This window comes from Paraburkholderia sp. A1RI-2L (assembly GCF_048957375.1).
Lineage (GTDB): Bacteria > Pseudomonadota > Gammaproteobacteria > Burkholderiales > Burkholderiaceae > Paraburkholderia.
Window position 1 is genome coordinate 171,421 of record NZ_JARBTA010000003.1, and the last position, 57,671, is coordinate 229,091.

General features: G+C 64.6%; 49 protein-coding genes and 1 pseudogene (1 of these 50 running past the window's edge). 30 read left to right on the forward strand and 20 right to left on the reverse strand.

What is annotated here, in order from left to right; translation table 11 throughout:
• From PWP93_RS23910 to PWP93_RS23925, 4 genes are all read left to right on the forward strand, one after another.
• Positions 1 to 152, forward strand: partial view of an FAD-binding and (Fe-S)-binding domain-containing protein gene (locus PWP93_RS23910; protein WP_421046978.1) — the final stretch only. It extends 2,806 nt beyond the left edge of the window; only the last 152 of its 2,958 coding nucleotides appear in the window; its start codon lies beyond the left edge, outside the window; its stop codon occupies positions 150 to 152.
• An 82-nt stretch (positions 153 to 234) separates the two neighbouring features.
• Positions 235 to 1,746, forward strand: a complete 1,512-nt coding sequence (locus tag PWP93_RS23915; RefSeq protein WP_421046289.1) for an aldehyde dehydrogenase family protein — start codon at positions 235 to 237, stop codon at positions 1,744 to 1,746.
• 93 nt (positions 1,747 to 1,839) lie between these two features.
• A complete protein-coding gene (locus tag PWP93_RS23920; RefSeq protein WP_421046290.1) occupies positions 1,840 to 3,051 on the forward strand; it encodes a PLP-dependent aminotransferase family protein in 1,212 nt (403 codons plus the stop codon).
• Between the two features lie 141 nt (positions 3,052 to 3,192).
• The gene (locus PWP93_RS23925) at positions 3,193 to 4,467 is read left to right on the forward strand and encodes a haloacid dehalogenase-like hydrolase (protein WP_421046291.1); all 1,275 of its coding nucleotides are present in this window, start codon (positions 3,193 to 3,195) and stop codon (positions 4,465 to 4,467) included.
• Between the two features lie 185 nt (positions 4,468 to 4,652).
• Here PWP93_RS23925 and PWP93_RS23930 read toward each other — a convergent pair whose 3' ends face one another.
• Both PWP93_RS23930 and parS read right to left on the reverse strand, forming a co-directional pair.
• Complete coding sequence (locus tag PWP93_RS23930; protein ID WP_421027514.1) at positions 4,653 to 5,135, reverse strand: RES family NAD+ phosphorylase; 483 nt, start codon at positions 5,133 to 5,135, stop codon at positions 4,653 to 4,655.
• Entirely contained in the window at positions 5,132 to 5,650 is a 519-nt protein-coding gene (gene parS / locus PWP93_RS23935) for a type II toxin-antitoxin system Xre/ParS family antitoxin (protein WP_421027515.1), read from the reverse strand. Before parS ends, PWP93_RS23930 begins: the two co-directional genes overlap by 4 nt.
• A gap of 409 nt (positions 5,651 to 6,059) precedes the next feature.
• Here parS and PWP93_RS23940 point away from each other — a divergent pair, with 409 nt between their 5' ends.
• From PWP93_RS23940 to PWP93_RS24000, 13 genes are all read left to right on the forward strand, one after another.
• Positions 6,060 to 6,956 carry an AraC family transcriptional regulator gene (locus PWP93_RS23940; RefSeq protein WP_421028017.1) on the forward strand — a complete coding sequence of 299 codons (897 nt, stop codon included), beginning with the start codon at positions 6,060 to 6,062 and terminating at the stop codon, positions 6,954 to 6,956.
• Between the two features lie 160 nt (positions 6,957 to 7,116).
• Entirely contained in the window at positions 7,117 to 8,175 is a 1,059-nt protein-coding gene (locus tag PWP93_RS23945) for a sugar ABC transporter substrate-binding protein (protein ID WP_421046292.1), read from the forward strand.
• A gap of 69 nt (positions 8,176 to 8,244) precedes the next feature.
• Positions 8,245 to 9,069, forward strand: a complete 825-nt coding sequence (locus PWP93_RS23950; protein WP_421046293.1) for an ATP-binding cassette domain-containing protein — start codon at positions 8,245 to 8,247, stop codon at positions 9,067 to 9,069.
• Between the two features lie 11 nt (positions 9,070 to 9,080).
• Entirely contained in the window at positions 9,081 to 10,337 is a 1,257-nt protein-coding gene (locus PWP93_RS23955) for a sugar ABC transporter permease (RefSeq protein ID WP_421046294.1), read from the forward strand.
• A 25-nt stretch (positions 10,338 to 10,362) separates the two neighbouring features.
• The gene (locus PWP93_RS23960; RefSeq protein ID WP_421046295.1) at positions 10,363 to 11,091 is read left to right on the forward strand and encodes an SDR family oxidoreductase; all 729 of its coding nucleotides are present in this window, start codon (positions 10,363 to 10,365) and stop codon (positions 11,089 to 11,091) included.
• A 52-nt stretch (positions 11,092 to 11,143) separates the two neighbouring features.
• Positions 11,144 to 12,799 carry an FGGY-family carbohydrate kinase gene (locus PWP93_RS23965; RefSeq protein WP_421046296.1) on the forward strand — a complete coding sequence of 552 codons (1,656 nt, stop codon included), beginning with the start codon at positions 11,144 to 11,146 and terminating at the stop codon, positions 12,797 to 12,799.
• A gap of 160 nt (positions 12,800 to 12,959) precedes the next feature.
• The gene (deoC, locus tag PWP93_RS23970; RefSeq protein ID WP_421046297.1) at positions 12,960 to 13,964 is read left to right on the forward strand and encodes a deoxyribose-phosphate aldolase; all 1,005 of its coding nucleotides are present in this window, start codon (positions 12,960 to 12,962) and stop codon (positions 13,962 to 13,964) included.
• Between the two features lie 13 nt (positions 13,965 to 13,977).
• Positions 13,978 to 16,365 carry an aldehyde dehydrogenase family protein gene (locus tag PWP93_RS23975; RefSeq protein WP_421046298.1) on the forward strand — a complete coding sequence of 796 codons (2,388 nt, stop codon included), beginning with the start codon at positions 13,978 to 13,980 and terminating at the stop codon, positions 16,363 to 16,365.
• 133 nt (positions 16,366 to 16,498) lie between these two features.
• Positions 16,499 to 17,437, forward strand: coding sequence for a ribokinase (gene rbsK, locus PWP93_RS23980; protein WP_421046299.1), 939 nt, complete (start codon positions 16,499 to 16,501; stop codon positions 17,435 to 17,437).
• A gap of 39 nt (positions 17,438 to 17,476) precedes the next feature.
• Positions 17,477 to 18,544, forward strand: a complete 1,068-nt coding sequence (locus PWP93_RS23985; protein ID WP_421046300.1) for an ABC transporter permease — start codon at positions 17,477 to 17,479, stop codon at positions 18,542 to 18,544.
• 93 nt (positions 18,545 to 18,637) lie between these two features.
• The gene (locus PWP93_RS23990) at positions 18,638 to 19,642 is read left to right on the forward strand and encodes an autoinducer 2 ABC transporter substrate-binding protein (RefSeq protein ID WP_421027525.1); all 1,005 of its coding nucleotides are present in this window, start codon (positions 18,638 to 18,640) and stop codon (positions 19,640 to 19,642) included.
• An 85-nt stretch (positions 19,643 to 19,727) separates the two neighbouring features.
• On the forward strand, positions 19,728 to 21,248 hold the full coding sequence (locus PWP93_RS23995; RefSeq protein WP_421046301.1) for a sugar ABC transporter ATP-binding protein: 1,521 nt from the start codon (positions 19,728 to 19,730) through the stop codon (positions 21,246 to 21,248).
• A 72-nt stretch (positions 21,249 to 21,320) separates the two neighbouring features.
• On the forward strand, positions 21,321 to 22,358 hold the full coding sequence (locus PWP93_RS24000; RefSeq protein WP_421046302.1) for an ABC transporter permease: 1,038 nt from the start codon (positions 21,321 to 21,323) through the stop codon (positions 22,356 to 22,358).
• A 71-nt stretch (positions 22,359 to 22,429) separates the two neighbouring features.
• Here PWP93_RS24000 and PWP93_RS24005 read toward each other — a convergent pair whose 3' ends face one another.
• The 7 genes from PWP93_RS24005 to hyfB all read right to left on the reverse strand — a co-directional run bounded on the left by PWP93_RS24005 (position 22,430) and on the right by hyfB (position 30,463).
• A complete protein-coding gene (locus PWP93_RS24005; RefSeq protein WP_421027528.1) occupies positions 22,430 to 23,158 on the reverse strand; it encodes a DeoR family transcriptional regulator in 729 nt (242 codons plus the stop codon).
• Positions 23,159 to 23,312: 154 nt separating this feature from the next.
• Complete coding sequence (locus PWP93_RS24010) at positions 23,313 to 23,831, reverse strand: NADH-quinone oxidoreductase subunit B family protein (RefSeq protein WP_421046303.1); 519 nt, start codon at positions 23,829 to 23,831, stop codon at positions 23,313 to 23,315.
• The gene (locus tag PWP93_RS24015) at positions 23,828 to 25,390 is read right to left on the reverse strand and encodes an NADH-quinone oxidoreductase subunit C (protein WP_421046304.1); all 1,563 of its coding nucleotides are present in this window, start codon (positions 25,388 to 25,390) and stop codon (positions 23,828 to 23,830) included. Before PWP93_RS24015 ends, PWP93_RS24010 begins: the two co-directional genes overlap by 4 nt.
• A gap of 3 nt (positions 25,391 to 25,393) precedes the next feature.
• Positions 25,394 to 26,854, reverse strand: a complete 1,461-nt coding sequence (locus PWP93_RS24020; protein ID WP_421046305.1) for a hydrogenase 4 subunit F — start codon at positions 26,852 to 26,854, stop codon at positions 25,394 to 25,396.
• Positions 26,847 to 27,506, reverse strand: coding sequence for a formate hydrogenlyase (locus PWP93_RS24025; protein ID WP_421027532.1), 660 nt, complete (start codon positions 27,504 to 27,506; stop codon positions 26,847 to 26,849). Before PWP93_RS24025 ends, PWP93_RS24020 begins: the two co-directional genes overlap by 8 nt.
• A complete protein-coding gene (locus tag PWP93_RS24030) occupies positions 27,507 to 28,457 on the reverse strand; it encodes a respiratory chain complex I subunit 1 family protein (RefSeq protein ID WP_421027533.1) in 951 nt (316 codons plus the stop codon).
• Positions 28,454 to 30,463: a hydrogenase 4 subunit B gene (gene hyfB / locus PWP93_RS24035; protein WP_421046306.1), complete on the reverse strand. Its 2,010-nt coding sequence runs from the start codon at positions 30,461 to 30,463 to the stop codon at positions 28,454 to 28,456. The genes PWP93_RS24030 and hyfB overlap by 4 nt, the downstream gene beginning before the upstream one ends.
• Positions 30,464 to 30,741: 278 nt before the next feature.
• On the opposite strand from hyfB, the gene PWP93_RS24040 reads away from it, so the two are divergent.
• The 6 genes and pseudogenes from PWP93_RS24040 (at position 30,742) to PWP93_RS24065 (ending at position 35,508) form a co-directional block, all read left to right on the forward strand.
• Positions 30,742 to 31,185 (forward strand): hypothetical protein, encoded by a 444-nt coding sequence (locus tag PWP93_RS24040; protein WP_421046307.1) that lies wholly within the window; start codon positions 30,742 to 30,744, stop codon positions 31,183 to 31,185.
• Positions 31,186 to 31,333: 148 nt separating this feature from the next.
• Positions 31,334 to 31,522, forward strand: coding sequence for a ribbon-helix-helix protein, CopG family (locus PWP93_RS24045; RefSeq protein WP_421027536.1), 189 nt, complete (start codon positions 31,334 to 31,336; stop codon positions 31,520 to 31,522).
• A 59-nt stretch (positions 31,523 to 31,581) separates the two neighbouring features.
• Positions 31,582 to 31,926, forward strand: coding sequence for a zinc ribbon domain-containing protein YjdM (locus PWP93_RS24050; protein WP_421027537.1), 345 nt, complete (start codon positions 31,582 to 31,584; stop codon positions 31,924 to 31,926).
• A gap of 40 nt (positions 31,927 to 31,966) precedes the next feature.
• Positions 31,967 to 32,905, forward strand: coding sequence for an MBL fold metallo-hydrolase (locus tag PWP93_RS24055; RefSeq protein WP_421046308.1), 939 nt, complete (start codon positions 31,967 to 31,969; stop codon positions 32,903 to 32,905).
• A gap of 184 nt (positions 32,906 to 33,089) precedes the next feature.
• A pseudogene (locus tag PWP93_RS24060) lies at positions 33,090 to 34,067 on the forward strand (S8 family peptidase); the annotation flags it as partial.
• Positions 34,068 to 34,146: 79 nt separating this feature from the next.
• Positions 34,147 to 35,508, forward strand: a complete 1,362-nt coding sequence (locus PWP93_RS24065; protein WP_421046309.1) for a hypothetical protein — start codon at positions 34,147 to 34,149, stop codon at positions 35,506 to 35,508.
• 563 nt (positions 35,509 to 36,071) lie between these two features.
• Here the strand turns inward: PWP93_RS24065 and PWP93_RS24070 are convergent.
• Together PWP93_RS24070 and PWP93_RS24075 are read right to left on the reverse strand one after the other, a co-directional pair.
• Positions 36,072 to 37,466 carry an amidohydrolase family protein gene (locus PWP93_RS24070; RefSeq protein ID WP_421046979.1) on the reverse strand — a complete coding sequence of 465 codons (1,395 nt, stop codon included), beginning with the start codon at positions 37,464 to 37,466 and terminating at the stop codon, positions 36,072 to 36,074.
• An 81-nt stretch (positions 37,467 to 37,547) separates the two neighbouring features.
• On the reverse strand, positions 37,548 to 38,909 hold the full coding sequence (locus PWP93_RS24075; protein ID WP_421046310.1) for a nucleobase:cation symporter-2 family protein: 1,362 nt from the start codon (positions 38,907 to 38,909) through the stop codon (positions 37,548 to 37,550).
• 208 nt (positions 38,910 to 39,117) lie between these two features.
• Between PWP93_RS24075 and PWP93_RS24080 the strand changes: the two genes are divergently transcribed.
• A complete protein-coding gene (locus PWP93_RS24080) occupies positions 39,118 to 40,008 on the forward strand; it encodes a LysR substrate-binding domain-containing protein (RefSeq protein ID WP_421046311.1) in 891 nt (296 codons plus the stop codon).
• A gap of 42 nt (positions 40,009 to 40,050) precedes the next feature.
• On the opposite strand, the gene PWP93_RS24085 is transcribed toward PWP93_RS24080, so the two are convergent.
• A complete protein-coding gene (locus tag PWP93_RS24085; RefSeq protein WP_421046312.1) occupies positions 40,051 to 40,941 on the reverse strand; it encodes a LysR substrate-binding domain-containing protein in 891 nt (296 codons plus the stop codon).
• A gap of 211 nt (positions 40,942 to 41,152) precedes the next feature.
• Between PWP93_RS24085 and PWP93_RS24090 the strand changes: the two genes are divergently transcribed.
• Together PWP93_RS24090 and PWP93_RS24095 are read left to right on the forward strand one after the other, a co-directional pair.
• Positions 41,153 to 41,674, forward strand: a complete 522-nt coding sequence (locus PWP93_RS24090; protein WP_421046313.1) for a (2Fe-2S)-binding protein — start codon at positions 41,153 to 41,155, stop codon at positions 41,672 to 41,674.
• A 1-nt stretch (position 41,675) separates the two neighbouring features.
• Positions 41,676 to 43,922, forward strand: coding sequence for a molybdopterin cofactor-binding domain-containing protein (locus PWP93_RS24095; protein WP_421046314.1), 2,247 nt, complete (start codon positions 41,676 to 41,678; stop codon positions 43,920 to 43,922).
• A 56-nt stretch (positions 43,923 to 43,978) separates the two neighbouring features.
• On the opposite strand, the gene PWP93_RS24100 is transcribed toward PWP93_RS24095, so the two are convergent.
• The 6 genes from PWP93_RS24100 to PWP93_RS24125 all read right to left on the reverse strand — a co-directional run bounded on the left by PWP93_RS24100 (position 43,979) and on the right by PWP93_RS24125 (position 49,833).
• Positions 43,979 to 44,575: a glutathione S-transferase family protein gene (locus PWP93_RS24100; protein ID WP_421046315.1), complete on the reverse strand. Its 597-nt coding sequence runs from the start codon at positions 44,573 to 44,575 to the stop codon at positions 43,979 to 43,981.
• A 92-nt stretch (positions 44,576 to 44,667) separates the two neighbouring features.
• Entirely contained in the window at positions 44,668 to 47,031 is a 2,364-nt protein-coding gene (locus PWP93_RS24105; protein WP_421046316.1) for an acetamidase/formamidase family protein, read from the reverse strand.
• A gap of 102 nt (positions 47,032 to 47,133) precedes the next feature.
• Positions 47,134 to 47,325, reverse strand: coding sequence for a XapX domain-containing protein (locus tag PWP93_RS24110; RefSeq protein WP_035525667.1), 192 nt, complete (start codon positions 47,323 to 47,325; stop codon positions 47,134 to 47,136).
• A gap of 14 nt (positions 47,326 to 47,339) precedes the next feature.
• Positions 47,340 to 47,567 (reverse strand): XapX domain-containing protein, encoded by a 228-nt coding sequence (locus tag PWP93_RS24115; protein ID WP_421046317.1) that lies wholly within the window; start codon positions 47,565 to 47,567, stop codon positions 47,340 to 47,342.
• Between the two features lie 73 nt (positions 47,568 to 47,640).
• Positions 47,641 to 48,666, reverse strand: coding sequence for an acetamidase/formamidase family protein (locus tag PWP93_RS24120; protein WP_421046318.1), 1,026 nt, complete (start codon positions 48,664 to 48,666; stop codon positions 47,641 to 47,643).
• A gap of 522 nt (positions 48,667 to 49,188) precedes the next feature.
• The gene (locus PWP93_RS24125) at positions 49,189 to 49,833 is read right to left on the reverse strand and encodes a GntR family transcriptional regulator (protein WP_421046980.1); all 645 of its coding nucleotides are present in this window, start codon (positions 49,831 to 49,833) and stop codon (positions 49,189 to 49,191) included.
• A 312-nt stretch (positions 49,834 to 50,145) separates the two neighbouring features.
• Here PWP93_RS24125 and hydA point away from each other — a divergent pair, with 312 nt between their 5' ends.
• Both hydA and PWP93_RS24135 read left to right on the forward strand, forming a co-directional pair.
• Positions 50,146 to 51,570, forward strand: coding sequence for a dihydropyrimidinase (hydA, locus tag PWP93_RS24130; RefSeq protein WP_421027554.1), 1,425 nt, complete (start codon positions 50,146 to 50,148; stop codon positions 51,568 to 51,570).
• A 112-nt stretch (positions 51,571 to 51,682) separates the two neighbouring features.
• Positions 51,683 to 53,140, forward strand: a complete 1,458-nt coding sequence (locus tag PWP93_RS24135; RefSeq protein ID WP_421046319.1) for an NCS1 family nucleobase:cation symporter-1 — start codon at positions 51,683 to 51,685, stop codon at positions 53,138 to 53,140.
• Between the two features lie 61 nt (positions 53,141 to 53,201).
• Here the strand turns inward: PWP93_RS24135 and PWP93_RS24140 are convergent, their stop codons facing one another.
• Positions 53,202 to 55,202, reverse strand: a complete 2,001-nt coding sequence (locus PWP93_RS24140; protein ID WP_421046320.1) for a gamma-glutamyltransferase family protein — start codon at positions 55,200 to 55,202, stop codon at positions 53,202 to 53,204.
• A gap of 154 nt (positions 55,203 to 55,356) precedes the next feature.
• Between PWP93_RS24140 and PWP93_RS24145 the strand changes: the two genes are divergently transcribed.
• The gene (locus PWP93_RS24145) at positions 55,357 to 55,584 is read left to right on the forward strand and encodes a hypothetical protein (protein WP_421027557.1); all 228 of its coding nucleotides are present in this window, start codon (positions 55,357 to 55,359) and stop codon (positions 55,582 to 55,584) included.
• Positions 55,585 to 55,630: 46 nt separating this feature from the next.
• Here the strand turns inward: PWP93_RS24145 and PWP93_RS24150 are convergent, their stop codons facing one another.
• Complete coding sequence (locus tag PWP93_RS24150; RefSeq protein WP_421046321.1) at positions 55,631 to 56,740, reverse strand: LysR substrate-binding domain-containing protein; 1,110 nt, start codon at positions 56,738 to 56,740, stop codon at positions 55,631 to 55,633.
• Between PWP93_RS24150 and PWP93_RS24155 the strand changes: the two genes are divergently transcribed.
• Positions 56,627 to 57,622, forward strand: coding sequence for an aldo/keto reductase (locus tag PWP93_RS24155; protein WP_421046322.1), 996 nt, complete (start codon positions 56,627 to 56,629; stop codon positions 57,620 to 57,622). The genes PWP93_RS24150 and PWP93_RS24155 overlap by 114 nt on opposite strands.
• The last annotated feature ends 49 nt before the right edge of the window (positions 57,623 to 57,671 follow it).

Sequence of the window (57,671 nt, forward strand, 5' to 3'; positions counted from 1 at the left end):
GCGAGCAGATCGCGCAAGGCGCCGGACGGCACACGCTGCATATCGCAGAACTGGCGTTGCGATCGCTCGCTGGAGCGCAGCAGGGGCTGCACGCGCGCGTGCCTGAGCAGGCACCTGAGCAGGCACCCGAGCGCGTCGAGGCAACGGCTTGAAGCGATTTGAGCGTTATCGAATTTTCCGGGCATCCGGTCCCGTCATCGATTTTCCGAATTGGAATTATCTAGAGGTCTTAGCATGAAAGCATCGAACCTTCTCAAGGATCTAGGCATTGCACATCTGGTGGAAACGGGCGATATCGCCGTTCACTCGCCGATCGACGGGGCATTGATCGGCCGCGTCCCGAGCGAGCCGGTCGCGAACGTGGACGCCTTGCTCGACAAGGCACAGGCCGCGTTCAAAACGTGGCGCAACGTACCGGCGCCGCGCCGCGGCGAACTCGTGCGCATTCTCGGCAACAAGCTGCGCGAGAAGAAACAGGCGCTTGGCGGCATGATCACGCTCGAAACCGGGAAGATCCTTCAGGAAGGCCTGGGCGAAGTCCAGGAAATGATCGACATCTGCGATTTCGCGGTGGGTCTCTCGCGGCAGCTTTACGGCCTGACCATCGCTTCGGAGCGTCCCGGCCATCGCATGGCGGAAACGTGGCATCCGATGGGTGTTTGCACGGTCATCTCCGCATTCAATTTCCCGGCGGCCGTGTGGTCGTGGAATGCCGCACTCGCGCTCATTTGCGGCAATACGGTGATCTGGAAGCCTTCCGAAAAGACGCCGCTCACCGCGCTCGCGCTCGAGCGCATTCTCCAGGAAGCCCTCGAAGAGTTCGGCGACGCGCCCGAGGGGCTGACGATTCTGATCAACGGTCGACGCGAAGTTGGTGAAAAGCTCGTGGCCGATCCGCGCTCGAACATCGTCAGCGCGACCGGCAGCACCGAAATGGGCCGTGCCGTCGGCATCGAAGTGGCGCGCCGCTTCGGCCGCTCGATTCTCGAACTCGGCGGCAACAACGCCGGTATCGTTTCGAATACGGCGAACCTCGAACTGGCGCTGCGCGGCATTCTCTTTTCGGCGGTCGGTACCGCGGGCCAGCGCTGCACGACGCTGCGCCGGCTGTTCGTGCATGAGAGCGTCTACGACAAGGCGGTTGAGCGCCTCAAGACGCTTTACGGCAAGGTGGCCATTGGCAATCCGCTGGAGCAGGGCACGCTGATGGGCCCGCTCATCGACGAGCAGTCATTCGGCCGCATGCAGGCGGCGCTCGCGCAGGCCAGGGCGGAAGGCGGCAAGGTGCACGGCGGCGAGCGCCACGTCGTGAACGGCAACGAGCAGGGCTTCTACGTGCGTCCCGCGATTGTCGAGATGCCGTCGCAAACGGAGATCGTGCTGACGGAAACTTTTGCGCCGATCCTCTACGTGCTCAAGTACAGCGATTTCGACGCGGCCATCGAGGCCAACAACGCTGCGCATCATGGTCTCTCGTCGTGCGTGTTTACGACGGACATGCGCGAAAGCGAGCGTTTCCTCTCGGCCAGCGGCAGCGATTGCGGTATTGCGAACGTGAACATCGGGCCGAGTGGCGCCGAGATCGGCGGTGCATTCGGCGGCGAAAAGGAAACGGGCGGCGGGCGTGAATCGGGCTCCGATGCGTGGAAGGGCTACATGCGCCGAGCGACCAATACCGTGAACTACTCGTCGGCGTTGCCGCTCGCGCAAGGCATCGATTTCAACATCGACTGGAACCGCTTTTAACCGGTGGTTACGCCGTCCGGCTGCTTTCGCTGGACGGCGGAGTGCCGCCGCTCCCATTCATTCACCGCTTCTTCACCTTTCCCGAACGACGCCATGTACGAGTTCACTTCTCCGTTCCAGCAGCCCTCCGGCTCGCCGATTCGCGAGCTCTTCAAATACCTCGGCGAGCCGGGCATGATTTCGTTCGCGGGCGGCTACCCGGCCAGCGATTTGTTCGATGTGGAAGGCTTGCGGCTCGCGGCGCAGCGCGCTTACGCCCCGGCGGTTCAGTGCCTCCAATACGGGCCTACCGACGGGCTGCCGGCGCTCAAGCGTGAAATCGGGGCGCTGATGGGCCGGCGCGGCGCAGTATGCGAAGCCGACGAAGTGATGGCGACCACCGGCTCGCAACAGGGGCTCGATTTGCTGCTGCGCGTGCTGGTCGAACCCGGCGACGTGGTGCTCACCGAAGAGCCTGCGTATCCCGCGACCTTGCAGGCGTTCCGGTTGCAGCGCGCGAAGATCGTGACGGTTCCGATCGATGCGCAGGGGATACAGGTGGAGAAGCTCGCGGCGCTGCTGGAGTCGGGCGCGTGCGGCAAGCCGAAGCTGCTGTACACGGTGCCGACCTTTGCGAACCCCACCGGCGCGACACTGTCGGCCGAACGGCGGCGCGCGTTGCTCGCGCTGGCGGTCAAGTACCGCTTCGTGGTGGTCGAGGACGATCCCTATGGCGATCTGCGCTTTGCCGGCGCGCCGCTGCGTTCGCTGCTCGCCGAAGCGGAGCACATCGACGGCGCGCGCGAGTGGGTCGTGCATTTCGCGAGCCTCTCCAAGATCGTCGCGCCGGGCTTGCGCGTGGGCTGGATGGTGGGCCCGCGAGAAATCGTGAGGCGTTGCGTGATTGCCAAACAGACGGTCGATCTTTGCAGCTCACCCTGGACTCAGGCGGTGGCGGCCGAATACCTCGCGGCCGGCGCGCTCGAACCTCATCTGCCGAAAATAACGGCGGCATACGGCGTGAAATGCCGCGAATTGTGCGCGGCGCTGCGCGAGGAACTCGGCGACGCCATCGAGTTTCAACAACCCGAGGGCGGCATGTTCGTGTGGGCCCGCTTGCCGGGCATTGACGCATCGGACCTGCTGGAGCAGGCGATTGCGCAGAAGGTTATTTTCGTACCCGGCAAGGCCTTCTTTGCCGATGCGGCGGATCGCGTCTCGTTGCGGCTTTCGTTTGCCGCGCCAGGCATGGAGGCGATCAGGGAAGGCGCGCGTCGAATGAAGCGGGCTCATGACGCGGTGCAGAGAGCAAGAAGGCCGTCATAGCGGGTTCTAGCGCATTCGCATAATGTCGTTAGCAGACAGCTTGGTGTCGCACGGCGATAAGGTGTTGTCATATTTCCGTCATATTTTCGTGTGCACGCGCACTCGTCCAGCGCGGAGCCGTCATACTCACGGAGAGAGACTATGCAACGCCGCAAGTTTCTGAACACCATTGCCGTCGCCACCGCGGCTGGTGCGCTTGGCACCCGGGCAGGCGCGGCTGAAGCCGGGAAGCCGACGGCCGACGCGCTAGATCCGGCCCGCTGGTCGCCGCTGAACGCGGCGCGCCTGCAGTCGGTGCTCGACCAGCACGGCGTGAGAAGCAGGCGATACAACCCGAATCGTCGTCCATACGCGGTGTTCGATTGGGACAATACGTGCATCATGAACGACTGCGAAGAAGCGTTGCTGATGTATCAGATCAATCATCTGCAGTACAAATTGACGCCGGATGAATTCGTCCAGGTGATGTGGAAGGACGTGCCGAAGGGTCCGTTCATGAAGGACTATACGACGGTGGACGGCAAGCCGGTGACGATGGAGGACCTCGCCGCCGACGTCGAATCCGATTACCGCTGGCTGCATGCGAACTATAAGGGCCTCGCGGGCGACCAGAGCCTCGAAGCGATCCAGGAAACCGATCAGTTCAAGGATTTCCGCGCGAAGCTGTACTTCATGTACGACGCGATCTGCGATACGCATCCGCTCGAAGTCGGCTACAAGTGGATCATCTACTTCTACAGGAACATGACGCCTGCCGAGGTGCAGGCGATGGCGGCCGCGTCGAACGATCACGGGATCGGCGACGCGCTGCGCAAGGTTGCGTATGAAAGCCCGAAGACGCTGCCCGGCAAGGCCGGTGTCGTGTCGGACAAGCATTTTCACGGCCTGCGCATTCATGAGGAAATTCGTGCGGTGATGCATACCCTGCGCGCGAACGGAATAGACGTGTATGTGAGCACCGCTTCGCTCGACGACATCGTGCGCGTATTCGCCGGTCATCCGAACTACGGTTACGGCGTGCCGCCGGAGAATGTGATCGGCATGCGTCTGGAGATGCAGGACGGCAAATACACGAGCGATTACAAGCGCGGCTGGTACTTCAACTACGGTCCGGGCAAAACCGCGGGCATTCGCGGCGAACTGCAGTCGAAGAAGGGCTATGGCCCGCTGCTCGTATTCGGCGACAGCGACGGCGACGCGTGGATGCTGCGCGACTTCAAGGACACCGCGGTCGGCGTGATCGTGAACCGGATGAAGAAGGGCGAGATTGGCGCGGACAGCAAGCTCGCGGCCGAGCAGATCGGCAACCCCGACGCGCGCTTCATTTTGCAGGGCCGCGACGAGCGCACCGGGCTGATGATTCCGGATGAGAAGTCGGTGAAGTACGGGAAGACGGAACGGAAGCTGCTGGCGTGATGCATGGCAGTCTGCCCCGGTTATGAAGAGGGGCAGACTGCCGCGATACGGCGTTCGAGGTCGACTACGCGCTCAATCAACGCGCGCGCGGTTGAATCAGCGGGGGGCTTGAGCGTCCGTGAGCAAGCGTGATCGGCGGGGCGCCTCGGACGGCCGCGTCGATGCGCAGGCCGTCGACATCGGATTCATCGCGTCGTCCGGCCGAACAGGCGTGGATCCAGTGTAAAGGGTTCGGTGCTGATGACCTTGACGCTTTCCATTTCCGGATGCATCGGGTTCAGCAGCAGATTGAAATCGCTTGGACAAACGACCGACGGCACTCGCATCCCCAGTTGCTCGCCCGCTTCGAGCCATTGCCGGCCCAGCGCTCTTGTTTGCGCGGGTTCGTGCGTCAGGTCCGCCCAGCCTTCTGGCAGCCGGGGCACGAACGCGTTGGCGTAGACCGGGTCCGGCACCTCCAGCGTCACCAGGAAATACCCGCTGGCCGGCAACAAGCCCGCCATGTGCACCAGCGCCTCGAGCAGTGCGGTCGAGGCATGGCAGCAGGTGTAGAGCACCCGCATGCCTCGCGGGTTCCAGCGGCCGCCGGCGAGCGCCGCGCCATTGCCGCTCAGGTCGTCGGCACGGTAATAGCCGCGCCTTTCCTTCGCGAGGCGGTAAAGCCTCATGCAGACACGCCGTGGATGACGCGTAGCAGAATTTCGCGCACGCGGTCGTAGCCGGGCTGCGAGTCGAGTACTTCGAGCGGGCAGAGCCCGCCCAGTTCGGCGTTCGATCGCTGCATCCACTCGGCGGCCAGCGCCGCATCCTCAAACACTTCCATCGCGAGTTGACGCACGTACAGCACGCGTGCGACGCGATCCGACTCGGCGGGCGACAGGCGCTCCTCGCGCGCCATTTTGCGCAGGATTGTCGAACTCGGCAGATTGAGATGCGCGAGCAGCGTCTGGACCGGCACGTGCAGCAGGTTCTTCGCCACGCGCTCGATGATGGCCGCTTCCATCCCTTCGCGGATCTGCCGGCGCTGCTCGAGCGGATCGAATCGGACGAGGAACGTTTCGATATCGTCATGGCGGGCGCCGGCGCGGCCCGAGGCGACCAGCGACTTGCGGGCATGGGTCGCAGCCGGGCGTGCGGCCGGCCGCGTGGCCGCCGGGCGGCCAGAGGGTTGATTCAGGGCCATAAGGTGGTTCTCCCAAATGGGAACGTTGTTGCTACCATTTTAGAATTCTCTTGAACGGAGGTCAAGGAACTCTCATTTGAGAAGCCGCTGTGCCGGCTGTGCCGGCTGTGCCGGCTGTGAGCGGCGCGGGCGTCCACGGCCTCCAGTGACGCGCCACCGCTGCGTTGCACAAAAATTGACATCGGCGCCGCTACGGGGTTTCCCTTATGCAAAAAAGTATCGGTCTGGCGTCTTATTTTTAGTAGCCGATCGGCATGGGGCCGGGTAATTTTCAGGCATGGCGGTCGCTCGTCGATTTCCTGAGCCACACAACAAAGAACGGATCGCCGCAGGAGGAAGACACATGCTATCCAGGCAGGATGCGATGACACACCGGGATGCGGGCCACGCGCGGATCGACCAGCCCAGGATGGGCCAGCCCGACCTGGAACTGGTCGCGGTTCCGGCCGCCGAGTCGTTCAAGGTTTGGGCGCATGGCTATCCCTGGCGCACGGTGCGCTGGCATTTCCATCCCGAGTACGAGATCCACCTCGTCACGGCTACGACGGGCAAGTACTTCGTCGGCGATCACATCGGCAACTTCGCGCCGGGCAACCTCGTGATGGTCGGACCGAACCTGCCGCATAACTGGGTCAGCAGCGTGCCGCAAGGCGAGTGCGTCGACGAACGTTGCCTCGTCCTGCAGTTCGATACAGCGTTCGTGACGCGCACCTTCGATGCGTTTCCGGAATTCCGGCGCGTGGAGCCGCTGCTCGACGCATCGCGCGGCGGCCTGCTGTTTGCGCCGGAGACCGGGGCCGCCGTCGAGCCGATCCTGCGCGAGATGGTTGGCGCGCAAGGGCTGCGCCGCGTCATGCTGTTCATTGCGCTGTTCGAACAGCTGCTGCGCAGTGCCGAGCCGCAAAAGCTCGCAAGCGCCGCGTATCGCGCCGATCCGGCGCGCTATGCCGGTTCGCGCATCAATCACGTCCTGACGTTCATCGGCAAGAACCTCTCGCAGGAACTGCGCGAGACCGATCTGGCCGCGCTCGCGGGGCAGAGTGTCAGCGCTTTCTCGCGCTATTTCCGCCGGCACACCGGCGTGCCGTTCGTGCAGTACGTGAACCAGTTGCGCATCGATCTCGCGTGCCAGCTGCTGCTGTCCGACGAGTTGAGCATCACCGATATCTGCTATCGGGTCGGCTTCAACAATCTCTCGAATTTCAACCGGCAGTTTTTGCTGATCAAAGGGATGTCGCCGTCGCGCTGGCGCTCGTGGCAGCGCCTGAACGTCGCCAGCGTGGCGAGCGTCGCCAGCGCCGCCTGATGACCGGCTGCATGCGCGCGGCGCCGTGACGGCGCAGGTTTCGTGCAGGTTTGGCGTCTCATTCGCACCGTCCCGCCGGGCCCGCGCGCCCGGCGTGGAAAAGCTTTACCGGTGGTCCACCGGCGCTGCGCCGGCATATGTCAAATCATGGAGACAAGCAATGACCCGACTCTCGACCCATCTGATCGGCGCCGCACTGTCTGGCCTGGCGCTGACCAGTGCGACCGCGTCCTTCGCCGCGCCCAGCGGCACGGTGGCGTTCCTGATGCCCGACCACGCGTCGACGCGCTACGAGCAGCATGATTTCCCCGGCTTCAAGGCGGAAATGGCGAAGCTCTGCGCCGGCTGCAAGGTGCTGTACCAGAACGCGAATGCCGATGCCTCGACCCAGCAGCAACAGTTCAATTCGGTGATCGCGCAGGGCGCGAAGGTGATCGTGCTCGATCCGGTCGACTCGACGGCGGCGGCTTCGCTGGTGCATATGGCGCAAAGCCAGGGGATCAAGGTGATTGCCTACGATCGGCCGGTGCCGTCTACGCCCGCGGACTATTACGTCTCGTTCGACAACGAGGAGATCGGCAAATCGATTGCGCAATCGCTCGTGCAGCACCTGAAAGACGCGGGCGTGGCGGGCGGCAAGGGCGGCGTGCTCGAAGTCAACGGCTCGCCCACCGATGCGGCGGCGGGCCTGATCAGGAAGGGCATACACGAAGGGCTGGAAGGCGGCGGCTACAAGACGCTGTCCGAATACGACACGCCGGAATGGGCGCCGCCCAAGGCCCAGCAATGGGTGAGCGGGCAGATCACGCGTTTCGGCTCGCAGATCGTCGGCGTGGTCGCCGCCAACGACGGCACGGCGGGCGGCACCATCGCCGCGTTCAAGGCGGCCGGCGTCAATCCGGTGCCGCCCGTGACCGGCAATGACGCGACGCTTGCGGGCCTGCAGCTGATCGTGGCGGGTGACCAGTACAACACGATCCTCAAGCCGAGCGAGATCGTCGCGGCTGCCGCGGCCAAGGTCGCCGTGGGCTTCCTTTCTGGCGAGAAGCCCAAGGGCGAAACGACGCTCTTCAACACGCCGTCGCAGCTCTTCAAGCCGGCCGTCATCACCGCGAAGAACCTCAAGGCCGAGGTGGTCGACAAGGGCTTCACGAGCGCGAAGGAGCTGTGCGCCGGGCGCTACGCAGACGGCTGCAAGAAGCTTGGCATCGCGAATTGATTAGCGATGCAGATCGATGGGGGCGCGGCGGCAGCCGTCCCCCGGGCTTTACAGAGAGCAGGCAAGTTCATGACTGAGTCCATGATCGAGAATTCCGGTGCCGCGCAGGGCGAACTCGTGCTGAGTCTGCGCGGCATCTCGAAGCACTTCGGCGCGGTCTCCGCGCTCACGGACATCGAACTCGACGTCCACGCAGGCGAAGTGGTGGCCCTCGTGGGCGACAACGGCGCCGGCAAATCGACGCTCGTGAAGGTGCTGGCCGGCGTCCATCAACCGAGCGCGGGCACGATCACGTTCCGCGGCCAGCCGGTCACGCTGACCGATCCGGCCACGGCGCTCGACCTCGGCATTGCGACGGTCTTTCAGGACCTCGCGCTGTGCGAGAACCTCGACGTCGTCGCCAATATTTTTCTTGGCCGCGAGTTGAGTCCGATGCGCCTCGACGAAGTGCAGATGGAAGTGCGCGCGTGGACGCTGCTCAACGAGCTGTCGGCGCGCATTCCCGATGTGCGCGACGTGGTGGCCTCGCTCTCCGGCGGCCAGCGCCAGACGGTGGCGATCGCGCGTTCGCTGTTGCTGGACCCGAAGCTGATCATGCTCGACGAGCCCACGGCGGCGCTCGGCGTGGCCCAGACGGCCGAGGTGCTGAACCTGATCGAGCGCGTGCGCGAGCGCGGCCACGCGGTCATCATGATCAGCCACAACATGGAGGACGTGCGCGCCGTGGCGGACCGCATCGTCGTATTGCGGCTCGGCCGCAACAACGGCGTGTTCTATCCCGATTCCTCGAATGCGGAGCTGGTCGCCGCCATTACGGGCGCCACCGAAAACGCGGTGTCGCGCCGCGCCGGACGGCGGGCAGCCGAGCAGAACGCCAGGCACGACGCGCAATGAAAGGAACGATCATGAGCAAGGAAACACAGGGCGCCACGCCGCCCCCGCTGCTCGACCGCAGCGATGTGCGTGTCAAGCATGCGAGCGGCGTGGGAGAAAGCCTCTGCGCTTTCGTCGACCGGATCCGCTCGGGCGACCTCGGGTCGCTGCCGGTCATCGTCGGCCTCATCATCATCTGGACGGTGTTCACGAGCCTGAACCCGGTTTTTCTGTCCGCCAACAACCTCGTGAATCTGCTGTTCGATTGCTCCACGGTCGGCGTCATTTCGCTTGGCATTGTCTGTGTGCTGCTGGTCGGCGAAATCGATCTTTCGGTGGGGTCGATGAGCGGTTTCGCTTCGGCGCTGCTGGGACTGTTGTGGGTGAACGAGGGCTGGCCGGTGTGGCTGACCATTGCCGCCGCGATCGTCGTCGGCGGCGTGATCGGCGCGCTCTACGCGCTGCTGCTGAACCGCCTGGGCATGCCGAGTTTCGTGTCGACGCTTGCCGGGCTGCTGGCGATACTCGGCATGCAACTCTACGTGCTCGGCTCGGATGGCTCGATCAACTTGCCATACGGCTCGACCATGGTGAATTTCGGGCAACTGATGATCATCCCTGCCGTTGTCTCGCACGGGCTGGCGTTGCTGCCGGGGCTTGCGATGGTGGTGCTCGGACTGCGCACGCGTGAACGCCGCCGCGCGGCCCGTCTCTCGGCTCCGTCGGTGAGCGGTCTGCTCGTGCGTGCGGCGCTCATGACGCTGTTTCTCGAACTCGTGGTGACCTATCTCGACCAGGGACGCGGCGTGCCGCTGATGTTCGGCGTGTTTCTCGGGCTCGCCGTCGCGATGAATTACGCGCTCACGCGCACGCGCTGGGGGCGCTCGATGAACGCCGTGGGCGGCAATCGCGAAGCCGCGCGGCGCGCCGGCATCAATGTGCGGCGCATCTATACGAGCGCCTTCGTGCTGTGCGCGGCGCTGGCGGCGCTGGGCGGCGTGCTCACGGCGGCGCGCCTTGCCTCGGCGAGCCAGCAGGCCGGCACCGGCGACGTCAACCTCAACGCCATCGCGGCGGCCGTGATCGGCGGCACCAGCCTGTTCGGCGGGCGCGGCAGCGCCTGGTCCGCGGTGCTCGGGATCATCGTGATCCAGTCGATCGCAAGCGGTCTCACGCTCCTAAATCTGTCTTCGTCGCTGCGTTTCATGATCACCGGCGCGGTGCTCGCCATTGCGGTGATCGTCGATTCGCTGGCGCGCCGCTCGCGTGTCACGCACGGCCGCGCGTAATCCCATGCATCCTGGAGAGTCGTTCATGTCTGAATCCATGAAGGGGAAAGTGGCCGCCATTACCGGAGCGGCGTCGGGTATCGGCTTCGAGTGCGCCCGCGCACTGGTCGGGGAGGGCGCAAAGGTCGTGTTGATCGACCGCGCGAAGGACCGGCTGGATGCCTGCTGTGCGGAGCTGGGGCCGAATGCGCTGCCCTTGCAGGTGGATCTGCTGCAGGGCGCCGAGGTGTCGGGCATGCTGCCGAAGATCCTTCAGCTAGGCGGCGGACTCGACATCTTTCACGCGAACGCGGGCGCCTATATCGGCGGCGAGGTGGTGAGCGGCAACCCCGACGAATGGGACCGCATGCTGAACCTGAACATCAACGCGGCGTTTCGCAGCGTTCACGCGGTGCTGCCGCACATGGTCGCCCAGCGCTCGGGCGACATCCTGTTCACGAGCTCGATCGCGGGCATCGTGCCGGTCGTGTGGGAGCCGATCTATACGGCGTCCAAATTCGCCGTGCAGGCCTTCGTGCACACCACGCGCCGCCAGGTCGCCAAATATGGCGTGCGGGTGGGGGCGGTCGCGCCCGGCCCGGTCGTCACGGCGCTGCTCGACGACTGGCCGAAGGCCAAGATGGAGGAAGCCCTGGCAGCCGGCAGTCTGATGCAGCCGAAGGAGGTCGCCGATGCGGTCGTCTTCATGCTGACGCGGCCGCGCAACGTGACCATTCGCGATCTCGTGATCCTGCCCAACAGCGTGGATCTCTGAGCGGCCCCGCTCATAGCATCGCTTCCTCACCTCATCGGACAGACCCACTGCAATGACCTCAGCGAACCTGGAGAGTGCGGCGTCGGGCGCTGCGCGCGGCGCGCGCTACGTGATCGGCGTGGACGTGGGCACGGGCAGCGCGCGCGCCGGCGTTTTCGATGCGAACGGCGTCATGGCGGCGTCGGCGAAGCACGACATCAGCGTGTTTCATTCGAGCGGCTCGATCGTCGAGCAGTCGAGCACGCAGATCTGGCGCGCCGTCTGCAGCGCCGTGCGCGATGCGCTGGCGGCGGCTGCGCTCGCGCCCGACGCCATCGCCGGCATCAGCTTCGATGCGACCTGCTCGCTGGTCGTGCTGGGCGAAGGCGGGCGGCCGTTGCCCGTCGGGCCCACGGAAGACGTCGAGCGCGACATCATCGTGTGGATGGACCATCGCGCCGTCGATCAGGCGCAGCGCATCAACGCGACGCGCCACGAGGTGCTGCGCTTCGTCGGCGGCACGATCTCGCCGGAAATGGAGACCCCGAAGCTGCTGTGGCTGCTGGAGCATCGCCCGCACGTGTTCGAGGCCGCGTGGCAGTTCTTCGACCTGACCGATTTCCTCACGTGGCGCGCGAGTGGCGATCTGGCGCGCTCCACCTGCACCGTGACCTGCAAATGGACCTATCTCGCGCACGAGCGGCGCTGGGACGAGAGCTACTTTCGCACGGTGGGGCTGGGCGCGCTCGCCGACGAGGGCTTCGCGCGCATCGGACAGCGCGTGGTCGAACCGGGGACATCGCTCGGGCGCGGGTTGACGCCGCAAGCCGCAGCCGAGCTCGGTCTGCTGGCGGGGACGCCGGTGGCCGCCGGCGTGATCGATGCGCACGCGGGCGGCATCGGCACGGTGGGCGCCGATGGCGCGCCCGAGGCCTGTCTTGCCTACGTGTTCGGTACCTCGTCGTGCACGATGACCACCACGCGCGAGCCGGTCTTCGTGCCCGGCGTGTGGGGGCCGTATTTTTCGGCGATGGTGCCGCAGACCTGGCTGAACGAAGGCGGGCAATCGGTCACAGGCGCGGCGATCGAGCGGCTCATCGGCATGCACCCGTTGGCGCCCGAGATGCAGGCTCGCGCGGCACAGGCCGGCCAGTCGCTGCCCGCCATGCTCGCGGGGCTGGCGGTGCAGGCGTCCGACTTGCTTTCGGGGGCGGTGAGGCTGGCACGGGACCTCCATGTGGTGCCCGAATTCCTCGGCAATCGCGCGCCGTTCGCCGACCCGCACGCGAGGGCGGTCATCGCGGGCCTGGGCATGGAGACGGACCTCGAGAGTCTCGTCGCGCTTTATGTGGCGGGTGTCTGCAGCATTGGTTACGGCCTGCGCCAGATCATCGAAGCCCAGGCGGCGGCGGGCGCGCCGGTCGAGCGCATTGTGATCAGCGGCGGCGCGGGGCGGCTGGGGCTGGTGCGCCAGTTGCTGGCCGACGCGACGGCCACGCCGGTGCTCGTGACCGAGGCGGAGGAACCCGTGCTGCTGGGTGCCGCGATGCTGGGCGCGGTGGCGGCCGGCCTGTTCGACGACCTGCAACAGGCGATGTCGCGCATGTCGCGGATCGGCACGATCCATTCGCCCGCGACCGGCGAGATTGCCGCGCTGCACGACGCTCGATATGCGGCGTTCAGGCAGTTGCAGGACCTCGCGAGGGCCATTCGCCAGACGCCGGCCTGATTGCTTCATAGGCGCTGCAAGGCCGCAGCTTTGTGTGATCGGGCGACAGACGCCCAGACAGGATTGTAACTGGCGTTGTCATGATTATTTCATCGGTATAGGATCGATGAGAGAAAGCTAACGCTATTTGATGTGCATCCCACAAATTCACGCCCTGTCCATGTCAGAAGCTTCAACGAATTCGCTTGTCGCGTTGCATAGCGCAGTTGCCGGGCGCGCCGCACGCAATGCCGGTGTGGCGTTCGATGCGGCGTGGCTCGATGGGTTGCGCGTCAATCAGTCGGCTGTCGAGCGGCGCACCGCCACGCTGGGCACGCGCCGCGCCGTCAAGAAAGACGCCCAGGCCGCCTGGCTCCTGAAGGCGGTGACCTGCATCGACCTCACCACGCTCAACGGCGACGACACCGAAGGCCGCGTGCGCCGCCTTTGCTCGAAGGCGCGCCGTCCCGTGCGCGCAGACCTGCTCGCGGCGCTCGGCTTTGCGCCCGAGGCGATCGCCACCGGCGCCGTGTGCGTCTACCACCGGTTCGTGGCCGCCGCCGTGGATGCGCTGGCGGGCAGCGGCATTCCTGTGGCTGCGGTCTCCACGGGGTTTCCGGCAGGCCTCAATCCGCACGCGCTCAAGCTCAGGGAAATCGAAGCGTCGGTGGCGGACGGCGCGCAGGAGATCGATATCGTCGTGACGCGCGAGCATGTGCTGACGGGCAACTGGCGCGCGCTCTACGACGAGGTGCACGAGTTTCGCGCCGCCTGTGGCGATGCCCACCTCAAGGCGATTCTCGCCACCGGCGACATTCGCGTGCTGTCGAATATCGCCAGGGCGTCGATGGTCTGCATGATGGCGGGCGCGGATTTCATCAAGACGTCCACCGGCAAGGAAGGGACCAACGCGACCCTCGACGTGTCGCTCGTCATGGTGCGCATGATCCGCGAGTACCGCGATCGCACTGGCGCACGGGTGGGCTTCAAGCCTGCGGGCGGGGTATCGAATTCGAAAACCGCGCTCGCGTACCAGATCCTCATGAAGGAAGAGCTGGGGCGTGCGTGGCTCGAGCCCGAGCTGTTCCGTTTCGGCGCGTCGAGCCTGCTCGCCGATATCGAGCGGCAGCTCGAACACCATGTGAGCGGCCGCTATTCGGCCTATCACCGCCACCCCCTAGCCTGAGCAGATCAGACCGATGAGCGTAGCCGAGTATTTTCGAACCATGGATTACGGTCCCGCGCCCGAGGACGATCAGCCCGTGCGCGCGTGGCTGGCGCAGCACGAGGCGCAATTCGGGCATTTCATTGACGGCGGGTGGCGCGGGCGCGAGTCAGGCGCGCGTTTCGAGGTGCGCGCGCCGGCCACGGGCGAAACGCTCGCGGCGGTGGCGCAGGGCGATGCGGCCGACGTGGCCGCCGCCGTTACCGCGGCGCGCGCGGCGCAGCCCGGATGGTTCGCGATGGGGGGAGCGGCGCGCGCGCGGCATCTCTACGCGCTCTCGCGCATGGTGCAGCGGCATAGCCGGTTGTTCGCGGTGCTCGAAGCGCTCGACAACGGCAAGCCGATTCGCGAAGCGCGCGACCTCGACGTGCCGCTGGTCGCGCGTCATTTCCTCTATCACGCGGGCTGGGCGCAACTTCAGGATGACGAACTAACGGGCTGGTCGCCGCATGGCGTGATTGGCCAGATCGTGCCGTGGAATTTCCCGCTGCTGATGCTCGCGTGGAAAGTGGCGCCCGCCATTGCGCTTGGCAACTGCGTGGTGCTCAAGCCCGCCGAGTACACGCCGCTCACCGCTCTCCTGTTCGCGGAGCTGGCGCATCGCGCGGGGCTGCCGAAGGGCGTGCTCAACGTGGTGACGGGCGATGGCAGCACGGGCGCCGCGCTCGTCGCGCATCCCGGCGTCGACAAGATCGCCTTTACCGGCTCGACCGAAGTGGGCCGCGCCATCCGCATCGCGACGGCAGGCACGGGTCAATCACTCACGCTCGAACTGGGCGGCAAGTCGCCGTTCATCGTTTTCGACGACGCGGACCTCGACGGTGCCGTGGAAGGCGTGGTGGACGCCATCTGGTTCAACCAGGGGCAGGTGTGTTGCGCCGGTTCGCGCCTGCTGGTGCAGGAAGGCGTCGAAGCGCGCTTTCTGGCGAAGCTCAAGCGCCGCATGGCGACGCTGCGCGTGGGGCCTTCGCTCGACAAGGGCATCGACATCGGCGCGATCGTCGATCCGGTGCAGCTCGAACGCATCGAGACGCTGGTCGAGGCAGGAAGGCGCGAGGGCTGCGGCATCTGGCAGCCGCACGAAGTCGAACTGCCCGCAGTCGGCTGCTTTTATCCGCCCACGCTCGTGACCGGAGTCGGGCCTGCATCGACGCTCGCGCAGGAGGAAATCTTCGGACCCGTGCTCGCGGCCATGAGCTTTCGCACGCCCGAAGAGGCGGTGGCGCTTGCGAATAACTCGCGTTATGGACTTGCCGCGAGCGTGTGGAGCGAGACCATCGGCCGCGCGCTCGACATCGCGCCGCGGCTGCAATGCGGCGTGGTGTGGATCAACGCGACGAATCTGTTCGACGCGAGCGTGGGCTTTGGCGGCTACCGAGAGTCGGGCTTCGGCCGCGAGGGTGGGCGAGAGGGCGTGTACGAATATTTGAAGCCCGCTGCCTGGAGCCAGTTGCCGATGCGCGTGCCGCGCGAAACGAAAGCGGACGTGCCGTATGCTACGGCAGCGAGTTCGGGATCGGAACTGGATCGTACTGCCAAGCTTTTCATTGGCGGCAAGCAAGTGCGGCCCGATAGCGGCTACTCGCGTGCCGTGTTCGCGCCGGGTGGCGAATGGGTGGGCGAAGTCGGCGCGGGCAGCCGCAAGGACGTGCGCGATGCGGTAGCGGCCGCGCGCGACGCGAGCAAGTGGACGCAGATGAGCGCGCACGGCCGCGCCCAGGTGCTTTACTACCTCGCGGAGAACCTGAGTGCGCGCGCGGGAGAGTTCGCCCGGCAGCTTGTGCGTCGCGCTGGGCAGGACGCGCACGCGGCGCAGCGCGAAGTGGAGGCGGCTATCGACCGTCTGTTCAGCTACGCAGCATGGGCCGACAAATTCGATGGCGCGGTGCGCACGCCGCCCCTGCGCGGCGTTGCGCTGGCGATGCACGAACCGCTGGGCGTGATCGGCATTGCCTGCCCCGACGAAGCGCCGCTGCTCGCCTTCGTTTCGCTGATCGCCCCTGCGCTGGCGATGGGCAATCGCGTGGTCGCGCTGGCGAGCGAGACGTGTCCGCTTGCCGCCACGGACTTCTATCAGGTTGTGGAAACCTCGGACGTGCCCGCAGGCGCGCTGAACATCCTGACCGGCGAGCGCACGGCGCTGCTGCCGGCGCTCGCCCGGCACGACGACGTGGACGCGCTCTGGTGCTTCGGCCCGGCGGCCGACTCGGCACTCGTGGAGCGAGAGTCGGTGGGCAATCTCAAGCGGACCTTCGTCGATCATGGCCGTCGGATGGACTGGTTCGAGCGGACCAGCGCCGGTTTGGCGATCCTGCGCCAGGCCGTGCAAGTGAAGAACATCTGGATACCGTACGGCGACTGAGTGCCAACTGAGCGCCAACTGAGCGCCAGCTGAGCGCCAACTGAGCGCCAGCTGTCCGACAAGGAGACAACATGCTGAAGAATCTGCATCCGCTTCTTGACGCCCGCGCGCCGCGCGCGAAGGAGCTGCGGCGATGAGCGGGCGCGTCGTCATACTCGGCATCTACGTGACCGATCTCGCGTTCCGCGCGAGCCGCATGCCGATGATCGGTGAAACGCTCGCCGGATCGGCGTTCGCGATGGGGCCGGGCGGCAAGGGCTCGAATCAGGCGGTGGCGGCAGCGCGCGCGGGCGCGCAGGTGGTGTTCTGCACGCGCGTGGGTAACGATGCGTTCGGCGAGATCGCGCGCGCCACCTGGGCCGCCGAAGGCATTACGGCGCGCGCAAGGGCAGTGGAAGGCCTTGCCACGGGAGCCGCGCACATCTTCGTGGACGATACGACCGGCATGAACGCGATCATCGTAGCGGCGGGCGCGGCGGGGACGATGGAGCCCGGCGACGCCGACGCGATCGAGGCCGATATTGCGGCCTGCCAGGTATTCGTGACGCAACTCGAGCAGCCGCTCGCGGCGGCGCGGCGCGGTCTGGAGCTGGCGCGCCGCCACGGTGTGAAGACCGTGTTCAATCCGGCGCCGGCCATGTCGCTGCCCGACGACATTTTTCCGCTCTGCGATTACGTCACGCCCAATGAAACCGAGGCCGCAGTGCTGACGGGCATCGAAATCCACAACGCCGAAGACGCGCGCCGCGCAGCCGACGTGCTGCTTGCGAAAGGCGCGGGCGCAGTGATCGTGACGCTGGGCGAAGCGGGTGCGCTGCTCCATGCGCGCGATGCTTCGGTGCTGCTGCCGGCATTCCATTGCGGCCCGGTAGTGGAAACCGCGGGCGCGGGCGACGGGTTCACGGGCGGCTTTGCCGCCGCGCTCGCGCGCGGCGAGGATCCGCTCTCTGCCACCCGCTTCGGCTGCGCGCTCGCCGGCATTTCCGTGACGCGGCCGGGCACGGCGCCCTCCATGCCGCGACGCGAGGAAGTCGACGCGATGCTCGCGCAGTGCAGCGCCGCGGCGCATTGAGCATCGAACGCTGCAATTTCACAGCAAAGGACGAGGTCCATGAAGCCTGCTCTCCTGGCCCGCTGGTTCGGCGACCGGCAGTTGAACTTCCTGCTGGTGGTGAACCTGCTCGTCGTGCTGGTCGCGGTGTGGGTGTCGCGTGGCCAGTTCGTCGGCATCGACAATCTGCAGTCGATGAGCGCGCAACTTCCCGAAGTCGCCATGCTCGCGCTCGGCATCATGCTCTCCATGCTCTCGGGCAATGGCGGCATCGACCTCTCCGGCGTGGGGCTCGCGAACCTCTCCGGCATGATCGCCGCGCTGGTGGTGCCGCGCCTCGTGAGCGGCGACGACTCGCCCGCGCTCTATACGGCGCTCTTTTGCGCAATCGTGGTGGGCATGGGGCTGCTTGGCGGCTTGCTCAACGGCGTGGTGATTGCGCGCCTCGGGCTCACGCCCATTCTGTGCACGCTCGGCACGCAGCTGCTTTTCACGGGCTTTGCCGTGGCGCTCAGCAATGGCGCCTCGGTGCACGTGGACTATGTCGAGCCGCTTGCCGATATCAGCAACGGCACGTTTTTCCAGGTGCCGATTTCGTTCCTGCTGTTCGTCGCCGTGGTCGTGCTTCTAGGGTGGCTCCTCAGGCGCACGCCGTTCGGGCTGCGTCTCTATCTGATGGGCACGAATCAGCGCGCGGCCTTTTATGCGGGCATTCCGCGCGCGCGCATGCTGATCACGACCTATGCGATGTGCGGCGTGCTCGCCTCGCTCGCCGGCCTCGTGAGCGTCTCGCACACGCTCAGCGCGAAATGGGACTACGGCAATTCGTATCTGCTGATTGCGATTCTGATTGCGGTGATGGGCGGCGTGAATCCGGCGGGCGGCTACGGACGCATCATCTGCGTATTTTTCGCCGCGACGGTGCTGCAGTTCCTTTCGAGCCTCTTCAACCTGATGGGCGTGTCGCAGTTTTTCGGCGACTGCGCCTGGGGCTTTCTGCTGCTGCTCTCGCTCGCGTTCGCGGGCGGCGAGCGCGTGCGCGCGATTTTCGGCTTCACGGGGTCGCCGCCCGCCGCACGGTCCGGCGAGAAAGGGCAGAAAGGGCAGAAAGGACGGGCATCGTGCTGACCGGCTGGACCGTGCCGCAGGCGGGCCTCGCGCCTCGGAGGTCCGTCGCCAATCATTTCGGGGCGACAGCGAACAAAAAAGGAGACATCCGACATGAACTTCAAGAGACTCAGCGTGGCACTCACGGCTTGCGCGCTCGCGGCGAGCGCCGCGGCCGTTGCGTATGCGGCGGAAAATCCGACGATCGTGACCGTCGTGAAGGTGACCGGCATCAGCTGGTTCAATCGCATGGACGACGGCGTCAAGGAGTTCGGCAAGGACAATCCGGGCATCACGGTGTACCAGACCGGCCCTGGCCGCGCGGATGCCGCGCAGCAGCTCAAGATCATCGACGACCTGATCGCGAAGAAGGTCAGCGCGATCGCAGTCGTGCCGTATGATCCGCCCACGCTCGAGCCGGCGCTGAAGAAGGCGATGGATCGCGGCATCAAGGTGGTCACGCACGAGGCCGACAACGCGAAGAACACGATGGTCGACGTGGAGGCGTTCGACAATTCTGCCTACGGCGCCGCGCTCAACGACCGCCTCGCCGCCTGCATGCACGACGAAGGCAAATGGGCGACGATGGTCGGCTCGCTCGGCAGCCGCTCGCAGGTGCAATGGGCCAATGGCGGCATCGACAACGCGAAGAAGAAGTTCGCGAAGATGCAGCTCGTCGAGACGAATCTCGAGACCAACAACGACGGCGAGCACGCCTACGAAGTAGCCAAGGAAGTGCTGCGCAAGCACCCGGACCTCAAGGGCTTCCAGGGCTCGTCCTCGCTCGACGTGATCGGCATTGGCCGTGCTGTCGAGGAAGCGGGCCTGCAGGGCAAGATCTGCGTCTATGGCACGGGCTTGCCGACGGAGGCCGGCAAGTACCTCGAAAGCGGGGCGATAAACGGCATTGCGTTCTGGGACCCGAAGCTTGCCGGCGAGGCGATGAACAAAATCGCGAAGATGCTGATCGACGGCAAGACGGTGGAGAACGGCGCGAATCTCGGGCTGCCCGGCTATGAAAAGGTCACGGTGTCGAAGGGGCCGGGCAAGGGCATTATCGTGCGCGGCCAGGGCTGGGTCAGCGTCGACAAGTCGAACTACAAGCAATACAACTTCTGATCGGGAGAAGGTGGCGCGTGCAACGTTCGTCGAACGGGCGCGTGCCTCACCATCACGCCAAAACCCACTCGCGAAGAGTCAGCATATGGCTTCAGAACCGCTATTGCAGGTGCTTGACGTGCACAAGCGCTTTACCGGCGTGTACGCGCTGCGCGGCGTGACGCTCACGTTCGAGCGCAGCCAGATCTACCACCTGCTCGGCGAGAACGGATGCGGCAAGAGCACGCTCATCAAGATCATCTCGGGCGCGCAGCCGCCCGATGAAGGCGAGCTCGTGATCGACGGCGAGCGCCATGCGCGGCTCTCGCCGCTCGAATCGCTCGCAGCCGGCATCGAAACCGTCTATCAGGATCTATCGCTGCTGCCGAACATGAGCGTTGCCGAAAACGTGGGGCTCACGGCCGAACTGGCCGAGCACGGCGGACGCCTTGCCCGCACCTTCGACCGCCGCGAGCTCGCGCAAACGGCCGCGCGCGCGCTCAAGGCCGTTGGCCTGCCGGGCGACGCCGACTTCCAGGCCACGCTCATCGAGCAGTTGCCGCTCGCGACGCGCCAGCTAGTGGCCATCGCGCGGGCGATAGCGAGCGAGGCGAAGTTCGTCATCATGGACGAGCCGACCACCTCGCTCACGCAGAAGGAAGTGACCAACCTGATTGCCGTGCTCGGCCAGTTGCGGGCGCAGGGCGTGACCGTGCTGTTTGTCAGCCACAAGCTCGACGAGTGCTACGCGATCGGCGGCGAGGTGATCGTGCTGCGCGATGGCCAGAAAGTCACGCAAGGCCCTATCGCCAACTACACCAAGGCGCAACTGAGCGAACTGATGACGGGGCGCGCGCTTTCCCTCGAGCGTTATCGAGCCGCAGCGCCGGCTGCAGAAGTGCTGCTCGACGTTCGTGGCCTGGGCCGCGCGGGTCAGTTCGGCGAGGTGTCGTTCACGCTCCATCGGGGCGAGATTCTCGGCATCACGGGGCTGCTCGACTCGGGCCGCAACGAGCTGGCGCGCGCGCTTGCCGGCGTGGCGCCCGCCGACGCCGGCGAGATCGTGCTGGAAGGCCGCATCATCAAGCTTGCGACACCGGGCGACGCGCGGCGCGCGCGCATAGGCTATGTCCCGGAGGACCGTCTCAACGAAGGACTCTTTCTCGACAAGCCGATTCGCGACAACGTGATCACGGCAATGATCGCGGGCTTGCGTGATCGCTTCGGGCAGATCGACCGCGCGCGGGCTCGCGCCCTGGCGGAAGACACCGTGAAGGAATTGCAGATCGCCACGCCGGACGTGGAGAAGGCGGTGCAGTCGCTCTCGGGCGGCAACCAGCAGCGCGTGCTGATCGGCCGCTGGCTCGCCATCGACCCGCACGTGCTGATCCTGCACGGCCCGACCGTGGGTGTGGACGTCGGCTCGAAAGACATTATCTATCGCATCATGCAGCGGCTCTCGCAGCGCGGCATCGGCATTCTGCTCGTGAGCGACGACCTGCCCGAACTGCTGCAGAACTGCGATCGCGTGCTGATGATGCGTAAAGGGCGCCTCGCCGATGCTTACCGCGCCGAGGGGCTGACCGAGGCCCAGTTGTATCGCGCGCTGCTTGCCGAAGCGGCTTGAAGCAGCGGTTTGAAACAACTGGCCGAAACACTTGCCGAGACTCGCATAACGTTTGACGGATCCCGCACGAGCATGAATCAGACAATGAGCACGCCATCCAACACCGTCGAAGTCGCGCGCCAGACCTTGCCGCTCAACTGGCGCGCCAAACTCGCCCGCAATCCCGAGTGGTTCACGCTCACGCTGATCGTCCTGACCTGCGTGATCGTCGCGTCGATCAACCCGCGCTTTCTCCAGTGGGCCACGCTGTTCGACCTGCTGCACTCGGCAACCATCACCTCGCTGTTCGCGCTCGGCACGCTGGTCGTGCTGGCATCGGGCGGCATCGACGTGTCGTTTACGGCCATCGGCGCGCTCACCATGTACGCGATCACGAAGGCCGTGTTCGCCTGGTGGCCTGATGCACCGTTCGTGCTCATTCTGCTCACGGGCGCGGTGGGCGGCATCGTGCTCGGCGTGATCAACGGCGTGCTCGTGCACCGGCTGCAGGCGCCCTCGCTGATCGTGACGATCGGCACGCAATATCTCTATCGCGGACTGCTGCTGACTTTCATCGGCACGACCTTCTTCATGAACATTCCGCACAGCATGGACTACTTTGGCCGGACGCCGCTCATCGCGTACCAGACGGCCGACGGGCTGCATGCGGTGCTGCCGGTCTCCGCGCTCGCGCTCGTGGCGGCCGCGATTCTCACGTGGTGGCTGCTCAATCGCACGATGATGGGGCGCGGCGTGTATGCGATGGGAGGCAGCACGGCAATTGCGGAGCGGCTAGGCTTCAACCTGCGCGCGATACGGGTCTTCGTGTTCGGCTATACGGGATTTCTGGCGGGCGTGGCCGGCATTCTGCACGTGTCGAATACGCGGCTGGCGAATCCGTTCGATCTCGTGGGGTCGGAACTCGATGTGATTGCCGCCGTGATACTCGGCGGTGCGCGCATCACGGGCGGCAGCGGCACCGTGGCGGGCACGCTGCTGGGTGTCGCGCTGGTTACGCTAGTCAAGAATGTGCTCATTTTGATAGGTGTGCCGAGCACCTGGCAGAAGGTGATTGTGGGCGCGTTCATTCTGGTGGCCGGCACGCTGTTCGCGTTGCGCCGGCGCGGCTGAGCCTGTGCGTTGCAGCGCGCGGCCCGTGTAGTGAGTGCGTGGCGCGGGTAGTTATTCCGCGGTAGTTGGCCTCACGCGCCGCGCGCGCGCAGCGTCTGGCCTTTCTCGGTGATGATCGAAGCGAAGTCTTCCATCTGCGAGAAGCGCCACGCCTTGACCACGCCATATTTGCTTGCGTCAACAACGAGATGGCTTTCGACGGCGCTGCTCATGGCGGCCTGCTTGAGCGGCACTTCGTGGGCGTTCCAGCACGTCACGCCGCGCGCGGCGTCCACGCCGCCGGCCGAAATGAACGCTTTGTTGATACCCATGCGCTTCAACATTTCGAGGCTTTCTTCGCCCGAGAACGAATCCGATGACGGCACGTACACGCCGCCCAGCAGAATCATGCGCACGTTCGGCATGCGTCGCAAAATCTCGGCCACGTTGAGCGAATAGCACACGGCCGTGATCTGCAATTGCGATGGGAGGAGCCGAGCGAGCGCGGCGAGCGTCGTGCCGCAGTCGATGAAAATGGTGTCGTTCTGCCCGATGAGCCGTGCAGCGTGCGCGGAGGCCTTTGCCTTCGCCTGCGCGAAGTGGTCTTTTTCGTGTTCGAGCGAATAGCCGCCCGTGTTCGGCACATCCTGGGCGCTCACGATATAGCCGCCCAGGTACGTAAAACGTTCGGGATGGGCGGCGATATCGCGCCGCACCGTCATTTCGGAGACGCCAAGCACGCTGGCTGCATCCCGCAAATGCATGACGTTATGCTTGGCGAGCGCGTCGGCAAGGGTGCGCAGCCGGTCGGTTTTGGTCATGAAGTGGGTGGTTCGGCAGGAGCGCGATGGCAATCGTCGGCAACCGCCTGCAAACGCCGAACGTTACATTTGTGTCGTGCGCGTGATCGAATTATAACAAGCAAGCCGGACGGTTGCCAGGCGATTTGGCCTTGCCGGTGTGGCTACGCTGTCGTCACGCTCCCGAAGCCCTCAGCGCCGCGAGAATGCCTTTCATCAGTTCGAGCGGCGCAGGCGGGCACCCCGGAATGCTCACGTCCACGGGAACAAGCTGCGAAAGCCCACCGCAAACTGCATAGCTATCCTTAAAGATGCCGCCGGTGCAGGCGCATTCGCCAGCCGCTACAACCAGCTTGGGCGCGGGTGTGGCCTCGTAAGCCAGCCGCACCGCTTCGCGCATATTCAGCGCGAGCGGCCCCGTCACCAGCAGCATATCGGCGTGGCGGGGGCTCGCCACAAACCGGATCCCCAATCCCTCGATGTTGTAGTACGGGTTGCCGAGCGCGTGAATCTCCAACTCGCAGCCGTTGCACGAGCCCGCATCGATTTGCCGGATGCACAGCGCGCGGCCGAGCACGTCGAGAATCTGCTGATGCAGTTGCTGGGCCTGGGTGCGCCAGTCGTCGCCGCCTTCCGGCAGCGATTGTGCGGGAGCGCGGGTGTTGGCGATCCGCTTGAGAAGTTGCCACGTCACAGGTCGTGCCCCGCGTAACAGAGGTTGAACGATTTGTTGATCAGCGGGAAGTCGGCGACGATGTTGCCGATGATCGCCACTTCGATCGCGGGCCAGTTTTGCCACGACGGATCATGGCAGTGGCAACGGGCCAGCATGCCGTCTTCCGCGGTTTCCAGCGCGACGAACACCTCGCCGCGCCAGCCTTCGATCCAGCCCGCTCCGAACGAGGACGTGCGGGTGGTGCGGGGCTGCACGGCAACGCCGCCGTCCGGCAGTTCCGCGATGATCGCGCGAATCTGCCGTAGCGATTCGTCCACCTCGCGAAAGCGCAGCGCCACGCGGGCGGCTACGTCGCCGCGCTCGTCGCTGGCGTGGCGCGCGCCGATTTCGCGGTACGGCGTGGGGCCGTGGTCCACGCGCAAGTCCATCGTCGATCCGCTTGCCCGCGCGGCGAGTCCGCATACGCCAAGCCGTGCCGCCACGGCGGGCGCGAGCGTGCCGGTTTTCGCGAAACGGTCTTGCAATCCGGCGTGATCGTCATAGATGCGCTGCATCGAGTGAACTTCGTGCTCGATGTGCTCGCACTGCGCGACGATCGCGCTGGCTTGTTGCGCGTCGAGATCGCGCGCCACGCCACCGGGCGCGATCGCGTCGAATAGATAGCGGTGGCCGAATGCGCGCTCGTTCAGGCGCAGCCAGTCCTCCTTCAGACGCGAGAACTGCGCGAGCCCGAGTGCGAATCCGGCGTCGTTGCCGAGCGCGCCCAGGTCGCCGAGATGGTTGGCGACGCGCTCGCGTTCCAGAAGCAGCGCGCGCAGCCATTGCGCGCGTGCGGGAATCGTCGTGACGAGCGCGCGTTCGAGCGCCATGCAATACGCCCATGCAAACGCGACACTGCTGTCACCGGCAATGCGGGCCGCCACGCGATGGCCGGAAAGCGCCGGCGTGCGCTCGAACAGGCGCTCGATGCCGCGATGCGCGTAGCCGAGCCGCTCTTCCAGCCGCAGCACTTTTTCGCCGACCACGGAGAAGCGGAAGTGTCCGGGCTCGATGGTGCCCGCGTGGATCGGCCCCACCGCGATTTCGTGCACGCCTTCGCCTTCCACGCGCGTGAAGGCGTAATCGGCCTCGTTCGATTCGAAGCGCTCGGTGCCCGATGCCGCCCGGCGCAGCGGGAAATAGTCGGCGGGCCAGTTGCCGTGATTGAGCCACGGGCGCACGTCCCTGGCGCCATGGGCGCGCAGGCCGGTCAGATCGTGGACGGCGCGCTGCATGCGCACCGCGCAGGGAAACAGCGCCGAAAGGTCGGGGTACGCGGCGGCCCCCGACGATGCATCGCCGGCGGTCAGCCGGACCCATAGCAAGCCGTCCTCGACGGCATAGGCGGCGTTGACGGAGAGGGTGCCATCGTGGCGCTCGTCGCCCCAGATCGAGATCAGGCGGCCGCCGCTTGCGTCGACTTCGGCGGCCAGGCTCAGCCATGCAGCGGCGTCGACTTGCGCGATGAGCGCCGCTGGCGCATCGGCGAAAGTGGCGAGGCGTGCGAGCCCGCGCGAGTGGAGTGTATCGATGCGCATCGCTCAACCTGCGAGTACGGCGCCGGCCGCGCGATACCACGCCGCAAGCCAGGACGGAATGTAGAGCCCGAGCATGAGCCCGATGCCCAGATGAACGAACACCGGCAGCAGCGCAGGGCGGTATTCGAGCCGCCGCGCCGTGGGTTCGCCGAACGCCATGCCCTGCATGCGCCGGAAAATGACCGCGAAGGCCACGACGAGCGCCAGCATCAGCAAGGGCACGGTCCACGGCAGCGTTTGCAGCGCCGTGGTGAGAATCAGGAATTCGCTCGCGAATACACCGGACGGCGGCATGCCGAGGATCGCGAGCGTGCCCAGCACCATGCCCCAGCCGACCACGGGGCTCGTGCGCACGAGGCCGCGAATGCCAGCGATCGCCTGGGTGCCGGTTTTTTGTGCGGCATGGCCGACGCTGAAGAAAATCGCCGATTTGATCAGCGCGTGCGCGCTCATGTGCAGCAGCCCCGCGAACGTCGCCATCGGGCCGCCCAGGCCGAACGCGAACGTCATCATGCCCATGTGCTCGATCGAGGAGAACGAGTACAGGCGCTTGGCGTCGGTCTGCCTGAACAGCGAGAACGTCGCGAGCAGCACGGAAACGAGCCCGAAGCCCACCAGCAGGTGTCCGGGCAAACCGTTTTGCAGCGCGCCGTCGGCGAGCACCTTGCAGCGCAGCACCGCGTAAAGCGCCACATTGAGCAGCAGGCCCGAGAGCACGGCGGAGATCGGCGTCGGGCCTTCGGCGTGCGCGTCGGGCAGCCAGTTGTGCATCGGTACGAGGCCGACCTTGGTGCCATAGCCGATCAGCAAAAACACGAATGCCAGCGACACGATGGCGGGGTCGAGGGTCGCCTTGGCGGCGTTCAGGCTCGTGAGCAGCAGCGCGTCGTCGCCGCCCAGCACGCGGCTCGCGGCGAGATACAGCAAGATCGTGCCGAACAGCGCCTGCGCGATGCCCACGCCGCAGAGGATGAAGTACTTCCAGGCGGCGTCGAGACTGGCCGCCGTGCGATAGACCGCCACCAGCAGCACGGCCGCGAGCGTCGCGGCTTCCATCGCTACCCACAGGACGCCCATGTTGTTGGTCAGCAGCGCGAGCAGCATCGCGAAGACGAACAGCTGGTACATGGCGTGATAAAGCCGCGTGCGGTTCGCGCTCATGCGGCCGCGTTCGCGCTCGACGCGCATATACGGCTTCGAAAAGAGCGCCGTGGTCCAGCCGATCAGCGCGGTGAGCGCCACGAGAAACGCATTGAACGAGTCGACGTGAAACGCATGGCCGAACGCGAACGACGGGCCTTGCGTCATGGTTCGCTGTGCGAGCCAGAGGGCGGCTGCGAGCGTGAGCAGGCTGAAGGCGGCGTTCAGGTCCGGCGCGAGGCGGCGTGCGCCCACGAGCGCGAGGCTTGCACCGGCGAGGAGCGGCAGGCCGAGCACCGCCGCGAGTATCCAGGCGCTACTCATCTTTGCGTTCTTCCAGGCGGTGAATGTCGAGGCTGTCGAACTGCTCGCGGATCTGGAACATGAACACGCCGAGAATCAGCATGCCGACGAGCACGTCGAGCCCGACGCCGAGCTCGACGATCATCGGCATGCCGTTGGTGGCGGCCGCCGCCGCGAAAAAGAGTCCGTTTTCCATCGAGAGAAACGCAATCACCTGCGGCACCGCCTTCGCGCGCGTGATCATCATCATGAACGAGAGCAGCACGCAGGCGAGCGCGATGCCGAGCGTGCCGCGCGCCACTGACGCGGCGAACTGCGTGACCGGAAGCGCCACGTTGAAGGCCACCACCACGAGCACGATGCCCGTGAGCAGCGTGGCGGGAATGTTGAGCAGCGGCTCCACGTCGCTCGTGACGTTCAGCCGTCGCACCATGCGGTAGAGGAGCCAGGGAATCAGCCCGACCTTGAGCACGAACGTGAGCGACGCGGAAATATAGAGGTGCGTGTCGGCGGTCACGTAGCCGAGCACGAGATTGGCCAGCACGAGCGTGACGCCCTGCAGCGTGTAGAGATGGATCAGCGCGAGAATGCGCCGCTGGCTCAGCATCGCGAACGAGATGAGCAGCAGGATCGCGGCGAGGAAGTTGATGATCTGCGTGGCGAGGGCGTGCATTCAGGCCCCCAGCAGGAAATGGACGAGCATGCCGATCACGGCGAGCAGGTAAGCCGTGGCGAGAAACTCGGGCACGCGGAAGAGCCGCATTTTCGCGTTGAGCGTCTCCACCAGTGCGAGCAGCGCGCCGCCCGCGAACAGCTTGGCGAACAGCGCGGGCACGGCCAGCAGCAGCGCGAGCGGGTTGCCCGTTTCGGCAATGCCCCAAGGCACGAATAGCGCAAGGCCGATGCACGAATAGGCGAACAGCTTCAGGCTCGCGGCCCATTCGATCAGCGCGAGATGGCGGCCCGAGTATTCGAGGATCAGCGCCTCGTGGATCATCGTGAGTTCGAGGTGCGTGGCGGGGTTGTCGACGGGCAGGCGCGCGTTCTCCGCGAGCGAGACCATGGCGAACGCAATGCCCGCGAACGCGAGGCTCGGGTAGATGGCGAGCTGGCCGTGGCTCAGCGTGGCGACGATGCGCGTGAGGCCGGTCGACTGCGTGATCAGCGAGGCGGAAAACAGCACCATGAGCAGCGCGGGTTCGGCGAGAAAGCCCACCAGCATTTCGCGCCGCGCGCCGAGCGTGCCGAATGCGGTGCCGGTGTCCATGGCGGCGAGCGAGATCGTCACGCGCGCGAGTGCGAACAGGCCCACGAGCGCGATGGCATCGGCGGCCGGCGAAAGCGGCAGATCGGTCGAGAGCGTGGGCACGATCGCGCAGGCCAGCGTCATGCAGCCGAGCACGACATAGGGCGCGAGACGCGTGATCGGGCTCGCGTGCAGCGCGACCACCGACTCCTTGTTGAAGAGCTTGTGCAGCGTGCGGTACGGCTGCCACAAGCTCGGTCCGCGCCGGCCCTGGAGCCGCGCCCGGCAAACGCCGATCCAGCCCGAGAGCAGCGGCGCGGCGGCCAGCGCCACCAGAATTTCGAGCCCTTGCGAGAGCGCTCCGGATAGCGTGATCATCGGCGCACCAGAATGAGCAAGGTGATGAGCGCGAGAAAGCTGCACGTGAGGTAGACCGCGATGCGGCCCGCCTGCAATCGTCCCGCGAGCGCGCCCATCCAGCGCAGGCCGCGCGCGAGCGGCGCGTAGATCCAGGCCCACGTGCGGTCCGAGGCCGTGACACGGTAAGTGGGCTGTGCGTCGAACGGCGACGGCACGCTGCGCTCGATGCGGAACAATGGCGCGAAGATTTCGCGGATCGGCTGCCCGAAGCCCTCGGCCGAATCCTGCATGCGCGCGGTCACGAACGGATTGCCGCACGCCCATGGCGCGGCGCGGCGCAGCCGTCCGTGATAGAAGCGGCGCACGAGCAGATAAGCGAGCCCGCAGCAGCCCACGAAAAACGCGAGGAAAACGGCGGGCATGTAGCTCGCGCGCTCGACACCGGTGGGCGCGAGCAGCAGCCAGCTACCCGCCTGCAGCGCCGCGCCTAGATCGGCGCCCGCTAGCTGCCGCACGACGGGCGTGAGCGCGCGCACCGTCTGCACCGGCATGAGGCCGAGCAGCACGCAGGCCGCGACGAACCAGCCAAAGCCCGCGCGCTCCCAGCGGCCGGCGTCGCGCGCGCGGGCCAGCGACGCTTCGCGCGGCTGCCCGAGGAACACGATGCCGAAGAACTTGACCATGGTGTAGCCCGCGAGCGCGGCGACCAGCGCGATCAGCGCGGCAATGAGCGGTATCGCCATGTTGAGGAACGGGTTCGGCAGCCCCGGCGTAAACAGAAAGCTTTGCAGCAGCAGCCACTCGGACACGAAGCCGGAGAGCGGCGGCAAGCCGGCGCTCGCGAGCGCGCCGACGAGCGCGGCCCACGCGGTCCAGGGCATGCGGTGAATCAGGCCGCCGAGGCGGCCGAGATTGCGCTCGCCGGTGGCGTGCAGCACCGCGCCGGTGCCGACGAACAAGAGGCTCTTGAACGCCGCGTGACTCGCGATCTGATAGAGCAGCGCCGTCATGGCCAGCGCCGCGAGCCCGTTCATGCCGAACGCGCGAAACAGCACCGCGAGCCCGAGGCTCACGAACATCAGGCCGATATTTTCGATCGACGAATACGCGAGCAGCCGCTTCATGTCCGACTGGATCGCGCTGAACACGACGCCCAATAGCGCGGTGAAGAGGCCGAGCGCGAGCATCAGTACGCCCCACCAGGCGATCTGCAGGTGCAGCAGGTCGAACACCGTGCGCAGCATGCCGTAGAGGCCGGCTTTCAGCACGAAGCCGCTCATGAGCGCCGAGACCGGCGAGGGCGCGGCGGGATGCGCCTCGGGCAGCCAGACGTGGAGCGGAAAAATGCCGGCCTTCGCGCCGAAGCCGGCCAGCGCGAGCAGGAAGGCCACCGACGCCCAGAGCGGCGAGAGGTGCTGCGCGCGCATGGCGTCGAAGGTGTAGTCGCCCGTGCCAGCCTGTAGTAATCCGAACGAAATCAGCAATGCCAGAGCGCCGGCGTGCGAGATCAGGAAGTAGAGAAACGCCGCGCCGCGAATCTCGGCGATGCGGTGATTGCTCATGACGAGGAAGGTGGCCGAGATCGTCAGCATTTCCCATGCGACGAGAAAGCCGTACGCGTCGTTGGCGAGCAGCACGAGCGCGAGGCTCGCGAGGCACACGTGGTACTCGAAGCACAGCAGGCCTGGCGGCGTGCCTTCGCCCTTGCGGAAATAACCCGACGAGAACGCGCTCACGCCGGCGCTCACGAGGCCGAGCACGGCGAGAAAGTAGGCCGAAAGCGCGTCGATGCGCTGGTGGAACGGCAAACCCGGCAACCCGATGGGTAATACGAGCGTTTGCGTCGGGCCGCGCATGGCATAGACGCCCAGCCCGAACAGCAGCACGCCGAACAGCGCGCCGGCGGGAAAGAGGCCATGCGCCACCACGCGCGTGCGGCGCGCATATGCGAGCCCCGCGCAACCGATCGCCAGCCAGCCCGCAACGATGCAGAGCGCGAGCTGGATCACGATACGAGATTCCATCGAGCCGGGTCTCCGCTGGGCTGGGCGAGTCGTGGGTGGGCGCTGGGTGTCATGCGGCCCTCGGGACGAAGCGCCGGGCTGAATCACACGTTGAATCGCATGTTGTTAACAGAGAATGTTAACAACATTAACATGCTATCAGAATCGATTTTGCGTTTCCAGAGGGTGTCGATATGCCCCTGGCGCGACCTCACGCACGTTTAAATGAGATGTTAAGATGATTAACATGCTATTACACTTGGTTGGATCAGGTGGGAGCGTTGCAGGGGAGTAGGCGCATGATTGAAGTAGATGTTCCATTGCTGACCCATGAGAGCAAACGGATACGCTTGCGGGACGCGGGCGGCGAGCGTGGGCTCGTGGCCGTGGGTGTCGGCCGGGCAGGCGGGCGTGGGTTTCAGCTGCTGCACCGCTTTGCGGCATTGAGCGAGCGGCTCGACGCGGCCGGCGTGCATCTCGTGTTCGTGTATCCGGCGCAATCGGCGCGGCATGTTCAGGACGCGCTTTCGGTGATGGCGGCTCGCTACCGGAACAAGCCTTGCCTGCTGCTGGACGAGGCGGGCCTGTTCTTCGGCGATACGCTGCCGCCCCAACGGCACAGCGTCATGCGCTTCGACGGGCGTATGGCCTGCGTCGAAACGCTGGAGATCGACGCGCGGGAAACGGACTGGGACGCGCGGCTCGGCGAGTTTCTGGCTGGCGTGCTTGCGGATAGCGCGTGAGCGCTGCGGAAAAACGGGGGGCGGGTCAATTCCGTCGCTACGACCCGGTCAATCCGGAAGCAGGCCGGGCCCCACGATCCACTACGGGCGTCCGGATTCGATTATAATTTGATTAACATATCTGGACTGGACTCCCAAGACCCGCGTGATGGAAACCAAGAGCGCCCGACTGACGATTCTGATCGACCCCGCGAAGAAGGCGGCATTTGAAGAGCTGTGCTCGGCACAGGATTTGACGCCCTCGCAGGTGGTCCGCCAATTGATCCGCGACTACCTTGCGCAGCATGGCGTGACCTACAAGACGCAGAGTACCGTCGGCACGCGCGCGCGCCGGTGAATGCCGGCGTCGCCCGCCGACTACGTAATAACCGCTTTAAACAGGCTTGAGAGTTGAACATGACCGCATTACCGCCGTGCCCGCAATGCAATTCCGAATTCACCTATGAAGACGGCGCCGTTTATATCTGCCCCGAATGCGGCCACGAGTGGGGCGCGCATGCCGAGGCTGCCGCAGCCGAGCCCGCGGGCAAGGTGTATCGCGATTCGGCAGGCAATATCCTGCAGGATGGCGATACCGTTACCGTCATTAAGGACCTGAAACTGAAGGGTGGTGGCGGCGTGATCAAGATGGGCACCAAGGTGAAGAACATTCGCCTCGTCGATAGCGATCACGACATCGACTGCAAGGTCGACGGTTTTGGTGCAATGAGCCTGAAGTCGGAATTCGTCAAGAAGGCCTAACGAAAAAACGCGGTAAAAACGCGGAAAGAGGCGGATCGACATGGACCAGACTCCCGGTAGTTCCGCTTCACCCATCACCATAGCGCGCGCCGACTTCGGCCGCGTTTCCGTGCTGTTCGGCGCGAAGAGCGGTAAGTATCCGGATGGCAATCAGGTGCTCATTCGCGGCTCGGACACGCGCGCGGCTTTCGATACGCCGCTAGTCTCGAATCACATCGGCGCTGAATTCGAGGCAACCGAACTGGTGGTGATGGGGCACGTGCACGAAGACCATATGACGGGCCTCCATCGCATTCCTCGCGCCGCTGTGCATGTGCACGAGGCCGATTTGCCGGCGATTCGCAGTTGGGACGGCATGATCGGCGCCTATGGCATGCTTGGCGCCGGCGTGAAGGGCGAGGCGGCATTGCTGGCCATGCTCCAGCGCGACTTCTTCTATGCGCCGCGGCCGGACGCGCAGGGCTATGTGGACGGTGCCTGCTGGGATCTCGGCCAGTCGCGCATTCGCGCATTTCATCTGCCCGGCCATACCGCCGGCCACTGTGTTCTGCTGGTCGAGCCCGAGGGCGTGGCCTTCACCGGCGATATCGACCTGACGGGTTTCGGGCCTTACTACGGTGACGGCAGTTCGAGCCTGCGCGATTTTCGCCGCAGCATCGCGCGGCTTGCCGACATTCCGGCGAAGGTTTGGGTCACGTCGCATCATCGCGGCGTGTATACCGACCGCGAGCATTTCCTGCGCGATCTCGCGGCGTTCGGCGCCAAAATCGACGAGCGCGAACAGCGCCTGCTGGCGTGGCTCAAGGAATCGCCAAAGACGCTGGAGCAACTCGTCGAGCTGCGCTTGCTCTATCCGCTGGGCTACGAAGGGCCCTGGGTGGTGTCCGCCGAGACGCGGACGATTTCGCAGCATCTGGTCGAGTTGGTGGCCGATGGGCGGGTCGTCGTGGACGAGGAAGGCGTTTACCGGCTTGGATGAGGATTGCCTTTGGGCGTCGCATCATCTTCCCCAACAATCGATAGTTTTCTCGCGGACCTCTCCTCACGTTCTTCGTCACCATGCGCTCATTTGCCAGAACCTCTTTGACCTTGCAAAGCGCAATTGATTTTGCAGCAAGTAAGGGGGTCGTCGTAGTTGCTGCGGCGGGAAATTACCGGCAGGACTATCCACTAGTCAGCCGGCAAACTGCCGGAATGTGATTGCGGTTGGAGGAAGCGAAGGAGATGGCGGTAGCTGGGTAAGTTCCAACTACGGGACCGGCATCGATATTGCTGCACCCGCCGAAGATGTGCTCTCAACGTTCAACAGTGGAAAAAGCGTTCCTACCACCGAAGACTATGGTTACCTGTCAGGGACATCTATGGCCGCTCCGCAAGTTGCCGGCGTCGTTGCGCTCGCGCAATCGGTAGCACCGAGGGTGCTAACAGTGCCAGAAGTACGGGCACTTCTCCAGCAAAGCTCTCAACCGTTTGGGCCCGTGCAACCCGATCGCCTTCTTGATCCCGGTATTCTGGATGCTGCAAAGACGGTGCAAATGGCTAAGTCCGGCTACATCCCTGTAGCCGTCGATTTCACCTGCGTCCAGAACGGAACGCCCTTTATGGAAGTTGACTGCACGGATTTGTCAAGTACAAGAGGCGGTGCGACTATCAAAAAGCGTCAATGGGAAACGGGTGCAATTGTTCCCACCATAGTAAGGGACAGTAACCTGCCATTTACCATCCGTTATAAATATAGCGGCAGATATACAATCGCATTAAAGGTTACAGACACCAATGGAGTCACGAGTACTGTTGCTCGCTCGGTCAACGTTAATCCGCCACCAACGATTTCCCTGCCAGCCAATGGATCTTCTGTGTTTTCCGGCAAGGCGTACGATGGGGCTTACTATAAGACGCCTGTTCCGGAAAATGCAAAGAGCCTAACCGTAAGCGTAGATTTTAAAAACAGCGGAGAGCGGGGGTTCCTTTATGTCTCTGATACGCCAACAACCTATCAGCCTGTATGTGAAACGAGAGGTGGCTACGGTCAAACTATTTCTTGCATTGTAAGCAACCCGAGAGCTGGGAATTGGTATGCAATTCTTTTGAATACGTCAAATGTTTCCGGCGCTACAATAAAGGCAAATTACAGCAATTAAATGGAGTGTAACGATAATTCGCCTATTTAAATGCGCCACATTGAATAGGCGATCTGCGTTTAATTTTGGGAATGTTCGAGTGAATTCGACAATCGATAACGACTCGTCTCTGTTGCAATTGGTACTGAAATTTCGACAGCAGGGCGACTGGTGCACAGTAGAGGAAATGTGTCGCACAGGACTTGAGTGCAACCCTGGAGACATTGAACTTGCATGGCAACTGGCGAATGCCCAGTGGCGGCGACACGACCCGGTAGCCGCAGAGGTGACTATGCGTACTGCTAACGCGATTAAACCGAATAATCCCGACATTTTAGCCGCAATAGCACAATTTATCGCGGAGCAAGGCCGTTATGGCGCAGCACGGAGATTATATGAGCGGGTTATCCACCTCAATTCATCGACCGTGAACGCAGCCGTTGATCTTGCTGAGCTTGAACTACGCGACTGCGAATGGAAGCGTGGATGGATTCGCTACGAAAACCGGCTCAACAGGAATGATCGGGCATCAAACAACGTCGTGTCCATCATGGCGCGTGTAGCGCCGCATTGGACAGACCAGTCGCTTCGAGGCCGCACGCTGATGGTCTATAGCGAACAGGGACACGGCGACGATATTCAGATGGTCCGCTTTATCCCAGCGCTCGCCGCACGCGTGAACGCTCAGGGCGGTCGCGTGGTAGTGGCGTGCAGGCGCGCGCTGCGCGCCCTTTTCACACGTCATTACGCACCGTGTATCGAGATTGAAACGAAAAATTTCGCAGAGCATGGTACGCCTGACTATTGTCTGCCCATGATGAGCATACCGCTCGCACTCCGCCTAAAACCGGACGAGGTGTGTGGCGCGCCCTATCTGAAGCCTGATTCAACGCGCGTCGCAGAATGGCGCTCCCGCGTGCGCGAGACACCGCCGCTGCGCGACGCGCTCCAGATTGGCTTGGTCTGGCGTGGTGATCCTAACCACAGGCGAGACGCGCAGCGTTCAATGGCACTCGAAGAACTTGCACCGCTGTTTACGTTGGGCGATGTGGTATTTCACCCGCTTTCACCTGGCAATTCAGAGATGCCTGCAAACGTGCCGCACTGCGATTTGACACCCTACTACCGGAACGGCTTCGAAGACGTGGCTGCGCATGTCTGCGCACTAGACGCGGTAGTGACAATCGACAGCGCGCCGTTGCACTTGGGCGGCGCGCTCGGGGTGCCGGTATTCGCGATGCTAGATCACGTCTCGCAATGGGCATGGGGGAGCAACGAAACACAGCGATGGTACGACAGCGTTAAGTTGTTCCGACAGCCTCGACCTGGTGAATGGCAACCGGTAGTAGCGCGTATAGCAGACAGGCTGGCAGCCTTGGCCGCAACACTAAAACCTAAGCGCGAAACTACGGACACTTACGAGCCTGCATTTCGACAGTTCGATGGCTATGGGGACGCATAGAATACAAGTCCACAGCTTGAGTCGTGCGGTAATAACCGCGTCAAAGATAGAAGAAGTGATTGGATTGATGATACCGGACGCCCTCTACAGAATTCCGATGCTGGTACGCCTATCCGGTTGCACGTATCGGATGGTGCAACACCGGCTCATGCTCGCGGTGTCCCGCCGGAAAGTTGAGCGGGTGAAATTTTGCAGGTGCTGCCTCTATCGTGTTCCGTCTTTTGCGGCAGTGGCGCTTAGACGATTTGCGGAACCGACGCGTGAGGATCTCCAAGGTTGGGACACCGCGTGGCGGGAGTTTCGTACACTGTGCGATTTGGCCAGACGATAGTCAATACTGCAACGCGACTTCAATTGGGGTTGCGCATCAGATAGCGAAGCGCGCCTTCGGACGTGCTGAGCATGGCACCACGACCAATCATCTCGAGATCCGCATCAAGAGAAAGCGCGTCGTACCGGCCGCGCTTTACCCCAACGCGAAAATATCCAACACGAAGCACATGCCGAATTCATGAAACGGGCGAGCCCAAGCACATAGCCCTTGCACCCGCCCCACATCACATTCAATCCAGCAGTTCCTTCACCCCCTGCGCCGCATCACGGCGCAGCGCCTCGAGATCGAGGCCAGGAATCTCGCTGTTCTCCACCACCACGCGGCCATTGACGATGCTGTGACGCACGCGCACCGGCTCGCCCGCCGCAACGGGCGCGACCGCGAGGTCATGGAAGCCGTCGAAGCGCAGCGCGTTGAGGTCGTAAAGCACGAGGTCGGCGGCCTGGCCCGGGGCGAGCGTGCCCACGGCATCGAGCCCGAGCACGTGCGCGCCGCCGGCCGTGCCCCAATGGACGATTTCTTCCACCGTGGTTGCCGCCGCGCCATGCGCGGCGCGATGCACGAGCCACGCGAAGTTCGCCTCGTGGGTCATGCTGCCCGATTCGTTGGACGCCACGCCGTCGACGGCCAGCGACACCGGCACGCCGGCAGCGGCCATGCGGGGCGCGGGGGCGATACCGCTGCCGAGGCGCGCGTTGCTGACCGGGCAATGCGAGACGCCCGAGCCGGATTCGGCCAGCATCTCAATCTCGCTGGCTTCGAGGTGCACGAGATGCGCGAACCACACGTCGGGGCCGAGCCAGCCGTGGTCCGCCACGAATTCCACCGGCAGCTTGCCGAAGCGCTCGCGGCAGAAGTCGACATAGCGCGTGGTTTCCGAAAGGTGCGTATGCATGCGCAGACCCAGCCCTCGCGCGGCGCGCGCAAGCTCCGGAAGCAGTTCGGGCGGCAGCGAGAAGGTGGGCGTGGTGGGCGCGACCACCACACGGCGCATCGAGGCCGCACTGCCATCGTGATAGCGGGCCTTGAGGCGCTCGATATCGGCGAGCATCTGGTCGAGTGTTTCAGGGTGCAGCACGGTCTTCGAAAAGCCCGGGTGATCGCCCGCCGATTGCAGCGCGCCGCCTCGACACAGCACGAAGCGCAGGCCGAATGCATCGGCTTCCTCGAACAGCAGGTCGCCGGTTTCCGTGGTGCCATGCGCGTGATACAGGTAGTGATGATCGGCGCAGGTGGTCACGCCCGAGAGCAGCATCTCGGCCATGCCGAGCCGCGCAGCCGTGCGCGCGAGCTCGGGCGTGAAGCGCGCGAGACGCGGATACGGCACGGCGGCGAGCCAGTCCTGAAGATCGGCGTTGATGCCAGAAGGCACGGCCTTGAGCAGGTTCTGGAACAGGTGATGGTGGGTGTTGACCCAGCCCGGATAGACGACGCAGTCGCGCGCATCGATCACGCGTTCGCTGGCAAGCGGCGTGAGATTGGGCGCGATCGATTCGATCCGGCCGTTGGCGATCCGCAGATCGGCCTGGCCGAGGCGGGCCTGGTCACCGGGGCGGCCACTCATGATGGCGGCGGGGTTGCGGATCAGAATCGACTGGGGCGGCGGCGTTGTTGGGTTCACGATCAGGCATCCTTATTATGTGTGTTGAGGGCGAAGCGCGAGCACGCGTAGCGCTCGCGCGAGCCGGTGAGTGTCAGGCGCGCATCAGTCACGCGCCATCGTTGCACAAGCCGCATCGGCGTGCTCGTGCCCGGTGCGTTCGGCGGGACGTACGCCGTTCAGCAGCGCATTGAGCATGACGGAAACGAGGCAGGCGATCACGACGCCGCTGTGCAGGAAGGGCAGCGACCATTCGGGCATGTGGCCGAACACCTGCGGCATCATCACCGGCATCAACGCGGTTGCAATCGTGAAGCCTACGATCAGCACGTTGTAGCGATTGTTCTCGAAGTCCACTTTCGCGAGCGTTTGCACGCCAGCGGCCACCACCACGCCGAACATGGCGATGCCCGCACCGCCGAGCGCGGCCGAAGGCGTGGCCGCCACGACGGCGCCGACCTTGGGCACGAGCGCGACAGCGCACATCAGCACGCCGCTCGTCGCGACTATCCAGCGGCTGCGCACGCCGGTCAGGATCACGAGGCCGACGTTCTCCATGAAGGCGATGAACGGAAACGCAGCGAACATGCCGGCAATCGCGCTGGCCACGCCATTGGCGCGCAGGCCGCGCACGACGTCTTCCTCGCTCACTTCCTTGTCGACGATGTCGCCGATCGCCACGAACAGCCCCATCGACTCGACCATCTGCACGATCATCACCACGGCCATGGTGGCGATGGGCACGATGGAGAATTCGGGCCTGCCGAAATAGAACGGCACGGGCAGCGTGAACCAGGGCGTGGCGGCGACGTTGCTGTAATGACCCATGCCGAGCGCGACGGCGAGCCCGGTGCCCAAGACAAGCCCGATCAGCACCGAAAGATTGCGCACGAACGGCGAGCCGAAGCGGTTGATCAGAAGAATCACCGTGGCGACCAGCAGCGTGACGCCGAGGAACGGCAGCGAGCCGAAGTCCGCGCTCTTGGTATCGCCGCCGCCCACCCATTGATACGCGACCGGAAAGAGCTGCATGCCGATCACGGTGACGATGCAGCCGGTCACCACGGGCGGGAAGAAGCGCCGCAACCGGCCGACCAGCGGCGCAGCGAATGCCGTGAACAGGCCCGCGCCGATCACCGCGCCGCACACTCCCGTGAAGCCGATGCCGGGCGTGAGGCCGATGGCGATCACGGGCCCGACGCTGCTGAACGCCACGCCTTGCAGGATCGGCAGCTTCACACCAAGCTTCCAGACGCCGACGGTTTGAAAGATCGTCGAGATGCCGGAGCAGAACAGCGCGGTGCTGATGAGCACCGTGGTGTCCGCGGGCGACATCTTGAGCGCCGAGGCCACGATCAACGGCACGGCAATCGCGCCGATGTAGGCGACCAGCATATGCTGCATGCCGAGCGTGAGCATCTGGCGCCAGGGGAGAATTTTATCGACGGGATGTGAAGCGGTATTCATGACATGTCTCCTGATTTTCGATTCCGGCCGATTCCGTGCCGGCCAGTTAATTCGGACTTCTAGTCATGCTGCGATTGCAATAAACTAATCAGGCCGCGGTCTCCCCAGAGAGAAACGGGTGCAGCTTGCGACGAAGTTTCACAAGACGAAATCGCTCTGTACAATATTTTTTCCCTTCGATCTTGATACGTTTGCGATATGGACCCCCATGGATTTGCGTCTCTTGCGTTACTTCGCGGCGCTTGCCGACGAGCTCCATTTCGGCCGCGCAGCCGCACGGCTGCACATTTCCCAGCCGCCGCTGAGCCAGCAGATTCGTTTGCTTGAGGAGGAGCTGGGCACGGCGCTGTTCATCCGCTCGCAGCATCGCGTCGAACTGACCGAGGCAGGGAAAACACTGAGCAAGCAGGTGCCGCTGATCTTCGCGCAGTTCGAGCGCGCGATCGATCTCACGCGCTGTGCGGGCCGGGGCGAAATGGGCAATCTCGCGGTGGGCATCATCAGCTCGGCCATGGTCGCGCCCATTCCGCGCGCGCTGCGCGTGTTCGCGAGCCGCCATCCGCAGGTGCGCTGGACGCTCAACGAAATGACGCCGGTGGAGCAGATCTCGGCGCTCAAGGAGAAGCGGCTCGATGTGTGCTTCTTTCGTCTGTATCAGGACGATCCCGCGATTCGCTGCGAAGCGATCGGCCGCGATACGGCGATGGCCGTGCTGCCGGCCGATCATCGGCTGGCTGCGCGCAAGCAGATCGCCCTTGGCGAGCTCGCGCACGAGCGCTTCATTTCATTCGGCTTGCGCCAGTCGCAGCTCGCGCGCGCGCTTCAGGACGCTTGCGTGAAGGCGCGTTTCACGCCCCAGATCGTGCACGAGGTGGTGGAGGTGCATACGCTGCTTTCGCTCGTGAGGGAGGGGCTTGGCGTGGCGCTGCTGCCGACCTCCGCGCAGCAGATCTCAACGGGGGGCGTGGTGTTCGTGAAGCTTGTCCAGACCGATCTCGACGTTTCGCTGCACGCGCGCTACCGCGCCGACGACACCTCGCCCGTGCTGCACGCGTTTCTCGACACGGTGCGCGAAGTGGCCGCCGAGATGGCGCGTTGAGGCTCGATCCAGAAGCGTTCCGGAGTTCCGGATGGACGACATTCATGCGAGCGTGCGCGCCACCAGTTCGCCGATCACCTTCACCAGCGGCGCCACGAGGGCAGCGCGCTCGCGCGGCCACAGCGCGTAGAGGTTGTAGTGGGTGGGCAGCTCCACCGCGTTGAGCGTCACGATGCGCCCTGCGCGGCGCGCATCGGCGGCGAGCAGGCCGCGCGCGAGCCCCGCGCCCATCCCCGAGCCTAGCGCGGCCACCAGCCCCGCCGCATTGTCCAGCACCGCGATGCTGTCGGGCTCCACGCCCGGCAGGCCGGACTCTTCCAGCCAGGGAATCCACGAGCGCTTGGTGTAGCCGAGCAGCGGCAGCGTCAGCACCTGCTCGGGCGTGAGCGGCAGCGTGAGGCCGTGGCGCTCGAGCAGCGCGGGCGAGGCCATGGCCGCGAGCCGGTCGTGACACACCAGCGTGCTGTCCACGCCTTCCCATTCCCCATACCCGTAGCGCAGCGCGAGATCGACATGCTCGAACGCGAAGCGGTCGTAGCGCGACGCGGAGAGCACGGTCAGCGAGACGCCGTCGAGCGCCTCGACGATCGCGGGCAAGCGCGAGGGAAACCATCCCTGCATGAGTTCGGGGTCGACGTCGATCGTAATGGAAGGCCCGGCGGGCCGCCCCTTGACGGTCGAGATCGCGCGGTCGATCTGCTCGAGCCCCGCCGAAAGCTGATTGGCGAACAGCGTGCCCGCGTCGGTGAGCGCGATGCGCCCGCCCACGCGCGCGAACAGCGGCTGGCCGATGAAATCTTCGAGCGAGCGGATCTGCTGGCTGATCGCGCTGTGCGTGAGCGAGAGCTGGCGCGCGGCGCTCGAGAAACTGCCGACTTTCGCCGCTTGCAGGAAGGCCTGCATCGACTGGATCGAGGGGTAGCGCTTGAGCATGTGTTAGTCCGGCTAACAGAGGATCGACGAAATGATCGCTGGCTTCTGGCGCGGCGGCTTTCAATAATGCAGCCGTGTCTGCGGGCACGCGCTGGAAAACGCGAAGCGATTTGAAAGCGTCCCGAAGCCGCAACGATACGGGAAAAATCCAGCGGGAAAAACCTGGCGGAAAAAACTTCGGGAATAACATGAAAAACGTGGGAGACAGCGCGTGATTTCGATAGTGGTGAACGATAGCCGGCATACGATCGACGATGTGCCGGACGACATGCCCTTGCTCTGGGTGCTGCGCGACCGCCTCAAGCTCACCGGCACGAAGTTCGGCTGTGGCAAGGGTCAATGCGGTGCGTGCACGGTGCATCTGGAAGGCGCTGCGGTGCGCTCGTGCATGCTGCCGGCGGTGGCGGCGGACGGGCGGCGCATCACGACCATCGAAGGCTTGTCTCACGACGGACGCCATCCGCTGCAACTCGCGTGGATTGCCGAAGACGTGCCGCAATGCGGTTATTGCCAGTCGGGCCAGCTGATGCAGGCAGCGGCGCTGCTCGCGCAAGATGGCAAGCCCGACGACGCCACCATCGTGTCGACGATGTCGGGCAACGTGTGCCGCTGCGGCACGTATGGACGCATTCATCGCGCGATCAAGCGGGCCGCTTCGGGCGACCCCACGCTGAACGCGGTGGTGACCTCCACCGCCACGCCCACGCCGGAACACGCCGGCAAGGAGGCGTGAAATGCGCCACGACGATCAACACGGCGCGGCGCGCCGACGCTTCCTGAAGCAGGGCTCCGCGCTGCTGGCGGCGGGCCTCGCGGTGGGTTTCGTGCTGCCCGAGGCGCACGCCGCTGCGGCAGCAGAGCCAACCATCAGCGGCGACCCGCACCCGCAGCGCGGCGAATTCGAGCCCAACGCATGGGTGCGCGTTCTGCCCGACGACACGATCAAGCTCGTCGTCCACAAGCACGATTCCGGCACCGGCACGCGTACCGCGCTCGCGGCGGTGGTGGCCGAGGAGCTCGACGTCGATCCGTTCCGCGTGGAGGTGATCACGCCCGAGGATCCGTTCTTTGCGCAGTACATTCATCCGCTGTGGAAAGTGTTTTCGACGGGCGGCAGCACCAGCGTCTCGCTCGAATACGAGCGTTTGCGCCGCGCGGGCGCGACGGCGCGCGCGATGCTGATCGAAGCTGCGGCGCAGCAGTGGGGTGTGCCGGCATCGGCATGCACGACCGACAACGGCAACGTGGTGGAAGCCGCGAGCGGCCGCCGCGCGACCTACGGTTCGCTCGCCGCGCGCGCGGCGAAGCTGCACGCGCCAAAAGACGTCGCGCTCAAGGCGCCCGGCGAGTTCAAGTATGTGGGCAAGCTGCGCAAGAAGCGCGATGCCGCGCAGAAGACCACCGGCAGCTTCGGGTACAGCATCGACGTGTCGCTGCCAGGCATGCTCGTGGCCGTGGTCACGCGCGCGCCCATGATCGATGGCCGCGTGCGCAGCGTCGACGCGAAGGCCGCGCTCGCCATTCCGGGCGTGCGCGACGTGCTGCGGGTTCCCGCGCGGCCCGATATTCTCGGCGGCAATCAGGCCGGCGTGGCCGTGCTCGCGGACGATTACTGGGCCGCGCATCGCGGCCAGGCGGCATTGCAAATCGAATGGGACGACAGCCCCTTCGAGTCGTTCGACAGCAGCACGCTGGCGGCGCGCCAGGCCGCATGGCTGAATGATCCCGCTGCGCGCGTGGTGCCGACCGTCCAGAACGGCGACGCCAAAGCGGCCCACGCGGCCAAAGCGGCGGGCGGGAAAATGATCGAAGCGTCGTACTCGATGCCGTACAAGGCCGCGAATCCGCTCGAACCGGTCAATGTGACTGCCTGGGCCAGAAACGGCGGCATCGAATATTGGGGCGGATTGCAGGTGCCGTCTTCGGCGCGGGAGGCTGCCGAGGTTATCGGTAGCATTCCTGAGGATCGGGTGACGCTGCACGAACTGGTTTCGGGCGGCAGCTTCGGCGCTCGCGAATCGAAGTACTGGCTGCTGGAAGTGACGTGGCTCGCGATCAAGACCGGCAAGCCGGTCAAGCTGATGAACAGCCGCGAGGACGAAATGCGCGCGCTGTATTACCACGCGGCCACGCATCACCGTGCGCGGGCCGTGGTCGATTCGAAGGGGCAGCTTGCGTCGCTGGAACTGCGCGCGGTTTCGCCGGCCTCGCCCGAGCAGTGGGAGCCGGGATACCTCGACCGCGCGGACCGCATGGACTACAGCACGACCGAAGCCATCAACAAGTGGGAGTTCGCCTATAGCGCGCCGCATCGCGACATCGGCTGGGTACGCCATGAGACGGGCGTGCCCACGGGCTGGTATCGCGCGGTGAGCTATATCCCGAACGTGTTCGCCGTGGAGTCCATCATGGACGAAGCCGCGCATGCCGCGCGCCGCGACCCGCTGGAGTTTCGCATCGCGCATATGCGCGAGCGGCCGCGGCACGTTGCGGTGCTGCGCGAAGCCGCGAAGCGCGCGGGCTGGGGGCAGCCCCTGCCGGCCGGCACGGCGCTCGGCATCTCGACCAACGAGGCCTATAGCAGTTACATCGCCGTGATCGCACGCGTGGCGCGCAAGGGCGATGGCATGGTGGTCGAGAAGCTCACCTGCGTGACCGACTGCGGCATTGCGGTGTCACCGGGCGGTGTGGAGGAGCAGCTTTATGGCGGCCTGATGTGGGGGCTCGGTCATGCCACGAGCGATCGCATCGACATTCGCAACGGCCGCGTGCAGCAGAGCAACTTCGACACCTACCGCGTAATGAGGATGAGCGACATGCCTGACATCGACATTCATATCGTGCAGGGCGACGTGAGCAAGCCGGGCGGCGTGGGCGAACTGGCGGGCCCGTCGGTTGCGCCGGCCATTGCCAACGCGGTGTTCAGCTTGACGGGCAAGCGCCTGCGCGAGACGCCATTCGATTTGCAGATGCGCGCGTAGGGGAATGCACTCAAGGCAAGGAGAACCCTTGCCTTGAGCACGCATGCCAGCCGTTCTCAGCCATTCTCGCGGGCCTGCGCACGCGCGAAAGCGGGGCGGCTGGTGACGCGCTGGACGTAATCCTCCAGCAATGTCGTGCGTTCGAGCAGCGGGCTGCCCATGAACAGCGCGAAGGTGGTGGCGACCAGAATATCGGCGGCGGAAAAGGATTCGCCCAGCAAATACGGGCCATTTTGCAGCGTGCGGTTGACGTGCACCATGACTTCGTCGGGATCGACCCAGCCCGCCGTGCCGCGCGGCGGCGTGATGCCCATGAACTTGCCGACCCACGCGGGTTCCATTACGCCCGCGTAATAGGCCAGCCAGGTGAGATACGCGCCGCGCAACGGCGAGCCCACCACCGGGCCGATGCCCGCATCCGGGAATTTGTCCGTGAGATAGCAGGCAATAGCGGAGCTTTCGAACACCACCGCGCCATTGTCTTCGATAACCGGCACCTTGCCGTGCGGATGCGGATTAGCCGGGTCAACGGCGCCTGTGCCGTTGCCCCGGCGAATATCGACGGACTTGATTTGATACGGTGCGCCAAGTTCTTCGAGCAGGAAAATCATGCGCGACGAGCGCGAATGCGGAGCATGGAAAAGCGTAATCACGGCTTGTCTCCGGGACGGGGGCAGAAACCGGAATGGTACCGGAAGGCAGGATCTGTTGCGTTCCAGACTAATGCAGCAAGTCTGGCAGTAAGTCAGGTGCCCGTGAACAGAGACTTCCTGATAATCGCATGCACGCCCCAGTTGCCATTGACCACCTGCGTGATGCCAAAGTCGACGGCAACCGAAATGAGCGTGACGGCCTCGTCCTCGCTGAGCTTCTTGACGGACATGAGAAACCGGCGGGCCTTGCGAAACGCGTCGCGCATGGCTTCGTCGAGCGTCGACTTCATGTAGATGTGACTCTGCGCCTTTTGCCCGAACTCGGTCAGATGATTCGGAGAACTGAAGCCATGCAGAATCCACTCGTTCGCGGTTTCAACGAGCGGGTAGGTCAAGTCGGCGAAGGGAGCGTTCGGGTCGATCTCGCCGTTCTTGTGCAGCACCAACTGGAAATCGCCGGTCAGCGAGCATTCGATGGCGGTGCCGCATAGCTCGGAGTCGCCCTGGGACGCATGCGGGTCGCCAATCGAGAACAACGCGCCAGGCACGGCCACGCGCAGAAACACGCTGGCCCCGCGCGTCACGCGCCAGTTGTCCAGGTTGCCCGCGAAGCTCGAAGGCGGAATGGAGTCGATCAACCCATTCTGGGCCGGCGCCACTGCAATCACGCCAAAGTGCGGGCGAACCGGTATTTCGATATCGCTCAGGACGTCGTAGTTTTTCTCGATGGTGGAATGGTCGACCGGCACGCCGGGATAGTCGATCGTCGGATGCAGCACGCCAGACGGGTCGCGTTGCGGCGTCCAGCGGAAGTTGTAGAGCGCGCGCGCCTTGCGGTCGGAGCGTTCGCAGTCGATTTCGAAGATGGTCACGACTTCGCGCTCGCGCGGCTCCGTGAGCAGGTCGCGGTAATGAAACCCCCACCACGTTGCGGCGTTGCTGCCGAAGGCCTTGCCGTGAAAGCAGGGGTTCGCGCTCATGCGCGGGCGGATGTCCACAATCCTCACTTCGAGCACGTCGCCCGGCATGGCGTCGCGCACGGCCACGGGCCCCGTGCAGATATGGACGCCGAATCCTTCGCCCGCGCCGCGCCCATAGATCGATGCATCGAGCGGGCCCGCGCCGCGCCGGTCGACGTTCTTCTTCTGCGCGGTCCAATGGAACACGCTTTGCGCGCCGGCATCGCCTTCGATCATGCGCTCCCAGTCATCCGATGCGTGCTGTGTGAGCGTTTCGATCGTCACCTTGTCGCCCGACTCGACTTCGAGCACCGCAGGCAAGTCGCGGCTCAAATAGCCCCAATGGACGGTCTTGTCGGTGGCGTTGAGCCGGTGATGGCGGCGTCCGAAGCTATCGGTGGCATGGCCCCAGCGCGAAACATGGCCGGGGTGGCCCGGCGTGCTCGCCGGCGCGGTGCCGTCGTTGGCCGGAAGCTGGTCGCGCGCGATGGGCTGGATCCGCACGTGTTCGGGCCGGCCGCGCGAGATGTGTTGCGCAACGACCTTGGCCGGCGCGGGCATCATCTGGTCGCGGTAGGAACTGGGCGAGATGCCGAACTGCTGCCGGAACGCGTGGCTGAAGTACGAGGGATCGTTAAAGCCCCATCGATAACAGATATCCGAAACCGTGAGCTTGCTGTAGAGCGGATTCGCGAGATCGGTACGGCAACGTTCGAGCCGCCGCGTGCGCAGATAGACCGAAAAATTCGTGCCCGACTTTTCGAACAGCTTTTGCAGGTAGCGCGCGGACACGTGCTCGTCCGAGGCGATGGAGGCCACGCTCAAGCCGGGCTCGGCCAGCCGCGCGTCCACGCGCTCGCAGATGCGCGAGAAGATGGCGGTGCGCGACTGCGTGAGCCCCGCGAGGTCGGGCGGCTGGCTCGCGATCAGGGCCGTGGCGAGAAACTCGGTGATCGTGCTGTCGATGGGCTGCAAGGCCTTGGGGTCGGCGGCCACGACGGTTTCGAAGGTGTCGGCGGCCGCGCACAGCATTCTCGCAAAGAGCAGTCCTGCATCGCCCGTGAGCTTGATCGCTTCGGTGGGCAGCGGCGCGGCTACGCGCGCGGCGAGCAGCGCGGGGCCGATGTGAACGGTGAGCAGGCGAAACGCGGTGGCGAGCGACAACTCGGCGTGCGCGCCCGCGGGCACGCAGACAATTTCGTTCTCACGCAGGCTGTCGCTCGTGCCCGTGGTGGCGAGCCCGGCCTCGCCTTCGAGCAGCATCAGCAACACGAGGCCACGGTCCTTGCCCGCGGCCACGGCAACTGATTGTGGCACTGAAGCGATGCAGGCGAGCTCAATGCCGGCACTGGTGGTTCTGGACTGCACCGTGCCATGCAGCGAGTGATCTGCGCACAGGTTCTGGCAGGAGAGCCGCGCGACCATGAGCTCGGCGCGCCAGGCAGCGGCACGGCCGGGTTGCGGCCAGGCTTCAGTGGAAAAGTGCGATTGACGCAAGGCCTGTCTCCCTGGCACGTGCATGCAGCAGTGGTGATGGCGGACCCACCGGCTGGGCCCGCCTGACTTCAATCCAGCACATGCGTCGAGCCGTTGTGGCGGCTAGCCGAAATGCAGCTGCCCTCGCATGGCCGCCACCAGGACGAAGCCCGCGAATGTGCCGACGATCGCGAAGATGCCGCCGAGCACATTGGGCGCAGGTATCGGAGCCCGTACCGCAGTGTAAACAACCCCTGTTACCAGGCCAACGGCTGCGGCCTGAATTTCCGTTTGACCTAGCATGATTTCAACCATGTCATTCCCCTTTATCATGAATCGGCCGCGATCGATCCGCTTGCTGGTGGACGACCGAAACTGACACTCTTGCGCCATGCGTTCACGATCAGGTAGCCGAGATAGGTGAAGAGAATGGCGCAAATGCCCCCCGTGACGTTGGGTGCGGGAATGGGCAGATCGAGCCACGAATACAGCGTGCCGGTGACGAGACCGACTATGAGCGCAACCAGTTCATTGCGCCCCACGTAGACATAGTGCATGTGAGTTCCTCACGCTTGTTCGCTTGCGTTATCCGGGTGTCCGATTTAGGCCTTGTTTGGCCTGATCTGGCGTTTAGCCCTTGGTTTTCGGCGGGAAGATGGCACGCGGCATCGTGCAATGAATGCCCTGGGTGCCGTCGACGACCTGCGTGACGCCGAAATCCGCGGAGACGCTCATGAGCGAGTAGGCGTCGTCGCGCGAGAGGCCTTGCTGCTCGGTCAGCAGATGGATCATGTCGCGCGCCGCATTCCTGCCGGCTTCGTCGAGATCCTCATGGAAACCGTGGACGACCCAGCAGTCCGGCGTTTCCAGCAGCGGCGAGGGGAAGTGAAAATCGTTTCTCAGGACTACCTGGAAAAGCACATTCAATGAGGCCTCGATCGCGGTACCGCTGATTTCGCCGTCGCCCTGCGAGATGTGCGGGTCGCCGATCGAGAACAGCGCGCCGTCCACCGCAACCGGGTAATACATGGTGGCGCCCGCGCCAATACGCCAGTTGTCGATGTTGCCGCCGTGCAAGCCCGGCTCCACGGTCGAGACGCGGCCTGCCTTGTCGGGCGCCACGCCCGCCGTGCCCAGATGCGGGCGCACCGGAACGCGCACGCCCGCGAGCGCTGGCTGGCGGCAGCATTCGCGCTCGTCGACGATTTTTCCGGGCGTCGTCATCTTGTTCGGATAGTCGTAGGCGTACAGTGCGTGTGCGGTGTTCGACGCGGTGTCGAGTTCATAGATGGTGATGCGTTCCTTGTTGAATTCGCGGTACAGCTGGCCCCAGTGCGCGGCAGCATTTGCGCCGTAGCGAAAGCGCGGAATCATTTGCAGGTAGCGCACTTCGAGCACGTCGCCGGGCTTGGCGTCCTCGATGTAAATCGGGCCTGTCATGATGTGCACGCCCGGATTGCGGTCCTCGTGCGGGATCTTCGAATAGATTTCGCGCACGGCGTTGTCCATCATCAGGTCCGGCGCATCGCCGGCATGGTGGGTGATCGCTTCGGCGCGAATGATGTCGCCGCTTTTCACGGTCAGGGCCGGTGCTTTGCAGGCGTCGAAATAGCCCCAATGAACGGTCTCGGGACGGGCGGGCAGATCATGCAGCATGGTTGTCTCCTTGATTTATGGGTTGCCGCGTCCGACGACCGTGCATGATTGAACGGTCGTGCGTGAAGCGGTTATGGCCAGGTGCAATGCTGATGAACAGCCACCTCATTGATCGTGGCCATCCATGACTCGCGGGAATCGCTCGGTGCTTAGCCGTTCGACTTGATGTCTCGCGGTGCCTTGATATTAGGTATTCCGGATTCTTGCGACATAGGGCGATGCGCCCCAATCGCTTGTGTTCTCGCGAACTAGCGTAAACCCGCTGCAAATGGGGTATGAAATGCCCGCTTAAATGCGTAACCGGAACGGGCACGCGCGCCAGCCACGTGCGTGACGGCATGCAGATCGCGTTAAGTCCGTTGTAATCGGGGAAGTGGCGCGGGCGAGAGAATTAGCGCGATCGCACGTGATGTGTGCGCGTTATTGATACTTCATGAGCGCAATATCGGTCGATGCAAACAAGATGTGGACACAACCAATCACACCGGCCGACGCAGTCGCTGGTGACGCGCGGTCCGCGCGTCAGCTTCTGAAGATCTCTTCGAGATCGACCTGCTCGCTTGCCGACTCGAGCTTCATGCTGCCTTGAATGTGGTCCAGGTGCTCGAGCATCAAACGCTCGGCGCGCGCGGCGTCGCGCTTCGCGATGGCATCGACGATATGCGAGTGCTCGTCGGCGCGGCAGCAGGTTGCTGTAGGCGCGTCGTAGAGAAAGATCATGAGACACGTGAGCACGGAAAGCTCACGCATGGTGCGGGCGAGCGCCGAGTTGCCCGCGAGATCCGCCGCGAGCGAATGAAACTCGCCCGAGAGCCGGATCACGGTGCGCTTGTCCTCGCGCTTGCGCGCATCGGCTTCGAGTGCTTCGTGCTCGCGCAGGCGCTTGAGCTTTTCGGCCGTCAAGTTCTCGACAAGCCGCCGCATGATCGCGGGCTCGATCAGGCGGCGCGCTTCGAAAACGTCGAGCGCCTGCTCGATGGAAGGGCGCGCGACATACGCCCCCTTCTGCGGAATCAATTCGACCACCTGCTCATGCGCGAGCCTCGCCAGCACTTCGCGAATGCGTCCGCGACTGGCATTGAAAATTTCGGCCAGGCGCTCTTCCGCGAGTTTGGTGCCGGGGTGCAGCCGGTGCTCGAGGATCGCCGCGTAGATGCGCTCGTAAATCTCGTCCTGACTGAGTTCCAGCGGCGCGCGCGCCGGCGCAGCGGATTTGCGTTTGCGTGGGGCGGATTTCCCGGCAGGGGGCGTGGCAAGTTCGTCGATTGCAGGCACGGCAATGGCCTCTCGTATGCGGTGTAGCGGGCGCGCCAGCCGCGCTGCGCATCGCCCAGAGTCAGGATACCGGCAGCCTCGCGGATTGTCGACACTCATGTAAACACTAGTGTTGTAAACATAATTGTTGACTATTATGTCGACAGCAGAGACGTCATGGTTGCCGTTGATTCATAAGATAATTTTCGAGTCGGGAGATTTCAGGTGACAGGTTCGGCGCTAGATCTGGTTATCCGCAATGCGCGTGTCGCGACGGCCAGCGACACCTTCAAGGCCGACATCGGCATCGCGGGCGGGCGCATCGTTCAGCTGGGCATGGGCTTGCCGGCGGGCGCGCGCGAGATCGATGCGGCGGGGCGCGTGGTGACGCCGGGCGGCGTGGATGCGCACTGCCATTTCGATCAGCCGATGGCGCCGCCGCTGCGCATGGCCGACGACTTCGACACCGGCACGCGCGCAGCGGCATGCGGCGGCACGACCACCGTGATTCCGTTCGCGGCGCAGGAGAAAGGCCAGTCGCTGCGCGCCGCCGTGGACGACTATCACGGCCGCGCCGAAGGCAAGGCGCACATCGACTACGCGTTCCATTTAATCGTGAGCGACCCCACACCGAAGGTGCTGGAAGAGGAGTTGCCGGCGCTGATCGCCGAGGGCTACACGTCGTTCAAGATCTACATGACCTATGAGGATCTGAAGCTCGACGATGGCCAGATTCTCGACGTGCTGGCCATCGCTCGCGAATACGGCGCGATGGCCATGGTTCACGCGGAGAACGCCGATTGCATCGAATGGCTGACGAAGCGTCTCGAAGCCGCGGGCCGCAAAGCGCCGCGCTTTCATGCGCATGCTCGCCCGCTGCTGGTGGAGCGCGAGGCCACGCATCGGGCCATTTCGCTCGCCGAACTGGTGGACGTCCCGGTGTTGATCGTGCACGTCTCGGGGCGCGAAGCGGTCGAGCAGATTCGCTGGGCGCGCTCGCGCGGCCTCAAGGTTTATGCCGAGACCTGCCCGCAATACCTGTTTCTGACCGCCGCCGATCTCGGCATCGACGACACCTATCAGGGCGCGAAATGCGTCTGCAGTCCGCCGCCGCGCGACAAGGCCAACCAGGAGGTGATCTGGGACGGCCTGAACGACGGGCTCTTTACGCTTTTCAGTTCCGACCACGCGCCATTCAACTACGACGCGCCCGAAGGCAAAAAGCCCGGCGGCGAGGAAGTCTCGTTCAGCCACATTCCGAACGGCATTCCCGGCGTGGAGACGCGCATGCCGCTGCTCTATTCCGAGGGCGTGCTGGCGGGGCGCATGACGCTGAACCGCTTCGTGGAACTCACGTCTACCAATCCGGCCAAGACCTATGGCCTGCACCCGCGCAAAGGCACTATCGCCATCGGCAGCGACGCCGACCTCGTCATCTGGGGCGAGCGCGGGTTCGTGCTGCGCAACGCGGATCTGCATCATGCGGTCGACTACACGCCTTACGAAGGTCAGACGCTGCGTGCCTGGCCCGACATCACGCTAATCGGCGGGGCGGTGGTATGGGATGGCGAGTTCCATCCGCGCCGCGGGCGAGGCCGCTTTCTGCGTTGCGGGAAACCGACGATCGGGCCTCGAGGTGCGCTCGACTAACGCGTTGTGGTTGTGGTGATTCCATTCATGGAGTGCCCGCCGTTTCACTAAAAACCCACAAACAATTCGCTGAACTAATGTGAGCGGCGGAATTATGCGAGGAGAGAGCATCGTGGAAAGACAGGACAGGAAACTGGCCGAACTGGACCCGACAGGCCGGCTGTATAACGACGACCTGGCGCCCGCCACCGAGCGGAAGTGGACGTCCTATAGCTTCTTCGCGGTCTGGATGTCGGCGATACACAACATCGGCACCTATACGTTCGTGGCGGGCTTGTTCGTGCTCGGCATGACGGGGTGGCAGGTGCTCGCGTCCATTCTGATCGGCACCGGCATTCTGTTCTTCGGCATGAACTGGGCTGGCCGCATGGGGCAGCAGACCGGGGTGCCGTTTCCCGTGATGGCGAGACTCAGCTTCGGCATCTGGGGCGCCAACGTGCCGGCGCTGATTCGCGCGGTCATCGCTATTTGCTGGTACGGCATTCAGACCTATCTGGCTTCGACCGCCGTGGTCGTCCTGTTGCTGCGCATGAATCCGGCCTTGCAGCACTTGGAGGACCAGAGCCTGCTCGGTCTCTCGTATCTCGGATGGGCCTGCTTCGTGTTTCTGTGGGTCATGCAGCTGCTCGTGATCACGCGCGGCATGGAAGCGGTGCGCCGCTTCCAGGACTGGGCAGGACCAATCGTGTGGGTCGTGATGCTGCTGATGGCGCTGTGGCTCTTCGCGATGGCCGACTGGCATCTGCCGATGAATCTGTCCGTCAAGCCCTTGTCGGGCAGCGGGGTGGCGCAGGGCATTCTCACCGGCGCATTCCTGCTGGTCTCCACTTACGCGACCATGCTGCTCAACTATTGCGACTTCACGCGTTTCGCGAAATCGGAGCGCGCCGTGATCGTCGGGAATTTTTGGGGAATCCCGATTAATTTCGCGGCGTTCGCCGCCATCAGCATCACCATGACGGTGGGCACCGTGGTGGTGTTCGGCAAGGCCATCACCGACCCGGCATTGATCCTCGCCAGAGTGCCCAACACCTTCGTGCTGGTGGTGGGCGCACTGATGTTCATCGTGGCGACCATTGGCGTGAACGTCGTGCTCAACTTCGTGTCGCCTGCCTATGACCTCGCCAACGTGTGGCCCAAGCGCATCACGTTCCGTCGCGGCGGCATCATCAGCGCGGTGCTGGCGCTCGTGGTCATGCCCTGGAACCTGTACTCGAACCCGGTGGTCGTGAACTACTTCCTGGGCGGGCTCGGTGCGTTTCTCGGGCCGCTGTTCGGGATCATGGCCGCCGACTATTTCCTGATCCGGCGCGGTGTGGTCAAGCTCCAGGACCTGTATCGCTCGGACGAAAACGGCGAGTACTTCTATCGCAATGGTGTCAATCCGAAGGCAATGGCCGTGTTCGTGCCGACCGCGGGCGCGGCGGTTGCGGTTGCGCTGCTGCCCGCGCTCTCCGCGATTGCAGCGTTTGCGTGGCCGATTGGATTCGTGGCGGCGGGCGCGGCGTACTTCGTGGTGATGGGCGGAACGGGCGCGCGCGCCAATGCCGGAGTGGGCGCGCTGGAGTAACGGTGTACGCCGCGCGGGTGGGGCGGTCACGCGCCCGCGCGGCAGCCCCGCATCCTGAACATCAGGGCGTGAAGGTATCGCCGAGCACCACGCCTTCGCGGCGCGGATCGGTGCCGCCCTGCAGCACGACAGACTGGCCTCGCGTGACACGCATCACCGTGTTGATGCCGCTAGCTTGCGACGCCGTCGACACCTTATGGCCGAGTGTGGTCAGGCCTGCGATCAGCGGATCGTGCACGCCGTTGTCGGTGAGATCGAGATCGGGATGCTCGCCGCCGATCGTCGTGGTCGGGCTGTTGCTCGCGCCGAAGTCCATCAGCCCCGCCGACTGCTGCGCGTCGAGCCCCCAGTCGAGCACACCCACCAGCGTCTTCACCACATATTGCGGAATCGTGCCGCCGCCGGGCGAGCCGGTGGCCATCACGAAGTCGCCCCGCGAACCGTCGGCCGCAACCTTGAACACGAGCGTCGGCGCCATCGAGCTGCGCGGCCGCTTGCCGGGCTGCACGCGGTTCGCGACCGGATTGCCGGCGCTGTCGGTCGGGCTCGCGGAGAAGTCGGTCAACTGGTTGTTCAGCAGGAAGCCGTGCGTCATGTGGAACGAACCCATGCTCGACTCCACCGTGGTCGTGGCGGTGAGCACGCTGCCGTCGCCGTCGACGATCGTGAACTGGTTCGTGCCGTGCTCGATCTGGTTGGCGGCAATGCCGACCGGCACCGCGCCGAGATTGCCCGCCTGCGCCGTGCCCAGACTTTTCGACATGCTAATCAAATTTGCACGGCTCTTCAGGTAGGGCTTGTTGAGCAGGGTGTCCCATGTGCCGCCTGGCAGCGGAACGAAATCGGTATCGGCAACATACTTGTCGCGATCGGCATACGCGAGCCGTTCCGCTTCCGTGATCAGATGCACGCCGTTGACGGTGGGCTTGCCGCCTTCGAGGTCGATGGCCGTGGGCGGGAGCGATGTCAGGTCGAAATTCTCGAGAATGCCCAGCGCGGACGCAACCGCGATCCCGCCCGAGGACGGCGGCGGCATCCCGCAGATCCAGTACGTCGCGCGATACGTCGTGCAAACCGGCTCGCGCACTTTTGCCTGATAGCCGGCGAGGTCGGCGAGCGTGGTCTTGCCGGGCGTGAGCGTCGAGCCGTCGGCGCCCGTGGTGGCGGCGATCTTCGCGACGATGTCCTGCGCAATCGCGCCAGTGTAGAGCGCGTTCGCGCCGGATTGCGACATCTGCGTGAGGGCATCGGCGTACGCGGGGTTCCTGAGCACCGTGCCGAGCGTCTTCGGCGAGCCGTCCGCGTTCAGGAAATACGCGGCCGCTTCGGGATCGCGCTTCAGGTTCGGCGCGGTCGAGGCGATGGCCGCGGCGAGACGCCCGCCGATCGGAAAGCCGTTGCTGGCGAGCGTTATCGCATCGCCGAACAGGCCGCGCCAGGGCAGCTTGCCGTGGTCGTGCTGCAAGGCTTCGATCAGGCGCGGCACGCCGATCGTGCCGATCGAGCGGCCGCTTGCGCGCGGGTTCGGCAGCGGCGTCGTTTGATCGGTCGTGTCGTCGATATAGCGCAGATAGTTTTCGGTCGCGGCGGCGGGCGCCGTTTCGCGGCCATCGTAGGCTTGCAGCGTCTTGCTGGGTCCGTCGTAGTACAGCAGCACGCCGCCGGAGCCGAGGCCGGTCGCTTCGGGAACCGTGAGGCCGAGCACGGCCTGCACCGCGACGGCCGCATCGGCGGCGGTGCCGCCGCGCCTGAGCACGGCGCAACCGGCCGCGCTCGCGTAGGCGTTCGAGGTTGCGACCATGCAGGTCCGGGCGTAGCGCGGCTTCAGTCCCGTCCGGTAGCCCGACGCGGCTTCGGGCAGCGACGGATCGCCCGGCTGGTTCGAGCCGACGACGACGGTCGAGCCGTTGTTGTCCACCGCGAGGCAGGCGCTGGCGTCCGTGGCAAGCGGCGGAGCTGACGATTGCGGCGGCGGGTTGTTGCTGGAATCGCCGCTGCAGGCGCTTATCAATGCCGCAGCGAGCAGCACGGAAATGTAAGGCCGGATCGTGGTGATTTTCATCGTCGTGGACCGGAGTTGTCGTTCGAGGAACGGGATGTGGGGCTGAATCAGCAGATGAATGGTTTCTTAAAACATTCAGAAAGGCAAACGGAATTCATTCAGGTTGTGGGGAGGGAGCGCTAAAGTTCACGCGGCCGTTGCCGACAATCTGGGCATGGCATGCGAACCACTTGAACCTTCCGGGAACCATCCGATCTGGGCCGAAGCACGGGCACTGGAGGCCAGCATTCGCGCGATCCGGCGCGCGCAGGGCAAGAAGAACCCCGAGGACTTTCCGCCGCATAGCCCCGAATGCTTCGCCGCGATGAACGAGTTCGTGCGCGATGTTTGCCGGGTGCTAGAAATCGATCTGAATGAGCCCGATGTCGAAGACGATGACTAGCACCAGGCCAATTGCATGGCATATCCGGCTTCGCTAGATCGCGCTGTCATCCCCGATACCGGAAGAACTCGATGAAAGCCCGCAGCGCAGGCCGCATTTGCCTGCGCGAGGGGTAGTAAATATAGAAGCCGTCGAATTGCGGACACCATTCCTGCATGACCGGAATGAGACGTCCAGCACGAAGATCCTCGTCGATCGCTTCCTCGAAGAGAAACGCGAGCCCCAAACTGTCGAGCGCCGCCTGCCGCATCAGGCTCTGCTGCGGCAAGATCAAATTGCCCTTCACCTCGACGCTGATCGGGCACCCATCCTTTTCCAGTTCCCAGCGGTAAATGCGCCCGCTTTCGAAACGTCGCCGGATGCATGGGTGATCGGCGAGATCGCGAGGATGCATCGGCTGCGGATGGCTTTCAAAATAGAAAGGCGTCGCGACGATCAGACTCCGGCGCGGGCTACTCGCTCGCACGGCGATCATGTCCGCCTGGAGACTCTCGCCCAATCTCAATCCCGCGTCGCAACCGCTTTCGACGATGTCCTCGAACAGGTCGGACGTGCGAATGTCGAGTTCGATCTGCGGATAGCGCGTGCTGAAGTCTCGCAGGCGGGGCATGATCAGTTCTTCCGCCGCCAGCATCGGCATCGTGACTCGCAGCGGCCCGGAAGGGGCCTCGCGCTGTTCGGCCGCCTCGGCCAATCCCGCCGCGATGTCCGAAAGCGGCGCGCCAACCCGGTCGAGCAATCGTTGGCCTTCCTCGGTTGGCCGTGTCGAGCGGGTCGTGCGTGCCAGCAGCCTGACGCCCAGACTGGCTTCGAGCGTCGAGACCGCATGACTGACCGCCGAGGGCGCAATGCCAAGGTGATCGGCCGCCGCGCGAAAGCTTCCAAGCTGCGAAACGGTCACAAAGACGGTGAGTTGTGAAAGCTGCGTTCGGTCCATTGTTCTATCGGATAGATTGAGGCAATCGAATCCGGACATATTATCGAATGATCGATCGGCGACTACGATACCTGCATCCCGACACGTTCGCGAAAGGAGAGAAAGATGCAGATGCGCAGACTTGGGCAATTCGATATTTCCGCCATTGGCCTCGGTTGCATGGGGCTGAGTCAGGCCTATGGGGTGCAGGACGAAGCAGCGTCGACCGATACGCTGCACCGGGCGGTCGATCTGGGTGTGAGCTTTTTCGACACCGCCGAGGTGTACGGGCCGCATCGCAATGAGATCTTGTTGGGGCGCGCGCTCAAGCCGTATCGGGACAAGGTGGTGATCGCGACGAAATTCGGCTTTACGTATCGCCGCGACCGTGACGATTTCGGCGAGATAACCGGCACCGATGGCCGCCCGGAAAATGCCCGCGCCGTGGCGGAGGCATCGCTCAAGCGCCTGCAAACGGATGTGATCGATCTGTATTACTTGCATCGTGTCGATCCGGCCGTACCCGTCGAAGAAACCGTGGGCGCGATGGCGGACCTGGTCGCGCAAGGCAAGGTGCGGGCAATCGGCTTGTCGGAAGTTTCAGCCGAGACCTTGCGCCGGGCGCATGCGGTCCACCCCATCACAGCGCTTCAAAGCGAATATTCGCTCTGGACGCGCGATGTCGAGCGCAATGGCGTGCTGGCTGCTTGCCGGGAGCTCGGGGTCGGCTTTGTGCCGTTCAGCCCGCTCGGGCGCGGCTTCCTGACGGGCACGGTAGCGTCGCTCGCGGCGCTGGACGAGCAGGACTTTCGCCGCAGCCTGCCGCGCTTCCAGCCTGGCCATATCGAGGCGAATCGCAAGCTCGTTTCGGCGGTCGAGGCCATGGCGCTCGAGAAAGGCGTGACGGCGGCCCAGCTCGCGCTTGCCTGGGTTCTGGGGCAAGGCGACGACATCGTGCCGATCCCGGGAGCCAAGCGCATTGCGCATCTGGAGCAGAATGCCGGCGCAGCCGATATTCGATTGAGCGCGGACGAATGCGCGAGGCTCGAAGCCATCTTCTCGCCCGAGCAAATCTCTGGCGGACGCTACCCGGAGGTGTTCGAGAAGATGGCGCAGAACTGACGAATGCGTACCGAGCCGGGGGCAGATCTGCTCAGGCATTTCAGCGCCC

Coding starts and splice junctions, on each gene's coding strand:
- PWP93_RS23915 (WP_421046289.1), top strand. CDS start 235: ATGAAAGCATCGAACCTTCTCAAGGATCTAGGCATTGCACATCTGGTG.
- PWP93_RS23920 (WP_421046290.1), top strand. CDS start 1,840: ATGTACGAGTTCACTTCTCCGTTCCAGCAGCCCTCCGGCTCGCCGATT.
- PWP93_RS23925 (WP_421046291.1), top strand. CDS start 3,193: ATGCAACGCCGCAAGTTTCTGAACACCATTGCCGTCGCCACCGCGGCT.
- PWP93_RS23930 (WP_421027514.1), bottom strand. CDS start 5,135: ATGAGGCTTTACCGCCTCGCGAAGGAAAGGCGCGGCTATTACCGTGCC.
- parS (WP_421027515.1), bottom strand. CDS start 5,650: ATGGCCCTGAATCAACCCTCTGGCCGCCCGGCGGCCACGCGGCCGGCC.
- PWP93_RS23940 (WP_421028017.1), top strand. CDS start 6,060: ATGGGCCAGCCCGACCTGGAACTGGTCGCGGTTCCGGCCGCCGAGTCG.
- PWP93_RS23945 (WP_421046292.1), top strand. CDS start 7,117: ATGACCCGACTCTCGACCCATCTGATCGGCGCCGCACTGTCTGGCCTG.
- PWP93_RS23950 (WP_421046293.1), top strand. CDS start 8,245: ATGACTGAGTCCATGATCGAGAATTCCGGTGCCGCGCAGGGCGAACTC.
- PWP93_RS23955 (WP_421046294.1), top strand. CDS start 9,081: ATGAGCAAGGAAACACAGGGCGCCACGCCGCCCCCGCTGCTCGACCGC.
- PWP93_RS23960 (WP_421046295.1), top strand. CDS start 10,363: ATGTCTGAATCCATGAAGGGGAAAGTGGCCGCCATTACCGGAGCGGCG.
- PWP93_RS23965 (WP_421046296.1), top strand. CDS start 11,144: ATGACCTCAGCGAACCTGGAGAGTGCGGCGTCGGGCGCTGCGCGCGGC.
- deoC (WP_421046297.1), top strand. CDS start 12,960: ATGTCAGAAGCTTCAACGAATTCGCTTGTCGCGTTGCATAGCGCAGTT.
- PWP93_RS23975 (WP_421046298.1), top strand. CDS start 13,978: ATGAGCGTAGCCGAGTATTTTCGAACCATGGATTACGGTCCCGCGCCC.
- rbsK (WP_421046299.1), top strand. CDS start 16,499: ATGAGCGGGCGCGTCGTCATACTCGGCATCTACGTGACCGATCTCGCG.
- PWP93_RS23985 (WP_421046300.1), top strand. CDS start 17,477: ATGAAGCCTGCTCTCCTGGCCCGCTGGTTCGGCGACCGGCAGTTGAAC.
- PWP93_RS23990 (WP_421027525.1), top strand. CDS start 18,638: ATGAACTTCAAGAGACTCAGCGTGGCACTCACGGCTTGCGCGCTCGCG.
- PWP93_RS23995 (WP_421046301.1), top strand. CDS start 19,728: ATGGCTTCAGAACCGCTATTGCAGGTGCTTGACGTGCACAAGCGCTTT.
- PWP93_RS24000 (WP_421046302.1), top strand. CDS start 21,321: ATGAATCAGACAATGAGCACGCCATCCAACACCGTCGAAGTCGCGCGC.
- PWP93_RS24005 (WP_421027528.1), bottom strand. CDS start 23,158: ATGACCAAAACCGACCGGCTGCGCACCCTTGCCGACGCGCTCGCCAAG.
- PWP93_RS24015 (WP_421046304.1), bottom strand. CDS start 25,390: ATGCGCATCGATACACTCCACTCGCGCGGGCTCGCACGCCTCGCCACT.
- PWP93_RS24020 (WP_421046305.1), bottom strand. CDS start 26,854: ATGAGTAGCGCCTGGATACTCGCGGCGGTGCTCGGCCTGCCGCTCCTC.
- PWP93_RS24025 (WP_421027532.1), bottom strand. CDS start 27,506: ATGCACGCCCTCGCCACGCAGATCATCAACTTCCTCGCCGCGATCCTG.
- PWP93_RS24030 (WP_421027533.1), bottom strand. CDS start 28,457: ATGATCACGCTATCCGGAGCGCTCTCGCAAGGGCTCGAAATTCTGGTG.
- hyfB (WP_421046306.1), bottom strand. CDS start 30,463: ATGGAATCTCGTATCGTGATCCAGCTCGCGCTCTGCATCGTTGCGGGC.
- PWP93_RS24040 (WP_421046307.1), top strand. CDS start 30,742: ATGATTGAAGTAGATGTTCCATTGCTGACCCATGAGAGCAAACGGATA.
- PWP93_RS24045 (WP_421027536.1), top strand. CDS start 31,334: ATGGAAACCAAGAGCGCCCGACTGACGATTCTGATCGACCCCGCGAAG.
- PWP93_RS24050 (WP_421027537.1), top strand. CDS start 31,582: ATGACCGCATTACCGCCGTGCCCGCAATGCAATTCCGAATTCACCTAT.
- PWP93_RS24055 (WP_421046308.1), top strand. CDS start 31,967: ATGGACCAGACTCCCGGTAGTTCCGCTTCACCCATCACCATAGCGCGC.
- PWP93_RS24075 (WP_421046310.1), bottom strand. CDS start 38,909: ATGAATACCGCTTCACATCCCGTCGATAAAATTCTCCCCTGGCGCCAG.
- PWP93_RS24080 (WP_421046311.1), top strand. CDS start 39,118: ATGGATTTGCGTCTCTTGCGTTACTTCGCGGCGCTTGCCGACGAGCTC.
- PWP93_RS24085 (WP_421046312.1), bottom strand. CDS start 40,941: ATGCTCAAGCGCTACCCCTCGATCCAGTCGATGCAGGCCTTCCTGCAA.
- PWP93_RS24095 (WP_421046314.1), top strand. CDS start 41,676: ATGCGCCACGACGATCAACACGGCGCGGCGCGCCGACGCTTCCTGAAG.
- PWP93_RS24110 (WP_035525667.1), bottom strand. CDS start 47,325: ATGGTTGAAATCATGCTAGGTCAAACGGAAATTCAGGCCGCAGCCGTT.
- PWP93_RS24115 (WP_421046317.1), bottom strand. CDS start 47,567: ATGCACTATGTCTACGTGGGGCGCAATGAACTGGTTGCGCTCATAGTC.
- PWP93_RS24120 (WP_421046318.1), bottom strand. CDS start 48,666: ATGCTGCATGATCTGCCCGCCCGTCCCGAGACCGTTCATTGGGGCTAT.
- PWP93_RS24140 (WP_421046320.1), bottom strand. CDS start 55,202: ATGAAAATCACCACGATCCGGCCTTACATTTCCGTGCTGCTCGCTGCG.
- PWP93_RS24145 (WP_421027557.1), top strand. CDS start 55,357: ATGGCATGCGAACCACTTGAACCTTCCGGGAACCATCCGATCTGGGCC.
- PWP93_RS24155 (WP_421046322.1), top strand. CDS start 56,627: ATGCAGATGCGCAGACTTGGGCAATTCGATATTTCCGCCATTGGCCTC.